At 36.8% G+C, this 57,671-nt stretch carries 53 protein-coding genes (2 of these 53 only partly in view); 12 read left to right on the forward strand and 41 right to left on the reverse strand.

The window, feature by feature from the left end; all coding sequences use genetic code 11:
- From AC1Q59_RS02480 to AC1Q59_RS02490, 3 genes are all read right to left on the reverse strand, one after another.
- Nucleotides 1-1,031, reverse strand: partial view of a CaiB/BaiF CoA transferase family protein gene (locus tag AC1Q59_RS02480; RefSeq protein ID WP_492364187.1) — the 5' portion only. The gene continues 100 nt to the left of window position 1, outside the view; 1,031 of the gene's 1,131 nt are visible here — the first part of the coding sequence; the start codon lies at nucleotides 1,029-1,031; the stop codon falls past the left edge of the window.
- A 24-nt stretch (nucleotides 1,032-1,055) separates the two neighbouring features.
- Nucleotides 1,056-1,823, reverse strand: a complete 768-nt coding sequence (locus AC1Q59_RS02485) for an IclR family transcriptional regulator (RefSeq protein WP_492364188.1) — start codon at nucleotides 1,821-1,823, stop codon at nucleotides 1,056-1,058.
- Between the two features lie 434 nt (nucleotides 1,824-2,257).
- On the reverse strand, nucleotides 2,258-2,680 hold the full coding sequence (locus AC1Q59_RS02490) for a MaoC family dehydratase (protein ID WP_492364189.1): 423 nt from the start codon (nucleotides 2,678-2,680) through the stop codon (nucleotides 2,258-2,260).
- 211 nt (nucleotides 2,681-2,891) lie between these two features.
- Here AC1Q59_RS02490 and AC1Q59_RS02495 point away from each other — a divergent pair, with 211 nt between their 5' ends.
- The 3 genes from AC1Q59_RS02495 to AC1Q59_RS02505 all read left to right on the forward strand — a co-directional run bounded on the left by AC1Q59_RS02495 (nucleotide 2,892) and on the right by AC1Q59_RS02505 (nucleotide 5,519).
- The gene (locus tag AC1Q59_RS02495; protein WP_492364190.1) at nucleotides 2,892-3,803 is read left to right on the forward strand and encodes an MBL fold metallo-hydrolase; all 912 of its coding nucleotides are present in this window, start codon (nucleotides 2,892-2,894) and stop codon (nucleotides 3,801-3,803) included.
- A 209-nt stretch (nucleotides 3,804-4,012) separates the two neighbouring features.
- Complete coding sequence (locus tag AC1Q59_RS02500; RefSeq protein WP_492364191.1) at nucleotides 4,013-4,471, forward strand: hypothetical protein; 459 nt, start codon at nucleotides 4,013-4,015, stop codon at nucleotides 4,469-4,471.
- A 46-nt stretch (nucleotides 4,472-4,517) separates the two neighbouring features.
- A complete protein-coding gene (locus tag AC1Q59_RS02505) occupies nucleotides 4,518-5,519 on the forward strand; it encodes a DUF3231 family protein (protein ID WP_492364192.1) in 1,002 nt (333 codons plus the stop codon).
- A gap of 92 nt (nucleotides 5,520-5,611) precedes the next feature.
- On the opposite strand, the gene AC1Q59_RS02510 is transcribed toward AC1Q59_RS02505, so the two are convergent.
- The 4 genes from AC1Q59_RS02510 to AC1Q59_RS02525 are packed head-to-tail and all read right to left on the reverse strand — an operon-like array spanning nucleotide 5,612 to nucleotide 10,849.
- Nucleotides 5,612-6,802, reverse strand: a complete 1,191-nt coding sequence (locus AC1Q59_RS02510) for a DUF3880 domain-containing protein (protein ID WP_492364193.1) — start codon at nucleotides 6,800-6,802, stop codon at nucleotides 5,612-5,614.
- 12 nt (nucleotides 6,803-6,814) lie between these two features.
- Nucleotides 6,815-8,002, reverse strand: a complete 1,188-nt coding sequence (locus AC1Q59_RS02515; RefSeq protein ID WP_492364194.1) for a DUF3880 domain-containing protein — start codon at nucleotides 8,000-8,002, stop codon at nucleotides 6,815-6,817.
- A gap of 24 nt (nucleotides 8,003-8,026) precedes the next feature.
- Nucleotides 8,027-10,006, reverse strand: a complete 1,980-nt coding sequence (locus AC1Q59_RS02520; protein WP_492364195.1) for a DUF3880 domain-containing protein — start codon at nucleotides 10,004-10,006, stop codon at nucleotides 8,027-8,029.
- 48 nt (nucleotides 10,007-10,054) lie between these two features.
- On the reverse strand, nucleotides 10,055-10,849 hold the full coding sequence (locus AC1Q59_RS02525) for a polysaccharide deacetylase family protein (RefSeq protein ID WP_492364196.1): 795 nt from the start codon (nucleotides 10,847-10,849) through the stop codon (nucleotides 10,055-10,057).
- A 326-nt stretch (nucleotides 10,850-11,175) separates the two neighbouring features.
- On the opposite strand from AC1Q59_RS02525, the gene AC1Q59_RS02530 reads away from it, so the two are divergent.
- On the forward strand, nucleotides 11,176-11,781 hold the full coding sequence (locus tag AC1Q59_RS02530) for a polysaccharide deacetylase family protein (RefSeq protein ID WP_492364197.1): 606 nt from the start codon (nucleotides 11,176-11,178) through the stop codon (nucleotides 11,779-11,781).
- A 37-nt stretch (nucleotides 11,782-11,818) separates the two neighbouring features.
- Nucleotides 11,819-12,412: a lytic transglycosylase gene (locus AC1Q59_RS02535; RefSeq protein ID WP_492364198.1), complete on the forward strand. Its 594-nt coding sequence runs from the start codon at nucleotides 11,819-11,821 to the stop codon at nucleotides 12,410-12,412.
- A gap of 126 nt (nucleotides 12,413-12,538) precedes the next feature.
- On the opposite strand, the gene AC1Q59_RS02540 is transcribed toward AC1Q59_RS02535, so the two are convergent.
- On the reverse strand, nucleotides 12,539-13,702 hold the full coding sequence (locus AC1Q59_RS02540; RefSeq protein WP_492364199.1) for a UDP-N-acetylmuramoyl-tripeptide--D-alanyl-D-alanine ligase: 1,164 nt from the start codon (nucleotides 13,700-13,702) through the stop codon (nucleotides 12,539-12,541).
- 226 nt (nucleotides 13,703-13,928) lie between these two features.
- Here AC1Q59_RS02540 and AC1Q59_RS02545 point away from each other — a divergent pair, with 226 nt between their 5' ends.
- Both AC1Q59_RS02545 and AC1Q59_RS02550 read left to right on the forward strand, forming a co-directional pair.
- On the forward strand, nucleotides 13,929-14,093 hold the full coding sequence (locus AC1Q59_RS02545) for a hypothetical protein (protein ID WP_492364200.1): 165 nt from the start codon (nucleotides 13,929-13,931) through the stop codon (nucleotides 14,091-14,093).
- Nucleotides 14,093-15,502 carry a cytosine permease gene (locus AC1Q59_RS02550; protein ID WP_492364201.1) on the forward strand — a complete coding sequence of 470 codons (1,410 nt, stop codon included), beginning with the start codon at nucleotides 14,093-14,095 and terminating at the stop codon, nucleotides 15,500-15,502. Before AC1Q59_RS02545 ends, AC1Q59_RS02550 begins: the two co-directional genes overlap by 1 nt.
- Nucleotides 15,503-15,647: 145 nt before the next feature.
- Here AC1Q59_RS02550 and AC1Q59_RS02555 read toward each other — a convergent pair whose 3' ends face one another.
- The 6 genes from AC1Q59_RS02555 to AC1Q59_RS02580 form a co-directional block, all read right to left on the reverse strand.
- Nucleotides 15,648-16,163 carry a DoxX family membrane protein gene (locus AC1Q59_RS02555; RefSeq protein ID WP_492364202.1) on the reverse strand — a complete coding sequence of 172 codons (516 nt, stop codon included), beginning with the start codon at nucleotides 16,161-16,163 and terminating at the stop codon, nucleotides 15,648-15,650.
- A 180-nt stretch (nucleotides 16,164-16,343) separates the two neighbouring features.
- Entirely contained in the window at nucleotides 16,344-16,799 is a 456-nt protein-coding gene (locus AC1Q59_RS02560) for a cupredoxin domain-containing protein (protein ID WP_492364203.1), read from the reverse strand.
- Between the two features lie 228 nt (nucleotides 16,800-17,027).
- Entirely contained in the window at nucleotides 17,028-17,312 is a 285-nt protein-coding gene (locus AC1Q59_RS02565; RefSeq protein ID WP_492364204.1) for a DUF3219 family protein, read from the reverse strand.
- A gap of 19 nt (nucleotides 17,313-17,331) precedes the next feature.
- Nucleotides 17,332-18,393, reverse strand: coding sequence for an LLM class flavin-dependent oxidoreductase (locus AC1Q59_RS02570; RefSeq protein ID WP_492364205.1), 1,062 nt, complete (start codon nucleotides 18,391-18,393; stop codon nucleotides 17,332-17,334).
- Nucleotides 18,394-18,561: 168 nt separating this feature from the next.
- Nucleotides 18,562-19,704: an MGDG synthase family glycosyltransferase gene (locus AC1Q59_RS02575; protein WP_492364206.1), complete on the reverse strand. Its 1,143-nt coding sequence runs from the start codon at nucleotides 19,702-19,704 to the stop codon at nucleotides 18,562-18,564.
- A gap of 52 nt (nucleotides 19,705-19,756) precedes the next feature.
- Nucleotides 19,757-20,902, reverse strand: coding sequence for a glycosyltransferase family 4 protein (locus AC1Q59_RS02580; protein ID WP_492364207.1), 1,146 nt, complete (start codon nucleotides 20,900-20,902; stop codon nucleotides 19,757-19,759).
- A gap of 203 nt (nucleotides 20,903-21,105) precedes the next feature.
- On the opposite strand from AC1Q59_RS02580, the gene AC1Q59_RS02585 reads away from it, so the two are divergent.
- Nucleotides 21,106-21,636: a phosphatase PAP2 family protein gene (locus tag AC1Q59_RS02585; protein ID WP_492364208.1), complete on the forward strand. Its 531-nt coding sequence runs from the start codon at nucleotides 21,106-21,108 to the stop codon at nucleotides 21,634-21,636.
- Between the two features lie 55 nt (nucleotides 21,637-21,691).
- Here the strand turns inward: AC1Q59_RS02585 and AC1Q59_RS02590 are convergent, their stop codons facing one another.
- The 5 genes from AC1Q59_RS02590 to AC1Q59_RS02610 all read right to left on the reverse strand — a co-directional run bounded on the left by AC1Q59_RS02590 (nucleotide 21,692) and on the right by AC1Q59_RS02610 (nucleotide 26,414).
- Nucleotides 21,692-23,008: a UDP-glucose dehydrogenase family protein gene (locus tag AC1Q59_RS02590; RefSeq protein WP_492364209.1), complete on the reverse strand. Its 1,317-nt coding sequence runs from the start codon at nucleotides 23,006-23,008 to the stop codon at nucleotides 21,692-21,694.
- A gap of 210 nt (nucleotides 23,009-23,218) precedes the next feature.
- Complete coding sequence (locus tag AC1Q59_RS02595; RefSeq protein WP_492364210.1) at nucleotides 23,219-24,034, reverse strand: alpha/beta fold hydrolase; 816 nt, start codon at nucleotides 24,032-24,034, stop codon at nucleotides 23,219-23,221.
- A 319-nt stretch (nucleotides 24,035-24,353) separates the two neighbouring features.
- The gene (locus AC1Q59_RS02600) at nucleotides 24,354-25,208 is read right to left on the reverse strand and encodes a malate synthase (protein ID WP_492364211.1); all 855 of its coding nucleotides are present in this window, start codon (nucleotides 25,206-25,208) and stop codon (nucleotides 24,354-24,356) included.
- A 599-nt stretch (nucleotides 25,209-25,807) separates the two neighbouring features.
- Nucleotides 25,808-26,008, reverse strand: a complete 201-nt coding sequence (locus AC1Q59_RS02605) for a cold-shock protein (protein ID WP_492364325.1) — start codon at nucleotides 26,006-26,008, stop codon at nucleotides 25,808-25,810.
- Between the two features lie 196 nt (nucleotides 26,009-26,204).
- Nucleotides 26,205-26,414 carry a hypothetical protein gene (locus AC1Q59_RS02610; protein WP_492364212.1) on the reverse strand — a complete coding sequence of 70 codons (210 nt, stop codon included), beginning with the start codon at nucleotides 26,412-26,414 and terminating at the stop codon, nucleotides 26,205-26,207.
- Between the two features lie 242 nt (nucleotides 26,415-26,656).
- Here AC1Q59_RS02610 and AC1Q59_RS02615 point away from each other — a divergent pair, with 242 nt between their 5' ends.
- The gene (locus tag AC1Q59_RS02615; protein ID WP_492364213.1) at nucleotides 26,657-28,660 is read left to right on the forward strand and encodes a bifunctional metallophosphatase/5'-nucleotidase; all 2,004 of its coding nucleotides are present in this window, start codon (nucleotides 26,657-26,659) and stop codon (nucleotides 28,658-28,660) included.
- A 586-nt stretch (nucleotides 28,661-29,246) separates the two neighbouring features.
- On the opposite strand, the gene AC1Q59_RS02620 is transcribed toward AC1Q59_RS02615, so the two are convergent.
- From AC1Q59_RS02620 to hmpA, 15 genes are all read right to left on the reverse strand, one after another.
- The gene (locus AC1Q59_RS02620; RefSeq protein WP_492364214.1) at nucleotides 29,247-30,494 is read right to left on the reverse strand and encodes a TerD family protein; all 1,248 of its coding nucleotides are present in this window, start codon (nucleotides 30,492-30,494) and stop codon (nucleotides 29,247-29,249) included.
- Nucleotides 30,495-30,815: 321 nt separating this feature from the next.
- Nucleotides 30,816-31,493, reverse strand: coding sequence for a DUF2848 family protein (locus AC1Q59_RS02625; RefSeq protein ID WP_492364215.1), 678 nt, complete (start codon nucleotides 31,491-31,493; stop codon nucleotides 30,816-30,818).
- A 26-nt stretch (nucleotides 31,494-31,519) separates the two neighbouring features.
- Nucleotides 31,520-32,794, reverse strand: a complete 1,275-nt coding sequence (locus tag AC1Q59_RS02630; RefSeq protein WP_492364216.1) for a TRAP transporter large permease — start codon at nucleotides 32,792-32,794, stop codon at nucleotides 31,520-31,522.
- A gap of 7 nt (nucleotides 32,795-32,801) precedes the next feature.
- Nucleotides 32,802-33,245, reverse strand: coding sequence for a TRAP transporter small permease (locus AC1Q59_RS02635; protein ID WP_492364217.1), 444 nt, complete (start codon nucleotides 33,243-33,245; stop codon nucleotides 32,802-32,804).
- Nucleotides 33,246-33,322: 77 nt separating this feature from the next.
- On the reverse strand, nucleotides 33,323-34,369 hold the full coding sequence (locus tag AC1Q59_RS02640) for a DctP family TRAP transporter solute-binding subunit (protein WP_492364218.1): 1,047 nt from the start codon (nucleotides 34,367-34,369) through the stop codon (nucleotides 33,323-33,325).
- 114 nt (nucleotides 34,370-34,483) lie between these two features.
- Entirely contained in the window at nucleotides 34,484-35,533 is a 1,050-nt protein-coding gene (locus tag AC1Q59_RS02645; protein ID WP_492364219.1) for a TRAP transporter substrate-binding protein, read from the reverse strand.
- Between the two features lie 291 nt (nucleotides 35,534-35,824).
- The gene (locus tag AC1Q59_RS02650; RefSeq protein ID WP_492364220.1) at nucleotides 35,825-36,601 is read right to left on the reverse strand and encodes a putative hydro-lyase; all 777 of its coding nucleotides are present in this window, start codon (nucleotides 36,599-36,601) and stop codon (nucleotides 35,825-35,827) included.
- A gap of 37 nt (nucleotides 36,602-36,638) precedes the next feature.
- Complete coding sequence (locus AC1Q59_RS02655; protein WP_492364221.1) at nucleotides 36,639-37,430, reverse strand: carbon-nitrogen family hydrolase; 792 nt, start codon at nucleotides 37,428-37,430, stop codon at nucleotides 36,639-36,641.
- Between the two features lie 263 nt (nucleotides 37,431-37,693).
- A complete protein-coding gene (locus AC1Q59_RS02660; protein ID WP_492364222.1) occupies nucleotides 37,694-39,109 on the reverse strand; it encodes a sigma-54-dependent transcriptional regulator in 1,416 nt (471 codons plus the stop codon).
- A 6-nt stretch (nucleotides 39,110-39,115) separates the two neighbouring features.
- The gene (locus AC1Q59_RS02665; RefSeq protein ID WP_492364223.1) at nucleotides 39,116-40,519 is read right to left on the reverse strand and encodes a two-component system sensor histidine kinase NtrB; all 1,404 of its coding nucleotides are present in this window, start codon (nucleotides 40,517-40,519) and stop codon (nucleotides 39,116-39,118) included.
- Between the two features lie 6 nt (nucleotides 40,520-40,525).
- Nucleotides 40,526-41,947, reverse strand: coding sequence for a sodium:solute symporter family protein (locus AC1Q59_RS02670; RefSeq protein WP_492364224.1), 1,422 nt, complete (start codon nucleotides 41,945-41,947; stop codon nucleotides 40,526-40,528).
- 288 nt (nucleotides 41,948-42,235) lie between these two features.
- A complete protein-coding gene (locus AC1Q59_RS02675; protein WP_492364225.1) occupies nucleotides 42,236-43,006 on the reverse strand; it encodes a putative hydro-lyase in 771 nt (256 codons plus the stop codon).
- 779 nt (nucleotides 43,007-43,785) lie between these two features.
- A complete protein-coding gene (locus AC1Q59_RS02680) occupies nucleotides 43,786-44,133 on the reverse strand; it encodes a DUF4260 domain-containing protein (RefSeq protein ID WP_492364226.1) in 348 nt (115 codons plus the stop codon).
- 759 nt (nucleotides 44,134-44,892) lie between these two features.
- Nucleotides 44,893-45,084 carry a hypothetical protein gene (locus AC1Q59_RS02685; protein ID WP_492364227.1) on the reverse strand — a complete coding sequence of 64 codons (192 nt, stop codon included), beginning with the start codon at nucleotides 45,082-45,084 and terminating at the stop codon, nucleotides 44,893-44,895.
- A 217-nt stretch (nucleotides 45,085-45,301) separates the two neighbouring features.
- On the reverse strand, nucleotides 45,302-46,588 hold the full coding sequence (gene hmpA, locus AC1Q59_RS02690; RefSeq protein WP_492364228.1) for an NO-inducible flavohemoprotein: 1,287 nt from the start codon (nucleotides 46,586-46,588) through the stop codon (nucleotides 45,302-45,304).
- Between the two features lie 255 nt (nucleotides 46,589-46,843).
- Here hmpA and AC1Q59_RS02695 point away from each other — a divergent pair, with 255 nt between their 5' ends.
- A complete protein-coding gene (locus AC1Q59_RS02695; protein ID WP_492364229.1) occupies nucleotides 46,844-47,080 on the forward strand; it encodes a hypothetical protein in 237 nt (78 codons plus the stop codon).
- A 112-nt stretch (nucleotides 47,081-47,192) separates the two neighbouring features.
- On the opposite strand, the gene AC1Q59_RS02700 is transcribed toward AC1Q59_RS02695, so the two are convergent.
- Nucleotides 47,193-47,819 carry a metal-dependent hydrolase gene (locus tag AC1Q59_RS02700; RefSeq protein ID WP_492364230.1) on the reverse strand — a complete coding sequence of 209 codons (627 nt, stop codon included), beginning with the start codon at nucleotides 47,817-47,819 and terminating at the stop codon, nucleotides 47,193-47,195.
- 132 nt (nucleotides 47,820-47,951) lie between these two features.
- A complete protein-coding gene (locus tag AC1Q59_RS02705; RefSeq protein ID WP_492364231.1) occupies nucleotides 47,952-49,187 on the reverse strand; it encodes an MFS transporter in 1,236 nt (411 codons plus the stop codon).
- 202 nt (nucleotides 49,188-49,389) lie between these two features.
- On the opposite strand from AC1Q59_RS02705, the gene AC1Q59_RS02710 reads away from it, so the two are divergent.
- A complete protein-coding gene (locus AC1Q59_RS02710; protein ID WP_492364232.1) occupies nucleotides 49,390-49,839 on the forward strand; it encodes a MarR family winged helix-turn-helix transcriptional regulator in 450 nt (149 codons plus the stop codon).
- 185 nt (nucleotides 49,840-50,024) lie between these two features.
- Here AC1Q59_RS02710 and AC1Q59_RS02715 read toward each other — a convergent pair whose 3' ends face one another.
- Together AC1Q59_RS02715 and AC1Q59_RS02720 are read right to left on the reverse strand one after the other, a co-directional pair.
- Complete coding sequence (locus AC1Q59_RS02715) at nucleotides 50,025-50,933, reverse strand: hypothetical protein (RefSeq protein ID WP_492364233.1); 909 nt, start codon at nucleotides 50,931-50,933, stop codon at nucleotides 50,025-50,027.
- Nucleotides 50,934-51,153: 220 nt separating this feature from the next.
- Nucleotides 51,154-52,665: an MDR family MFS transporter gene (locus AC1Q59_RS02720; RefSeq protein WP_492364234.1), complete on the reverse strand. Its 1,512-nt coding sequence runs from the start codon at nucleotides 52,663-52,665 to the stop codon at nucleotides 51,154-51,156.
- A 277-nt stretch (nucleotides 52,666-52,942) separates the two neighbouring features.
- Between AC1Q59_RS02720 and AC1Q59_RS02725 the strand changes: the two genes are divergently transcribed.
- Nucleotides 52,943-53,374 (forward strand): MarR family winged helix-turn-helix transcriptional regulator, encoded by a 432-nt coding sequence (locus AC1Q59_RS02725; protein ID WP_492364235.1) that lies wholly within the window; start codon nucleotides 52,943-52,945, stop codon nucleotides 53,372-53,374.
- Nucleotides 53,375-53,502: 128 nt separating this feature from the next.
- Here the strand turns inward: AC1Q59_RS02725 and AC1Q59_RS02730 are convergent, their stop codons facing one another.
- From AC1Q59_RS02730 to AC1Q59_RS02740, 3 genes are all read right to left on the reverse strand, one after another.
- Nucleotides 53,503-55,695, reverse strand: coding sequence for a transglycosylase domain-containing protein (locus tag AC1Q59_RS02730; RefSeq protein WP_492364236.1), 2,193 nt, complete (start codon nucleotides 55,693-55,695; stop codon nucleotides 53,503-53,505).
- 279 nt (nucleotides 55,696-55,974) lie between these two features.
- Complete coding sequence (locus tag AC1Q59_RS02735) at nucleotides 55,975-56,979, reverse strand: DUF3231 family protein (RefSeq protein ID WP_492364237.1); 1,005 nt, start codon at nucleotides 56,977-56,979, stop codon at nucleotides 55,975-55,977.
- Nucleotides 56,980-57,183: 204 nt separating this feature from the next.
- On the reverse strand, nucleotides 57,184-57,671 hold the 3' portion of the coding sequence (locus tag AC1Q59_RS02740) for a polysaccharide deacetylase family protein (RefSeq protein ID WP_492364326.1). 244 nt of this gene lie beyond the right edge of the window; the window shows 488 of its 732 coding nt (coding positions 245-732); its start codon lies off the right edge, out of view — the gene reads right to left on this strand; the stop codon is at nucleotides 57,184-57,186.

The following is a 57,671-nucleotide window of genomic DNA, read 5'->3' on the forward strand; positions in this document are numbered from 1 at the left end:
GTAATAGAATAAAAATCTTTCCATTTCTTATGATGTGTTTTTACAAATAATGAGTTGGACTGTATTTGAGGATCATTGAAGACATCGGTATAGGAATAAATTTTACTTGCTGGAATCCCCTCATTTTGAAGCTTTTCTATCCAATAGGCTGAGGTTTGATTCTTAAAAATATCGGTCAAAACTTTCTGTAATTCTTTTCGATGCTTTAGACGGCCTTCATTCCGATTAAATCGGTCATCAACAATTAACTCTTCCATTTCAAGTGCTTTACATAATTTTCTCCAGAACTTATCATTTGGAATGGATATGACTATTGGAGAATCCCTAGTTTTTATATCAGTTGCAAATGCAAAAGCAGAAGCATTCCCTAATCTTTCGGGCGGTTCTCCTGTTGCAAAATATTGAGTGTACATTGGAGATTGTAAAAAGACACCAACATCTAGTAATGAAATGGATAGTTTGCTTCCATTACCTGTCTTTTCCCTGTTATATAAAGCAGAAGCAATTCCCAACGCTGCCGTAATACCTCCACCTGCATCTACAATTGGAGTACCTGCTCTAACTGGCGACCCCTCTTCCTCACCGGTAATACTCATCAGCCCACTCATCGATTGAAAGACAATATCCAGACCTGGCCGATTTGAGTACAAACCCGTCTCACCGAACCCTGTAATCAAGCAATAGATAAGTTGAGGGTTCTCCTTAATGAGCTCATCATAGGTAATGTGCATTTTAGCAATTACATCGGGACGAAAATTGGTAATAAAAACGTCAGCCCATCTGATTAAATGATTAAACGTTTGTCTATCATTCGCTTTATTTAGGTCAAGTACTGCGCTTTTTTTATTTCTGTTTACTGAATGAAAGAGCGTATGATCTCCATTAACTTCTACTCCCAAATATCTGCTGTCATCACCTGAGGGCAGCTCTACTTTTATGACTGATGCTCCAAGGTCTCCCAACATCATAGATGCCATCGGAGCTGCGATTACTCTAGAAAACTCCAGTATTTTGACCCCATCCAATAACACAGCTTCACCACCTTCAAAACGTGATCAATTATTGTATTGATACATTTGATTAAACTCACTAGCTGTTTCTTTCACGACTTTTGCTGCTTTTTCAATTTCACTTTTTGCCATAGAGGAAAAACCAAGGCATCCAATGACTAAGCCCACCTCACCTTTGTTGTTAAAAATGGGTGAAGAAATAGCGATAACTCCTTTTGCATATTCTTCAACACTTACTATATAACCGCACTCTTTCCCCTTCTTAAGTTTCAATAAGTATTGATCTTTCTCTATAATGGTGTGAGGAGTCACCTTACGCAGACCATTACTTAAGAAAAGCGATCTTTCCTCCTCCTCCATATAAGCTAAAAACCACATTCCATATGAAACTTCTGTTAGAGGAAATTGATTTCCAATTGACACATTAACTCGATGATTCCCATTAGGTTCCTCTTTTGAAATATAGATCAATCGATCGTCAGTCACTCTGTCAATGAGTACTGCGGTAAGTGAAGTCATTTGAACTAATCGTTCCAAAAACAGCTTTGATAAGTTTAAGTACTTTGTCATTTCGTGTGCTCTGCTGCCTAATACAACTAGATAGGAACCAAGGCTATATTGTTTTGTTCTCGGATTATACGAAACAAATTTTTCCTCCTCCAGAGATTTTAATATTCTCAGACAGGTACTTTTATTAATAGATAAAGCTGAGCTTATCTCACCAAGAGAACTGCTGCTATATTTATATCTGCTTAATAGCTTTAAGATGCCTGCAGCTTTATTTACAGAAGGAGCTTCATATTTATTAACCATTTTTACCTCCCCTCTACAAGAACTTTCTATTATTTGGTATTTTTGAATTCGAGCAATATTCACTTATATTTGTTGGCATTTGAAAAGCAAACCTAAATTTTATATAAGAAATTCTTGACTCTCATATGAAATATCATATTATCATAAAATTCCGAGTATTACATATTTTTAAAATTTTACAAAAAGGACAGAGGGACAGGCACTTTGTCCCTCTGTGAAAAGGAGCCTTTGCTCTTTGATCCGCGCCTCTCTTCCAATACAAGGTTCCTAATATAGCATCTTAAGTGCAAAATAAAGCATAAAAAAACCCTCCAAAAAATACTCTGGAGGGTTCTTAAATAGCATTTTTAATTGACATGTAAGCATATTTGTAATATAGCATTAGCAAAAACTTATACAAAAACCTTCAGCAGTTAATTGACAGCTCATTGCCTTTATTTCGCTATTAAAGCAGACATTTCAGTACTTAAAACTTCCATACCATTTTGGTTATAGGCTGTCAGCAGCCAAGTAACTTCTCCATTTCTTTTCCTTTCTTCTTTTCTAGTTACCTCAGCAATAACATGCAAGACATCGTCAGGATAAACTGGTTTAATAAATTTAAGGTTATTCATACTTGTACCAGCAATGACATCTTCTCCGAATACCCCTAATTCGACCCATAATTTAAAAGCCATAGAAAGGGTGTGTAAACCTGAAGCAATAATCCCCTGAAATCTGCTTTGTTTTGCTTTCTCCTCATCAAGATGCATATACTGCGGATCAAATTGTGAAGCAAATGCAATTATCTCTTCCTTACTCACCTTATAATATGCTGTCTCAAACCTCTGCCCGAGAGGTACCTCATCAAACTTCATCACTTCACCCCATATTAATTATTTTTATCCATTGGTAAATAATACTTATGTTGCACCTTGTATAATTCATTCCTATCTATCTATAAACTAGCAAAAATTAGTCAAAATTTAAATTAGATCCTAGTTTTTCTAATCAAAATATTTTGTACAGTAGAAATTGTACGTTAAAATAGATATCAAAATAAAGTTAAAATTTTACAATGGTGAGAATATGAAGATAAAGTATAGAAATTTAAATAATGTATCAAACAAAAAATCGTTTCGGGATATGCGAAAGTGGCAAAAAGAAAGACGAAGTAAAGTCAAAGATTTAATGAATAATATACCCCAATGTCCCAACAAAAGGGTTCAAGAGCTTGGGGAAAACAGAAGCCGAACTTCCTTTACTTGGATCGGACATTCTACCTTTTTGATTCAGCTAAATGGACTTAATATACTTACCGATCCCGTATGGGCAAAGCGAATGGGTTTTTTGATACGATTAACACAGCCGGGAATACCATTGGAAGAGCTGCCGGAAATTGATGTTGTGGTCATTTCGCATGGCCATTACGACCATCTAGACTTTCCTACTTTGAAAAAACTGAAAGGAAACCCGCAATATTTTGTTCCAATTGGTTTGAAGTCACTTTTCATGAAAAAAGGTTATCAAAATGTAAGAGAGATGTGCTGGTGGGAAAATGCTGAATACGAAGGAATCAATATTTACTTTGTCCCTGCTCAGCATTGGACAAGAAGAACGCTGAACGATATGAATACTTCACATTGGGGAGGATGGATCTTTCAAACTCCTGGCAAAACGCTTTATTTTGTCGGGGATACAGGCTATTTCTCCGGTTTTAAGGAAATCGCTGAAAGATATAATATTGATACGGTGTTTATGCCGATAGGTGCCTATGAACCCGAATGGTTCATGGCCGACTCGCATATTTCTCCAGAAGATAGCGTGAAAGCATTCATCGAATTAAAGGCGAAACAGTTTGTTCCCATGCATTATGGCGCCTACCGATTGGCAGACGACACAGGACCCGAAGCCTTAGAGCGTCTACTGCAAGAATGGCAAAAGCAGCAGCTGCCGCAGGAACAATTAAAAGTATTACAAATAGGCGAAACCGTTATGTAAAGAGGACAAAGCTCCCTTTCCTACTTAAGGACAAGGGGACAGGCACCTTGTCCCGCCCGCTTTCCTGATTAACTTGGCTAAACTTGATAAGCGGGTGACATCCCCCGCTTTCTAAACAATTTTAAACATTCCACATAACTTCCTCTACTACATAGTTCACCCTCCATGGGAAATACTAAAACTATTACCAAATATAAGGACAATATATTATGACTGAAAAGTTAAAAGCTATTCTATGGAGTATTGCTCTGCCAGGATTTGCTCAGTTATTAAAAGGAAAATATTTAAAAGGAGTAATTTTAATTTTTTTAGAGTTCCTTGTTAATGTTAATAGTCATCTTAATTTGATTATTATATATAACTTTCAAGGAAACATTGGGAAAGCAATCGAAGCGGCAAATTACCAATGGCTCATGTTCAACCCCTGCCTTTATATGTTTGCCATGTGGGATGCTTATAAAAACGCCAAAGGAGAAACTCCCCCTTATTTATTCCTTCCTTTTGTATTCGGTGCTTATTTTGTAACAATTGGGCTTATTTACTCTCCTTCATTTAAAATTGGGCAAATGTTAATTGGACCTGTGTGGCTTCCAATTTTGTTTTTAGTCCCTGGATTGTTAGTTGGGCACCTTATAAAGCATCTGTTACAGCGATTAAAAATTTATTGAAAGTGCATATTATTTATACTAAATTTGAACAACGGAGGATTAAAGGATGACTCAAAAACAGGCTTTAAGTTCCAGTGAATTAGGAACATTGTGGATGACCTATCAAGAAAAAACAATGCTGCAAAGAATGCTTGAATATTTTATCGAACAAGCCGATGACAATCAAGCTAAAGAAATTATGCAAAATACTCATAATAAAACTATTCTCTATATTGAAGATATAAAAACTATCCTTAACAAGGAAGGTGCTGTGATTCCTGTCGGATTCACAGAGCAAGATGTTAACACTGGCGTACCCAAGCTATATGACAACATGTTTGATATTATGTTCCTTCGGATTTTCCAAGAGATCAGTATGGGATTACATACACTTCATCTTAATATGTCATATCGCAAAGATATCGTTCTTCTATATAAGGATTTAACTTCGTTTACTCAAGGAGTTTACGATGAATGTGTCGACTATTTGAAAGAGAAAAATGTTTTACCGTATCCTCCTGCTGTAACGATGCCAAAGTCTGTCGAGTTTGCACAGGGAAAGAATTATATGAGTGGTTTTAACTTGTTTTCTGAAAAGCGTGCCTTGAATACAGTTGAAGTAGCACATTTATATCAGTCCATTGAATCAAATATTATTGGCATGCAATTGATAACGGGTTTCGCACAAGTGGCAAATGAACCCGAAGTAAAAAAATACTTTATAAAAGGCAAAGAATTAGCTAAAAAAATTGTGACTAACAATACGCAATTATTTCTTCAAAGTGATATTCAACCACCTTCAACATGGGGAGCAAATGCAACAGACTCAAAGGTACCTCCTTTTTCAGATAAACTGATGATGTACTGTACAAGCTTGTTTTGCAGCTTTGGTTTAGGAAGCAGTGCATTAGGAACAGCATTTAGTTTACGGAGTGACCTCCCATTAAAAATGATTAACGAGGCAAAAGACATATTAACCTATGGACATGAGGGAGGAAAACTTATGGCGGAAAATGGTTGGCTTGAAGAACCGCCTCAAATGCAGGATAGGAACGATTTAACTAAATAATCAAGTTGCATTATGGAAATAATACAGGCTCTCCTTATCCATTTAGGAGAGCCTTTACTTATAAGGACAAGGGGATAAAGGGATGTTCTTCATTAAAAAGAACTTTTTCTTATTCTTAGCATCTGATTTTCAATGATCAAATCAGATGTCAGTCCATTTAAAGTTTTTAATTCCTCAATAGGGACACTAAATTTTCTCGAAATTTTATATAAAGTATCTCCTTTTTGAACCTCGTAGGTTTCGTAATGGTCATTTGGACTAAAATATAATAGTTTTCCTTGACCTTCCGAATCACTATCACATGTTTTTAAAATATTTTTTTCAATTAGTGTGCTGATTATTTGGTTTGCTCTAGATTTATATGAATGTCTTTCAACAGATTTACGGCCTCGTGTTTGGATTTCGGATCTTTTTTCGGAATGATTAAGGTAGTAATTAACTTTCTGTAGTGTTTCTTCCGGGGTTAAAGAAGTCTCTAAATCTATTCCTGGTATAAACCTTTTCCGAACCCCTGGTGTATCTACTGTTAAGAGAAAGCCGCCCGATCCTAAAATTTCATAGGTTCGCTGTGTTAATAAGTTAGGATAGTTTTGCAAACCTAAGACGATCTTTGCGGAGCCATACACTTTATTGGCATCTGCATAACTAAGAAAACCATGAATCCATTCTTTCGGTATTTTCACACCAAAATATTCACCCATTCCACTCCAATTTTTGCCCCAAAAGTCAATACGAATATTCTCCTTAAGAAGCGGCCGAATCAAGATATCTAAAGACCGATGCCGGAAATGCTCTGGATAGCTTTCCAAAATATCGGGATAGGCATTGGCAACAATGGCAATTTGTGTCTCGAATTTAGAATCACTCTCAATTGGATGGTGGATACTCTCTTCATATCCGAAATCTAAATAATCCGAAGGGATACCTAATTGTTTATAGGTATCTACTGTATCAGGGCATATAGTAAAAACAAAGTCAGGCTTAATCGTGTTTATTAATGGAATAGACCAAACTTCCGTATAAGCAGGGTCTTCTACCGCCCAATAAACTAACGGAATTTTATACGTTTCCATCATTTGGCGAATTAAATGCTGCTTAATCTTTGTATGTTCTTCTCCCCAGCCGATAGTAATGGCAAAATTGGGTTTAAAGGTTTCAATCGTTTTAGATAGATTCTCTTGATGAATCGGACCTGAAATGAATACATCATGCCCATTGGCAGTAAATCCTCTAGCTAAACTATTACTCCATATTTCCCCGCTCTCTAAAAAGAGAATACGCATGAATTCACCCCTTTATTTCTTCTTAATTTTTAAAAAATGATTCACTTCAAGAATGTCCGAATGAAGCCCATTTAACTTTTTAATATCATCAATACTTACTCCAAACTTTCTCGATATGCTCCATAAAGTATCATTTGGCTGGATGACATAAACCTCATAATTTTCCTTTAATGTATCCACATAATGAATGATTTTTCCCGCTACAGTGTTTACCGAACTTCCCGAAAGAATACCAGCTCTGATCAGGGTTTCAATGATATAGTTAGCCCGTTGCTCGTATGAGTATTTTTTTACGGATTCCATACCTGCCTTTTTTATTTTCATGCGTTCTTCGGGATGATCTAAATAGTATCTTACAAGTTCAATCGTTTCTTCAGAAGAGTGACTAACGATCATATCCTGACCTGGCGAAAACAATCTCCTAATTTCAGATGTATCATTCGTTAGCAAAAAACCTCCTGACCCTAGCACTTCATAGGTACGCTGTGTTAATTGGGTATCGTGATTTTGTACACCTAAAATAATATCCGCTGAGCTGTACACTTTATTTGCTTCGGTATAAGGAATAAACCCATGAATCCATTCATCGGGAATCTTCTTGCCAAGTATATGCTCCATCTTGTCCCAGTATCGGCCCCAAAAATCAATTCTCATATTATCTTTAAGAAAGGGGCTAAGGAGTGATCGAAGTGCTTTAAAACGATAGTGATCCGGCCTTTTTTCATATAACATTGGATAACCATTCGCTACAATGGCAATAGAGGCCTTATATTTTTCATGGACTTGGGCAGGAAAGTGGACACTAGAGTGATAGCCAAAATCTAAGTGTGCCGAAGGAATGTGTTGTTTCCGATAAAAATCAACTCTGGCGGGACAAATGGTAAATACAAAATCAGGTTCGATTGTTTGAATTAAAGGAAGTGAGAAGCTCAGTGTATACCCTGGATCTTCGGTAGCCCAATAGACATTGGGAATATTTGTGCACGTGACATACTTTCTGATTAATTCTTGTTTTTCTTTGGTATGTTCAGATGTGTGCCCCATCGTAATGATTAAATCTGGCTTAAAGCTTGGTAGTATGTCAATAATACTATCTTCTGTCAGAGGACCGGAAACCATAACGATATGTCCGGCATCGCAAAATCCGTTTGGAAGGCCATAAATCCACATAGGGTCACTTTCTAAAAATAATACACGCATAATTTCCCCTCATTAATGAATAACTCAGTTTTTTAGCATTTCACTTATTTTTACGATTTGATATCCTTGTTTTTTCAGTTCTGGTATGACTAGATTTATAGCATTTGCAGTTGGTTTCCCATTTAAATGGGCTAATACAATGTCATTGCCTGTAAGCTTTGATAAAATACGATTATAAATGGTATTTACAGATGGTTCTTGCCAATCAATCGTATCGATGCTCCAATATATTGTAAAAGGAATACCCATCTCACCTGCTGCTTCTAGAACGTTCTTGTTCCAAGTTCCATATGGCGGACGTAAAAATGGGCTTCCCTTATCGCCAAGAATCTTTTCAAAACTAGCATTCGTTCGTTTCAATTCTAAGATGATTTCATCTTTAGTCAATTTCGTCAGGTCTGGATGACTATACGTATGATTGGCAATTTCATGGCCGTCAGAAACCATTCTTTTTGCAAGCTGAGGATATTTTTCTACCCATTCCCCCGTTAAAAACATGGTTGTCTGTACATGATTACTTTTTAAAACATCTAAAATCATTTCCGTATTTTCTGCACTAGCACCCGCATCAAATGTTAAGGAGATCATTTTGCCATCTTTTAAACCTTTAGAAATGAAAACAGAAGGCAATGAAACGGAATGGCAATACTCCTTATCAATCTTTAAGAGTTGACCCGCGTAAATAAAATCTGTTTCTAAATGATTATCATTTTTAAGTTTTTCTACTGATAGGCCAAACTCCTTTGCAATCTTTCCTAACGTTTCTCCATGACAAATGGTATAGTAATCATATTTATTATCATCGTTATTCTTCTTTTCTAGAACTCTAATTTTCATAGGGAAGCCAGTATCAATTATATTTGTACTCAATCCATTTAACTGCTTCAACTGATCAACGGAAACGCCAAATTCCTTAGATAGACTATACAGCGTGTCCCCATTCTGAACTTTATAATATTCACAATCACCCTGTTGATATGTTGTTCTCTTCTCCATTTTTAAACTGTAAACACTCTTCCCTTTTTTAAAGGCATCATTTTTCTCTAAGACATCTAATATATATTGGGCTCTAGCCTTATAGGAATGAATCTGTACTGCTTCAAGGCCTTGCTTTTGAATTTTTTGCCTTTCCTTCGATTGAAGAAGGATATGGTTAACCACTTCAAGCGTTTCTTCAGGGCTTGAGGATGTAAGTAAATCTTGTCCAGCCTTAAAGACCCGATTGACTTCAGTTGTATTGTTTGTAAGTAACAATCCCCCAGATCCCAGTATTTCATATGTTCGCTGCGTTAATTGTGTCGGCAGATTTTGCAAACCTATAATGATATCAGAAGAACTGTATACTTTATTGGCACTTGTATAATCTATATATCCGCGAATCCAATCCTTGGGAACTTCTACACCTAAGTGCGGACCCATATGTTCCCAGTTGTTTCCATAAAAATTGATACGAATATTATTCTCAATTAAAGGTTTAATTAGGTTTTTCATTGATTGATAACGGAAGTGGCCTGGAAAATAAGAAAGTTTTTTTGGATAGCCATTCGCAACAATAGCTACTGGAGAATAGATTTGCGAATCACGCTCTGCAGGAAAATGAACTTTTGGATGATAGCCAAAGTCTAAATGCTCTGATGGGATTCCCAAATTTCTGTAGTACTCCACTCGATCCCGGCAAATGGTAAAGACAAAGTCCGGATGGGTTCGACGAATATATGGCAGCGTAAATACTTCAGTGGATGTCGGATCCTCGGTTGCCCAATATACATGTGGAGCATTTGCATTTATGGTACCTTCATAAATTTTTCTTTGTTTATCTGTCGTTGAATTTTCAGGCCCCCACCCCATTGTCATAATTAAATCTGGCTGAAATTCTGAAATCAGTTGAGGAATATTCAGATCATCTAATGGACCGGAAATTTTTACTTGATGCCCCAAATCGATAAATCCGTTTGGTAATCCATGAATCCACATTGGGTGGCTTTCCAAAAATAAAATGCGCATTAAATCACTCCTTGCTGCTCTTGACTGGTAAGTTTTTCAAATAAACTCTTATTCTAGTAACATTGATACCGGAACAATTTCATATCCTTCATTTATTAACTTATCAATAATCTCAGGTAAAGCCTTAATTGTTCCATCAAGCGTGCCTGTGATTGAATAAAAGCAGTGCTGTAAAATAATTGCCCCTTCTGTTAAATCTCTGTCTACGATTGAAATAATTTCTTCAGTTGTTAATCCTGACCAATCCAGTGTATCTACTGACCACAAAATCACTTTATAACCTAAATCATTGATTATTTGAATGTCCATATTAGTAAAAAGACCATAAGGCGGACGAAGGATTGATGTTGATTTTCCCATGTATGACCTGATTACGGCTTCGGTGGATTCAATTTCATTTTTAATCTCAGAAGCTGTTAGTTCTATAAAATTTGGATGGCTCCAGCTATGGTTGCCTACCTCATGTCCCTCATTAATCATTCTCTTAAATATTTCTGGATGGTAAGAGATTTGCTGACCAATGACAAAAAACGTTGCTGGGACTTTTTTGTCAAAGAGAATGTCCAATATTCTAGGAGTATTAATATTATCTGGTCCGTCATCAAAGGTTAAAGCTGCCCTTTTTTTATTTTTATTGATCCGTCCTTTATAAAAAACAGTTTCGTCATTTTTACAAGAAGGGCCGGTTAATAAACTTATGGATTGATTTGGACATTCTAAAATTGAGAATCCTAGCTTTTGACTGACATATTGAAACGGGATAAAGATTTTTCCACCATATTTAAATGGCGTCGCAGCGATCGTGTCGTATTTTATTTGATTATCTTCTTCTAATAAGACCACAAAATGATTTACATATAATGTTATGGTTATATTATTTTTTTTCAGTGTTATTGATGGCTCTGAACTTGGTAGCCATCCACATAAATATCCATGGTTTGTACATTCATTATTTTTTCACCAACTGCCTGTATCCATTTAATTTGATTATTAAAGAACCTTGAATATTGTATGTACACGTCAGAAAGATGTATAGGAAGTCTGCCCCAATACATCACACAAATGGGTTTAAATGATTAAAGTCACATCATAAAAAGAAGGGTATCTATGTATACCTTTTTTTCGTTCTAACATATATTAAATCATCATCTACAGCAGGGGAGAACGACATGAAAGATAAATTCTTAACACCTATTTACTATGGAAATGAAGCCTTTCCAATGATTTCTTTTATGGTAAATGTGGCTTGGGGAAATGAGCATCTAATAAATTTATTAAATTTACTAAAGATGAAGAATATTAGTCTTACTTTTTTCCTCGAAGGAAGATGGGTGGAACAAAATCGTAAGTTGGCCACTATGATTAAAGATTACAATCATGAGATTGGGAATCACGCCTATTCTCACGAGGATATGAGAAACCTATCGGCAGAAGACATTCATTTGGAGATTTCTAAGACAAATAAAATAATAAACGAAGTATTAGAGGTAATCCCTAAATACTTCACCCCTCCCTATGGATACTTTGATACAAGAGTTATTGAAGCAGCTGCACAAATGAATATGGCAACGATTCTATGGTCCCTGGATACAATAGATTGGAAAATTGAAAATCCCAATGAGATTATTAATAATATTGTTCCAAACATCCAAAATGGCTCAATCATTTTGATGCACCCAACTGAATCCTCGCTTAAAGCATTACCATATATCATTGATAAAGCTTTGGAAAATAACTATAAAATTGTAAGCATCAATGAGATGTTAAAGTTTTAAAAGAGATTCTTTATTTTCCTCGGAGAGGAGTAGAAAAATGAATAATAATGAGAAGACTACATTCACAAAATACGTGGTAAAAGAAGGAGATACTTTATGGGGTCTTGCAAATAAATTTGGCGTTACCATCAGTCAATTGAAAGAACTGAATAATCTTACATCTGATACCATTATTACCGATCAGGTACTAACCATTAAAGAATTACCCGAAATGGATAACCTCATCCTCCCGTCAGATATAAAAAATAATGATCGGATCTTAAATTGGATAACACCCATAAAAAACTATTCGCTAAAATATGAAATTCCTTTTCCAATTTTATTTGGTATGATGGTCGCTGAGAGCAGTGGTGACCCCTATGCAGTATCCAAAAAAGGAGCCATTGGATTAATGCAATTATTACCGCAGACCGCCAATTGGTTATCTATCAACCCATGTGATCCCATACAATCGATTGAAGGGGCGGCCAGGTATGTAAAAGAGCTTTTTGAAGAGTTTAAGGATTGGGAACTTGCCGTTGCTGCCTATAATGCCGGGCCTGATCAAGTAAAAAAGTATGGAGGCATCCCCCCGATTGAAGAAACTCAAGAGTATATCCAAAGGGTCTTTTCTTTATCTAATGACAAATAAAAAAACACCTTCTGAAGAAACCAGAGGTGGAGGTGAACCCTTTAAGTGGACAAGCATTCCAACTTAGAGGGTTTAATATTTTCCTGCGAATAAAGGAAAAAAGGTTTTATAGTTTGCGATACATACTCAGTTTGATAATATACTGCCTATTAATTTTACCGTTTCATATAACTCGATTTCGTTTGATTCTTTATTACAAAGAAAACCCATAAGCAAAATTGTCGTTTCAGGCTTCAAGGTTTCTTTTACTGTCTGAACAAATTGATCAATAGTGGGAATGTCTACAATATGATCTTTTGGGAGTCCTGATGCTGCGGCCCCTTGTCCAATGTACTTGCCATCTTGTCCAAAAGTATAAAGGTAATGAATATTTTTCTTTGCGGCTACATATCGCCCTATCTTTTTATGTTCTTCGACCGAATAGTTTCCTAATTCAACCATATGTCCTAAAAATGCAATATTTTTCCCTTCTCCAATGTTATCTAACACATCAATGGCTGCTTTCACTGCATTTGGCTTTGCATCATAAGTGTAAGAGATTAAGGTAATTTCATCTTTAAAGCGTTGAACATTCAGCTTATAATAGTCAGGATAATTTTTACCATAGGTTTCTAACCCAAGCTGAATCTCATTAATTGTAAATCCTAAACGATCCGCAAGGGCAATAGCAAATAAAGCATTATAAACATTGTGCTTCCCAAAAACCGGGATTTTATAGGTATAGTCTATTCCATTAATAGGAACTTGAAAGATCATACCACTTTTAGTATAAGCAATTTGGCTGGCATAATAATTGGCCTCCTTTGTGAAACCAACTGTTATTATTTCACCCTTAAATCCTTGTACATTTAATAATTTTGAATTGACATCATCCCCATTTAAAAGTAATAGCCCTTTCGGCATAAGGTTTAAAATCAATTCTGACTTTGCGGAAGCTACTCCAGCTATTCCCCGATCATTAAAATTCCCAATATGAGCACTTCCTACATTTGTTATGATCCCTATGTTTGGCTGAATTAGTTGACAATGTTTTGTAATATCACCCGAGTATCTCATACCGTATTCTAAAACAACGGCTTTATAAGATGGATCTAGTTGCTTTGCATATTGAGATGTAAACCACACGTCATTCCCATTTTGATAAGATTTAAATGTTTTCCAGCGATTTTGCAAAATAGATGCAATCATTTCTTTTGTTGTCGTTTTCCCTGCACTTCCCGTAATTGCAATGATCGGCCTTTGGGTTATCGCAGTATCGGCCACTTCAAAAATCACCTCTATTTTAGTCAATTTAAATCCTGTTTCGTAATAATTTATGGTATGTCCATAATTGCAAAATAGTTACGGCTTTTTTTACATATCGCGGACAAGGTGCCTGTCCCCCTGTCCTATCGCGGACAAGGGGACCGGCACTCTGTCCTCAGCCTAATTTAAGCAAACACCTAGTGAGTCCAATCCAGAAGATGTTTATATACATAAATATGAAGAAACCTTAAATTTCTCGGGAGGATCTTCCATGGAGGCAAAAAGTGCAAAAAACAATCTCTTGATAGAAGAAAGACTAGAAGCCATATCACTGAAAGAGAATCAGGGCGGTGACCTATCAAGCTGGGATTATGTCTGTTATGTTCTGTTGGGGGTCATCTTTCCAGGTATTTTGTTAATATGGGGTTGGTTTTAGTGGATAATCAGAAGGTTAATGAGGCAGAAGGCGCTTATCCATTGCTTCCCCATGAAAGAACTTGGAGTTCACGAACTTTATTTTTGGTGTCAATTAGTACATCAGTTGCCACATGGTGCTTTTTAATTGGTGGTTATATAGGTAATTATTTAAATGCAAAAATGGGAGTGGCAGCATTAACTGCCGGAATGATGATTGGCATGCTTTTAGTATCTCTAGCTGTGATTCCGGCAACAGCAAAATACGGGATTGATAGTGTCACCTCAACTAAACCGCTTTTTGGAAACCGAGGCTGGATTATTGCATTACTGCTGCAATACTTATCTGTAATCGGCTGGAATTCCATTCTCCTCATCTTCTTCGCAAAAGCTGCTGCCCGAATGCTAATCATCACAGGAATCATTAGTGAATCTCAAAGTTCAATGTTGATATCTTCATTAGCAATAGCTGCAGTGATAACCATTTGGCTATTATTAAAATCAGGATCGAAAGCTGTAAAGAATATATCGGCGATTATTGCCATCCTGATAATTTTGGTCGGAATCTGGATGTTATATATGATGGTAAATAAATTTGGTTTTCAAGCGATTGCCGCAGCCCAACCACCCTATGCCTCACACAGCACTATATGGAATTACACAACTGGCATCGAAATCGGCTTGGTCAGTTTAATTGCCTGGTGGCCCTATGTCGGCGGGATTGTAAGAATCGTGCCAAAAGCAAGCCAAACCACCTTGCCTTCCATGCTAGGTCTTGGCTTCCCTGTTGCTGTTATGAGTACGATTGGTCTGCTGTCTGTCTTATTAATCGGTGTGCCAGATCCTACCATCTGGATGATAGAATTGGGAGGCATGATATACGGAAGTATTGTTTTAGCCTTTATAGCATTTGCAAACTTTGGATCAGCCGTTATAGGTGTTTATATATCATGTATAGGCTTGCGAAACTTAACTATTATGCAAAAACAATCATGGAACACCGTTACATTACTAACCTTGGTTCCTATATGTTTTGTGTCTGTAATGATCCCCGACCTATTTTTCGCGAAATTTGGTCATTTCCTAACACTCCTAGGTGTGTTTTTTGCTCCATTAATTGGTATCCAAATCATTGATTATTTTGTATTTCGGAAAAAACAGCTGAGTATGAAAGATCTGTATGATTCAAGCTCATCTTCCGTCTATACGTTTTGGAAAGGTTGGAACCCCGCCAGCCTTATCTCCTTAACTTGTGGTTTTGCCACCTATTTTTATTTATTAAATCCACTAACGTATGGATCAAATACACCGTATCAGTATACTACCGCTACCTTGCCATCGATGGCAGTTGGTGCTCTTGTATACTGGATAATTACTAGATTTGTAGTCATCCCTTTAGGGAGAGGCGGTTATAAGAGCAAGCAACACTGAACTGACGCTCTAAAAATTGCAGCTGATATTAAGGAAATATCATGAAAAGTATGATGAAAAGACCCCGGTTTTATTAGCTGACCGGGGATAAATGAAAACTATTTTTAAACTCACTAGCCCGCATGGCTGGACATTCTGCATCTCTTTAGGCAGTCGCTTTCATTTTATTTGCACCATACTTCCTCCGTTTGAAAAATATTTTTACATATCTGATGACAAATCGATCAAGTCCAATATAATACCTTGCTGTTCCAATAAATAACAGAATGATTTCTACCACGAAAAGCTTTGAATCTAGGCTAGCGAATCCGGCCCCCGCCATTATAAAGTTAAGATTCATAAAGGCACCAGCAACTAATGCCGGAATGGTTGCCAACCCTAAGATTAATCCTAAGCCGACAAGGAATTCTCCCCAAGGGATCAGGATGTTAAAAAACTCTATATAGGGTAAGGCAAATCCTTCAAGGAAGCCTGCATACCAGCCTTGGACTGCAGGATGATCACCGCCGGCATTTGCAATAGCTCCCTGTAAAAATCCGCTTGCGTCAAATCCTCCAGAACTAATTTTATAATACCCCTGTTCAATCCATTGAAGTCCTAGCCAAATTCGCAATATTGACCAAACGAAAGCCAGTTTTGTTCCATTTAAATGTTTTTTCATGATGAGTTTCTCCTTTTCATTGTGAATGATTTCACAAATAAAACCAAAATTTTTTTGGAAATGCCACGGCTGAAAACCTTCAGATTAAAGTCATACGGCAACGCATGAAAGTTATATTTCTTACTAAGGAAATGGGCGCCAATAACTCGCCCATTTCCCCTTCAGAAACTGAGCCTACCCTTAGTCTATTACTTTAAGTGAGAGTTTCATGCCCTCATGGTCTTCAATTGCGCCACATATGGTTGAGCATATGAGATCGTATTCTCCAGGTTTATCTGCTGTGAACTCGACTGGTTCGCCCGCGCTAAGGTCAATTCCTAATTCTTCATTAGTAATCGTATGTACCCCTTCTTCGTTCACTAAATTGATTCTAACGTTTGTCCCTTTTTTAATAGTCAATTCTTTATCTGCATTAAACTCCCAGTTCATTGCTGTAATTGTAAATTCCTCTGCATCTGAAGCTGTTGCTGTTTCAGCAGTTTCTCCTTGAGTGGAACCACTTGTTTCTTCTGGTGCTGCTGCAGCTTGTTCAGTTTCTTCTTGTGTCGAACCGCTTGTTTCTTCATCTGCACCCCCGCAAGCTGCCAGCCCTACTGATAATGCCCCCGCTAATATAAATAAACCAAGTTTTTTCATGGTATTTCGTCTCCTTTCAATTTTTATACCTTTATTTTAATGAGCTTACCCATCCATTTCCTTGATGCAGGTCAAGATATCTTGGCTGCAGGCAATTCTCTATTACATTTTTCAAGACCTTTAATAGTCATAAAAAAAGAAGCAGAGATTCCCCTGCTTCTTTCAATCATTTATTTTCAAATAAAAGCTATTCCACTGTTTTGAATAATCGATCCGTCCCCATGTTGTTTAAATCTTCACTTCACGCAATGTTAAGGAATAATCGCCAACTTGTCCTTTTTGATATAAATTTGTAATCGAGGTAGAATATTGCTGAATGGTTCCTCTAAACGATAAGGGTAGATCAGGTACCTTCACATCAAATGTCCCTTCATATAGCAGCGTTGCTATGTCATGGTACTCCTCGCTCGTGACTTCAAAACCAACTGAAATTTCATTGAAGTTATTTACTTTGCTGTGTTCAAAACTGTGTACCTTAACCAAAGTATTATTTAAGATAATTTCTTTTACCATAGAATTTTTTCCCCTATCGTTATTTACTTGTTTTTCTACGGACCACAGGAGCCACTTCAGTTGCCAGCAATTCAATACCTTTTGCTACATTCGTAAAGGGTTGACCGCCAATATCTAACTGGGCGAGGAAACGCTGGTGTCCGTAGAGTTCGTATTGTTGAAGGATCTTTTCGATAACTTGCTGTGGACTTCCCACGAACAAAGCCGTATCCGGACTAGCCATATGTTCAAAGTCATCCCTTGACATCCTTGTCCCCATTCCACGCTGACGGTTCACATATTCCCAGTAATTAGAATAATAAGGATAAAACTCGTCTTTTGCTTCCTGGGTAGTCTTGGCTAAATAGGTATGGCCAGTTACCCCAACCTTCAATGTTTCTGGTGCATGTCCAGCTTGGCTTCCAGCTTGACGGTAAAAATCGACAAGCGGCTTAAAACGTCTTGGATTTCCACCCAAAATAGCTAAAGCCATTCCTGCCCCAAATCTTCCAGCCCGAACAGCACTCTCAGGTGTACCGCCAACTCCAATCCAAACGGGTATTTTTTCTTGTGCCGGTCTAGGGGCAATATCAGCATTCCTTAAAGGAGAACGGAACTTCCCCGACCATGAGACAGTCTCATTTTGATTCAGTTGTAATAGAAGCTCCATATGCTCCTCAAACAATTCATCATAATCGTCTGTACGATAACCAAAAAGAGGAAATGATTCTATAAAAGCCCCTCGGCCAGCCATTATTTCTGCTCGGCCATCCGAAAGTAAATCCAATGTGGCAAAATCTTCGAATAGACGAACAGGATCAAGCGTACTTAAAACACTTGTTGTACTTGTAAGTCTAATTTGTTTTGTTGCTTGTGCTGCACCAGCCAATAGAACCGCTGGAGAAGAAGAAGCATAATCCAAACGATGATGTTCTCCGATGCCAAATACATCTAATCCCGCCTCATCCGCTAATTTAGCGGTTTGGATGATTTCTTTAACTCTTTCCTTTGCCGTTATCGTTTTCCCGGTAAGTGGGTCCGGGCCGATATCAGCAAGTGTGTATATGCCAATTTCAATACCCTTACATCCATTAACAGCCAATCAACTACATCCCCATTCTTTTAGTTACTTTATGTAAGTTAGTATATTTATACAAATAAATAATGTCAAAGAAAAAGGACAGAGGGACAGGCACTCTGTCCGCGGATTAATCCTCAATGGAACTTAGAAAATGTGCCTTCATAGGATTAATGATTAATTGCTTCTTTCCTAGTTTATTTGTAAACTTTTGTGGGTTTGCACTTGCTTCCAATAGGTTTGCAAAACATGCTCGACAATCGTTTCGGCCGCATTAGGAACATGTATATTATCTAATGATGCTTTCATTTCCTGCAATTTAGTATGATTCAGCACTAGACGATTTAGTCCCTTAACAAGATGTTCCGTCTTTTCAAATGAGATCGCTGCCCCATTACTTTGAAAAAACACGGCATTTTCTTTTTCTTGACCTGGTGTTGCTTTTAATAAAACGATTGGAATATTTTTCACCATTGCTTCTGTTAGAGTAATTCCCCCCGGTTTCGTAACAACACATGTGGCTAGCTGCAGCAGTTCAGCCATATGGGAAACATAGCCAAACACTTGAATATGGTTTTCATACTGATATTTATATTGCAGCTGTTCGTACAATTGTTTATTATTGCCGCAAACAATTAATATCTGAACTTTTTCATCTCTCTCTAGATTTTCACAAATATAGCTTATCTCTTTTGAAACACCATGGGCTCCGGCAATCAGTAATATCGTCTTTAAATTCTTATTAACTTTGTACTTATCGATAAGATAGGGAAGAGAATAGGTTTGTTGAAATTGATTCCGTACAGGAATTCCCGAAACAACAATTTTTCTTTTATCAATGCCTCTATCCACTAGCTGTGACTCTAGCAGTGGAGTAGCCACAAAATATTTATCTGTCTTAGGGTGAAGCCATGAATAATGCAGACAGTAATCTGTGATGACATGATAAGTGGGTATCGTCCTGTTTGTCTTTGATAAATAATATTGGACCGTTTGAATCGGAAAGGTATTAATAATGGCGTCAGGCCGTTCCTTAGTAATGATTTTACTTAATTCCGTATAACCATATGGAAAATGAATGGGTAATTTACGTTTAGAAATTTCTTGACTGCCATAATAAAAAAATCGATATAATTGTCCTCCGCCTTTTGTAAAGCTTTTCAAATATAGCTTTTTAGTAAACTCATGTAATCGTGGGTTTGTTTCTTGATAGATATCTTTTACAACAACATGTGCATTCTTTTTTAGAGTAAATTGTTCTTCAAGCGCTCGGGCTGCTTGTAAATGTCCGTTGCCATAATTAGTTGTCAAAATTAATACTTTTGGCTTTTTCATTAGTTAAAACCCACTCCTCTAATTTTCATCAGCTGTTTGGTATCAAAGAGCCTTAGGCTGGGATTCGCTCTTTTCCTTTTACTACAAGTCTAAAACTGTCTATCAGCTTTTCGAAGATTTCATCCCATGACAAAGTCTCAGCAAATCTTCGGGCTTCGCTTGAAAAAGATAATCGCAGTAAATGATCTTCTAATAATAGGGATGTATACCGGGCAAACTCCTCACTATTCTTTGGTTCACATAAAAATCCACTAAACCCGTTGTTGACTAAATGTTTAACACCGCCAGCATTAGCTCCTATCACTGGCAAACCGGAAGAAAGTGCTTCTAAGACCACATTGCCAAACGTTTCTGTTGGAGATGGGAATATAAATAGATCACTAGATGCATAGAGTTGAGCTAATTGCTCCCCCTCCATAAATCCGGTCCAGGTGACTTTTGTCTTATACTGCTCTGATAATGCTGGGAGCAGCGGGCCATCTCCAACAATCACTAAGTGTGTTTCTTTCTTAATGTGCTCTGGCAGAGATTGAAATGTTTCTAGAACAATCTGAATATCTTTCTCGGGCGCGATCCTTCCAACATAAAGCAAGATATTTTTTTCCTTTATTTGAAATTGCTCTTTAAACAAAGTTCTTGAACGCTTGGCTGGTGTGTAGGCTTGAGGATTTACCCCTCTGCCCCACAAATCAATGTCATGATGTATATTTTTGGATAGTAGTTTTTCTTTTGTGCTTTGTGAAGGAACATATACTTTTTCGAAAGGACGGTGGAACCAATTCATATATTTCCATATCCATTTCTTTAAAAAAGATAAATGATAATATTCGAGGTACTCATCAAAGTGCGTGTGGTAAGAGGCAATCATCGGAATATCGTATTTTCTTCCATAATGAAGTCCAAATAAACCGAGATTAAATGGTGTGGCGATATGAATTAATGTAGGCTTGAAATCGCCTAACGTTTGTTTAATGTGCAGTGGATTTGGTAGAGCTACCCGACAATCGCTATACAATAAGAATGGAATACTTGTAAATCGCTGAACTTGAGGTACAGGCGGTACCGGTGTACTGCATTCAGGAACAAATAAGCGATATTCAATGCCGTGTTTTTCCAGATAATCAGTGTAGCGCTTTAACGTTCGAGCAACTCCATTAATCTCCGGTGCATAAGTATCTGAAAAAATTGCAATCCGCATTTTCTCACACTCCCATTCACGTGCAGAATTTTTATGATCACCTCTACTTTACAAAATGAATGTGAACACAATATTGAAATCTTATTAAATTTACTGTTTAAATTTAACATTATTATAAAATCAGCTTAACATTTCGAGATTATGATGAAGGTGTGGGTTTTGCTTTTACTGGGAGCTTACAATGAAAATGAGGAGGGATTGCAGTGAAACGTATTGGCACGTGGATTGCAGCCAATGACCGGTATGCCTTTCACTTTATTAATCACAAATTAAAGTGTAAATTGTTTGACTTTTTATTGCCAAAATTAACTCATTTAGGCGGCGCGTTATGTACGATCTCCTCCTTACTGCTTATCATTTTATTATCAGATTCCATTATTCGAATGCTGGCATTCAAAGCTCTTCTTTCTCTTGCGGTTAGTCATATTATTGTTCATATAATTAAGAAGGTTTATTGCCGTGAACGTCCCTATGTTACATTGTCTGCCGCCAATTTAGGTGCTCATCCGCTTAAGGATTATTCTTTTCCTTCTGGTCATACAACAGCTGTCTTTTCAATTTCTATTGTATTTGCCTTACATTCTTTGCTTCTAGCTATCATACTAGTACCTCTTGCTATGTTAATCGGATTCTCTCGAATGTATCTCGGGTTACATTACCCAACTGATTGTATGGCTGGCGCACTGCTTGGAACATGCAGCTCACTGTTTTTCTATTTTTTCGTATCGTTTTAAAATGAACAAAGCCAAAGCAGCTCATGATTCCATCTGCTTTGGCTTTCCTCTTGCTTTAAACAACCTTTTCCAGCAATCTAACCAATGGTCGCCCAATCGAGACATACTCAACATCTGCTAGTTGAGCCTCCTCAATCGAGTAGCAATTTCGTCCATCAAAAATAACCGCTTTTTTCATGAGGGTTTTATATTGCTTGATAGGGAATTGTTTAATTTCCTCCCACTCTGTCGCAATGACTGCTCCATCCGCATCTGTTAAAGCTGCATCGATCGTTTTGGCATACACAACTTCCTCAGGCAAATATTTTTTTGCTTGTTCCATACTTATTGGATCATAAGCAACAACGTTTGCCCCTTTTTTTAACAATTCCTCGATAATAAGAATGGAAGGGGCTTCCCTCATATCATCGGTGTTAGGTTTAAAGCTTAGTCCAAGAACGGCCATTTTTTTGTTAAATAGGGAAGGAAGATGCTTGGTTATTTTTTCAAACAGAAGATGTGGCTGTTTATTATTTACATTAATAACAGCCTTAAGCAGCTCAAAGTCATGCTGTACATTTCCTGCAAGCTGAACAAGTGCTTTCGTATCTTTCGGAAAGCAAGAACCGCCATAACCCAGTCCTGCACGCAAAAAAGACTTTCCTATTCGGTGATCTAGCCCCATTCCGTAAGAAACAGCTCCAACGTCTGCCCCCGTTCTTTCACATAAATTAGCAATCTCGTTAATAAAGCTTATTTTGGTTGCTAAAAAGGCATTCGATGCATATTTAATTAATTCGGCACTGCGTATCGTGGTTTTAAAAATTGGTATTTGAAAAGGCTTATTTATATTTTCAATGATGGCAGCGGCTTCTTCATTATCAGATCCGATCACAATTCGATCCCCGTTAAATGTATCATGTAACGCTTGACCCTCTCTTAAAAACTCCGGATTAGAGACAATATCTAATGGAACTTCGGTAAGTTCATTCATAATCGATTTTATATATTCATTGGTACCAACAGGGACAGTGCTTTTTATAACAATAACAACCCGGCTTTTTATGTTTCTAGCAATCTCAATCGCAGCTTGCTTAAGATAGCCTAAATTCGCTGTCCCATCATCTTTCGCAGGTGTGCCAACAGCAATATAAATAACCTCTGCATCATCAAAAGCTAAAGCCGCATTCGTTGTAAAGTTAATTTGCCCGCTTTTTATTTGCGGCAGCAGCATTTCTTCTAAACCAGGTTCATAAATAGGCGATTTTCCTTTTTTCAATAAAGCTATTTTGGCATGATCTACATCAATACAAGTCACTTCATGTCCAATTTCAGCAAACGCTACCCCTGTCACTAAACCAACATAGCCTACTCCAACAACAGTAATCTTCATTAACCAAAAACCTCCATCTTTTTCATGTCTGCTTTTAATCTTTCTTTAAAAGCTCTTCCATGTACGAGCGCAGTCTTGATTGAAGATCTTTTCGTTCTAAGCTAAATCGATGGCAGCTACATAAGACCCAAAGCAGTTTTCAATCCACTATTATTTTACCAAGAGTTTATTAAGCCCCTGTAAAGGTGAGGTAAAGTTAACTGAATCTTTTTAAATTAATGTATGGGTTACAATTTGTTCGTAAACCTCATTTGAACGTTCTTCAGTAATTAAATGCCCTGTTTTTTCGTAGGTAATAATCTTGGCATTAGGCAAGTCATTTGCTAATTGATAGCCAATATTGACTGGAACTACTTTATCTTCTTTCCCCCAAAGCAATAATGTAGGGATCGAAATATTTTTTAATTCTTTACTAGATAGATCACCTTCACGGTGCCTTAAAAGTCTCATTAGCGCTATGTAAAACCCATCTTCCTGCAATGGTTTTCCAAATTCCACAATATGGTTTTCTGTAATAAGAGAAGGCTGATAAAATACATTTTCCAAATGTTCTCTGACTTCCTTACTTTGAACCTTTCTCCTTACGTAATAGTGAAAAAAAGGAAGATAGGTACAGAGGACTAAAGCTTTGTTTGCTCTTTTTAAATAGCCAGAACTCGATAATAACACCAACTTCTTTATTTTCTCGGGAATGATTTTTGCTGTATATAAAGCAATTTGTCCCCCCATCGAGTGTCCAGCTACATTCACATCTTTCAAATTAAAATACTCAATACAATCAGCAACGACTTTTGCGTAATTTTGAAAGGAATAAACAAAGGAAGCTGATTTTTCACTTCGGCCAAATCCAGGCAAATCAATAACAATGATTGAAAAATGTTCTTTTAACAAAGGGATAAGAAGATTAAAAGTATAAATAGAGGAGGCAAATCCATGAATTAACAAAAGAGGAGGCTTATCACTTAACGAGTATTCACAATAAATTTTCACATTGCAAAGCTTGATATACCTTTGATTCCATTCCATCCTTCACACCTCCAACACCGTTTGTTAGAGATATTTTGTACATTTCAACCTTCCAGCATGCAAAAAGGACAAGGGGACAGGCACTCTGTCCCGTTGTTCCATTCTTTGCTAGTCATAACACGCGGTCATAGGACGGAGATGCGTTTACATGAGTTAACCACTGCAATCTTATGAAAGCTAATCGGTTTTAATAAAAACAGATTAGCCATTTCCATGGTTCATGAAAAAAAGCAAACAATGCCAGGCACTGTTCGCCATTAGTAAGGGCTTAGAAAAATATGTAAGTCCCCTGCCATTCATATGAACCTTTCGCTAGCAACTAAATACGCATTAATGCGCCATTAGGCTTTGGTAACTCTTGTTCAGATATCTTATTCATTTTACAAAAATAATCAAAAAATCGTTGGGCCAGCTCTCGATCATTTGGGTCACTCTTCAAAGAAACAATATCACGCAAAATTTGTGCCATCCATAAATTATCAAAATAACGGTATTTCCCTGAATTCCAAGTCATTTTGTGGGGAAACTTTTCATTTTCATAGTAATTCCAGAATAGCATCTGATCTGATTCCGCTTCTGTCAGTTGGAGCCTGTATTCTGAATGTGCAGGTATATATCCATCTTCACAAAGTTTACCGATAAAATTTTCATTTACCATATAAACCCCTAAGATGCGTCTGTCTTTTTCAGGAGTACCTGGATCTATAGCAGTTAAAAGACAAGCGCTATTTTGGTGAAGGCGGGTTGGTTTGTTTGGCTTCCCTTTGTTATTGCCGCTTTTTATCATGCCTGAAAAAACTTTCCACTCTGAGAAAGAACTATTCTGTTCTTCTGGGTCACACCAAAAAACCATTTGTGATTGAGGATGAAGTTTATGATTTTTCATAAGTTTTTCATGCTCAATGCGAAGCTGCTGATTTTTACGCTGCAGTTTTTTCTCTTCTTCCTTCTTCCATTCTTCTCTCTTTCGTTCCAGTTCTTTTTCTTGTATAACCTTTTCAAGTGAATAAGCAGCACTTTGATCTTGCAATTTTAGATGCTTTTCAAATACATCGGGGAAAACAAACTTTTTATTCTCCGACGCAAAATGTATTTCAATAACAGAATCATTATGTTTAACAATACTGCCCATGCCGAAACGCTTGTGTGTCACTTTCTTATTGATTAGATTCATTTTTTTAGTCCTCCTTGTAGAATAACAACTCATTTACTAAATGACAGTGAATGGGTCATTTTATTTTATTAAACTAACTTCCTTAAAAGCCCACACAATTGTTTGTCTTTCTTCAATTAAAAAAGGATATTAAAAAAAACGCATCCATCATTCTTTCTGCAAAAAAAAACAGCAGAAATTTGAAATACGTTAGAAATACGATTGAAAAAACAACTGTAACAATATTTTAACATTTTTTCGAAAAAAATGCAATTTTATTATTGACAAAGCATTTATTTCTGTTGTAGAATAAAAATTTTATTTCCTAAAACGCTGTGACTATTCCTAAATTTTTAGCAACAGCTCAATGTATTAAATCCAAATTTAACGATTTTTTGATTTAAATCGATTAACAGAAAATTAATAAAAAAAAATAAAATTAGGGTTTGCTGCTTTCCTGTGTTATACTTAGTCTACCATTTGTACTTTTACTGTGTTTCATGTTGTTCTTGTAAAAGCCCTATTCATTTATTGAATAGGGCTTTTTGGTTTTACAGCCATAGTAAAAAGATATGCACAAAAAAACAGCCCCTAAATTTAGGGGCTGTCCTCAGCTTTTATTAAGCTTTTTGAACGTTTTTAGCTTGTGGTCCACGTTGTCCTTGTTCGATTTCAAAAGTGACACTTTGACCTTCGTCTAAAGATTTGAAACCTTCACCTTGAATTGCAGAGAAATGTACGAATACGTCTTCTCCAGCTTCACGCTCGATAAATCCAAAACCTTTTTCTGCATTAAACCATTTAACTTTACCTTGTTCCATCATTGTTTCCTCCTAGTGCGGTATCCCACACATGTGTTACTATCCTTGCTCAAATACTTTAGACGAAAAACAAAATGTATTCTCGATCCGAAATAGAACAAAAATAATTCTTTCTTAGAATAACAGATAAATCATGAAAAAGCAAATACCATGAGCCAATTTTAAGATATGTTTTTTAAAACCTTCCTAATCCGCCTTATCGTGAAGCTTTTGGCGGCTGGCACACATCACATTTACGCTGGTGATTATTTTTAAATTTCGTAAATGTTTTTTCAAAATTGCTGCCACACTCACACTTAAATAATAACTTTTGTGAGAAACCGTGAAACTCCGTGCTCAGCAGCTTACTTTCCGAATTTTTTTCAACGAAATCTCTAATTTTTTCGATCGTCCATCGTTTGTTCATCTGTCATGCACCTCCAAATCAGAAAAAATAATTATAACATAAGCTTACACACAATGGAATCACAGGAACGGTTCTTATGTTTCCTAGCGAAAACACAAGAATCGTCTCCCGTGTTATAAAAAGAATATCAAATTTTTACAAAAATATACAAAGTCTTAATATAGGCGATATCAAACAATGTTAATGTGAAATATGTTCAGTTATTGTATTTTAATAGAAAAATAGATTAGGAGGACTCGTAAATGAAGAAAAGAATTCCTTTTGCAACTTTAACATCAGCAGCACTTATAATAAGTATGTTAGCTGCACCTGCAGCTCCTTTAGCTGAGGAGATTCAGCCAGAAACCTCAAATTATACTCTATCAATCATGCATACTAATGATACACATGCGAGAGCAGAAACAGCACCCAACCGCATCACAGCGATTAAAGAAGTAAGAGCGGAAAAACCAGCATCCGTATTACTAGATGCAGGGGATGTTTTCACAGGCACTCTCTACTTTAATGAATACCAAGGACAAGCTGACCTAGAATTAATGAATCTAGCAGGCTATGATATGATGACTTTCGGAAACCATGAATTTGATCTTGGTTCAAGCAAGGATGGCCACAAAGCTCTTGCTGATTTTATTAAAGGAGCCCAGTTCTCATTTGTTAGTGCGAACGCTGATTTTTCAGCTGATGAAAATCTCAAAGGGTTATTCTCTGACCTCGTCTCAAGTGAACCTGAAAAGGGAAAAATCTATAATGGAATCGTGATAGAAATTGACGGTGAAAAGGTAGGGTTCTTCGGGCTAACAACCGCTGAAACAGCAGCTCTTTCAAGTCCTGAAGCAGTTAAATTTGAAGAATATAAGGCAGCAGCAGAAAAAGCGGTAAAAGCTTTTGAAGAAATGGGCGTTAATAAAATTGTGGCTGTGTCTCATATCGGATATGACGATGCGGCAGCAATTGATAATGATTTAACATTAGCAGCAGAAGTTGATGGGATTGACATTATCGTTGGCGGGCACAGCCATACTCAATTGGACAAGCCCGTTGTTGTAGACAAGGATGAAAATGGCGCTGCTAAAGACCCAACTGTCATCGTTCAAGCTGCTTCTCAAGGTGATTACCTGGGAACCGTTGACGTTGGATTTGACGATAACGGAAAAGTAGTTAATCAAGCCGGTGAATTAATTAAGGTTGGAGACAAAAAAGCAGACGCTGAAGCATTAGAAATTTTAAATAAATACAAACCACAAGTTGATAAAGTTGCTGCAACAGAAATAGGCGTAACAACAGATGTCACATTAGAAAACCCTCGTACAAATGGTGATAATACACAGCCAAGTGTACGTAAAAATGAAACGGTTCTTGGCAACTTGATTACGGATGGCATGTTAGCAAAAGCGAAAGAATTTACGGGCAATGGCCATATCATTATGGCTCTTCAAAACGGCGGCGGGATCCGCGCTGCTATTGAAGCAGGTCCAATTACAAATGGTGAAGTGATTACGGTTCTTCCATTCGGTAATACTTTAGCAACTATGGAATTGACAGGCGCTGAATTGAAAGAGGCATTTGAAGTCAGCTTCTCTAAGTACCCTGCAGAAAACGGCGGTTTCTTACATGCTGCTGGCGGTAAAGTACAATTTGATTCCTCTAAGGCAGCTGGTAAACGTGTAGTATCTATTGAATATAAAAAAGCAGATGGAACTTATGCACCCGTTCAGGACAATGAAACATACACAATCGCAACCAACGCATTCACAGCTAAAGGCGGAGACGGCTATGATGTATTCAAAATGGCTTATGATGAAGGCCGCGTAACGGACTTAGGTCTTTCCGATTGGGAAAACTTAGCTGAACATTTATTAAGCCTTGATCGAATTCCGACAATTACAGAAGACCGTATTGTTGATATTTACGGTGCCGTACAACCTGAGCCACATCCGCAAGAGCCTGTGAAACCAGGTAAGCCTGGCGAAACACCAAAGGTGTATTGGGATGGCCTATTATTGAAAAAAGGACAAATTGGCCGCATCACCATTGAAAAGCCAATCAATCTATGGAAAAAAGATGCTAATGGTAAACTAAGCTTCGTTCGCATCTTAAAACCAGGTGAAGTCTATCGAGTTTACGGATATGACAACGAATACTTCGGCCAATACGGTGTCGGTGCTGGTCACTATGTAACCAATATGAAAGGCTATGTAAAATACGAGACACCTTCTAAGGCTAAATTGGCTCAGTTGGATCAATAAATATTTTTAAAAAAGCACATCAAGCAGGTTTTTGCCTGTGCCTGATGTGCTTTTTATGTTTTCAGGGACCCCTATTTTTTAAAACCTTTTGTGCTAAAAACAGTTGCCTTTGTAAAGGTTTAGGAAGCTAGCAGAATGGTAGCTTTTGACTCGTTCACTAGGAAAAAGAGCTTTGCTGTCAGAATACTAGGCTCTTTTTGACTCCTTCTCCTGGAAAAATGGTAAAGCTGTCAGAATACTAGGCTCTTTTTGACTCCTTCTCCTGGAAAAATGGTAAAGCTGTCAGAATACTAAGCTCTTTTTGACTCCTTCTCCTGAAAAAGTGGCAAAGCTGTCAGAATACTAGGTTCTTTTTGACTCCTCCACCTGAAAAAGTGGTAAAGCTGTCAGAATACCAGGTTCTTTTTGACTCGTTATTCAGAAAAAAGAGAAATGCTGTCAGAATGCTAGCAGCTTTTTGACCCACGAACAGCATAAAATACTAAAAGCAGTGCTTTTGACCAGTACAGCAGCCCTTTTTAGTAATTATTTTAAAAGGTGCCACCAAAAGAGGCAACAGCCTTCGCATTTTTCACATTAAGCTTGTCTATTTGAAATCATTTATAGGTCCTTTATCCATTAAAACTTCTACCATATTGGAAGACCCCATCTTAAGTTTAGGTCTGTGCTCTGAGTTTGGCATACTATAAAGCTCTAATGGACTGATAATCACTCCATCTGGCGTATTATGAAGGATTCCAGGCACACATGTATAAATTCTATCGTTATTATTTGCATTCTTAGAGGAGATGGTAACGGAGGTTCCGCTATGATTATCGATACTCATAGAAACCTTATATCTGTAGAATGAGCCTGTTCCATTTGACTGAGCCGAATAAACCACAGGAACCACTGCGAGAATATCATCCGTTAACCTTAATTTAATGATTTCTGTCTTCTTTGAGCCACTATTTCTCCCAACATCCCCCATATGTTGCACTGCCCCATTGCCAAACTGGCTAAGGGGAGGTGTTCCCTTAGCGCCAAACATAGCTACATCTACCTGCCTGCCATTCTTTGTATAGACTAACGCATATATATCATAATCTGTTCCCGTCTTCCAAGATACGGTAGCCGTAATTTCTGGTGTTTTCTCGATGATTACTGGCTTTTGACCTTTGTCGAGACTAATATTACCCTTAACTTTTTCAAGGCTTATAGTTGGCAAGGAACTTTGGCTGCTAATGTTTTCAGTTACTGTTACGGTTTTATTAGGTTCTTTTAATGCTTGTTCCTTAATATTTTGGGATTCAGAAGGATTCTTTGACTCCTCAGAATCAACCTCAACCCCATAATTTTTACATAAGCCTTCAAGACCAGAATCAAACCCGCGCCATATAGATCTTACCTTTGTTTGACCGTTCCTTAAATATAATTCTAAAACTACGATTCCATTTTCATTTGCAAAACTAGATGGGACTAATTGGATATTGTTATCATCTGTCAAGATCTCAGCCTTTAAATTTTTTACATTTGAAAAACCAGTACTATTATCCTCAGTAAGTGTAATAGCTATTTTAGTAATACCTTCAGGGACCTTACTCATGTCAAAATCAATTTTATGTACCATTGTATTCCCTGCTTTCACAGGCGGTGTAAGAGTAGCCACTCCAGAAGCGCTCTTTGGCTGATTATAAAATATTATTCCGCTATCCCCTTGTACCTTATCTGAGTCCGTTAAGAGGAATGCTGTTAAAGAAATATCTATCGTATTAGAAATTTCGTAGCTAACTGTCACATTCCCTTTTTGTGAACTTAAAACCGTGTTTGCTCCCATCTGAAGCAATTGATTCATCTAAACCGCTCCTTCTCTCTATGCATTGATTATTAAACTTTCTTAAGCAATTTTTATATTTTTTTTAATAGCTTAAACACAAAATCTCCCTTTTTCCCCAATATAATTATACATAGTTATAACAACTAGATTCATATTTTTCAGTGGTGGATATGGTAATAAGTGGACAAGGGGACAGGCACCGTGTCCTTTTGAGGACAATGTATAGGAACAAATCTAGTTTCTACTCTTAATCCCATCGAATTATTGGTACCCGATACTGAACCCGTACAAGGGAGAACATGAAAAAGACGAGCAAAATTACTCGTCCTTCTTTAGCCTCTATTTATCAAGTTGGCGTATTTCATACTCCCAATAAATCTCATCTTTTCTCACAGGGTCAGATAAAGTCATTTTAAACTTATCCCCGTACATAAACCCCTCTTTCAATGGGACAGTGCCAGAGAAGAACATCGCATTCTTTTGGCTTATATTTTTACTGGATAAATATTCCAATATATCTTGAGGGTGTAAAATTGAATCGACAGCATCCTCTTGGTATAGAACCCATTCATTATTTATTAGGATTGATGATGTAAGTCTTAATTGATCCCAATGATCGATGACATCTTTTAGAGGCCAAGCTTTATCTGCAAAAGGTTTATCGCAAACTTGCTTAGACTTATTGATATCGACTGATTCTAGATTTCGATCTGTATGATCGCTGCCGACAGTTACATAAGCTTCCTCTGTGCTTTCATCAAAAATAAGGACAAATTCCACCTCTCCGCCTGTTTCACCTCCAAGAACTTCAATACTCTCTCCTTGTGTTAAGGATGATACCCTTACAGGATAAAGAATTGGGATTTCTTCAGGTCCTTGAACGCCAATTTCTGCGAGCTCCTTAATATGTTCCATGACTTTATCCTGGTTTCTTCCTGCAAAACCAATACAGTATGCTTTTGAAACCTCTATTTTTTCAACGCCGCCATTTACATTCAAACTGATTGTTTTTTCCATTTTTCACATTCCCTTCTATTAATCTATTACGCTCCGAAAAGCTTAGGGACGATTAAGGAAACTTCCGGTATATAAGTAATTACCGCGAGCACAACGACTAAGATAATTACCATCGGTACTAAATCCTTCATTAAATTCTGCATCTTAATTTTTGCAATGGCTGTGGATACGAATAAACATACACCCATTGGCGGAGTAATCATACCAATGGTAAGGTTAACAGCCATAATGATCCCAAAATGGATAGGGTCAACTCCAGCTGCCAAAGCTAACGGCAGCATTAAAGGAGTAAAAATTATTAAAGCACTCATTGTATCTAAAAATGTACCGACGATTAGAAGAATAATATTCATTACCAAGAGTAATAAGAAAGGACTATCTGTGAAAGTTCCCAGGTATTCTCCCACTTGTTGTGGAATATTATTAATCGTAATTAACCAAGTAAATAAAGCGGCATTTCCAATGATAAATAAGATGCCTGCTGTAGTCATTGCTGAATCATAAAAGATTTTCGGTAAAGACTTTAAATTAATTTCTTTATACACAAACATTCCAATGATTAAAGCATATACAACAGCTACCACCCCTGATTCAGTCGGGGTAAAAATACCACCAACTATACCACCGATGATAATAAACGGCATTAGTAATGCTAAAATTGCGTCTTTTAAACCGACAAGCATTTCCTTTGGGGATGCTACTGTATCTCTCCCCTTATACCCTCTTTTCTTTCCGATAATATATGCATAAGCAATAAGTCCAACTCCCATTAATATGCCTGGGATAAAACCAGCCAAAAAGAGATCCCCGATTGAAACGTTTGCCATTACTCCGTACAAAATCATAATAATACTTGGGGGAATAATCGGTCCGATGGTCCCCGCTGCTGGAATTAAACTTGCCGTAAAGCGTTTATCATAGCCACTGTTTAACATTGCTGGTATCATCATGCCTCCAATTGCTGCAGTCGTTGCAATGGCTGAACCAGAGACGGCACTGAAAAAAACACTTGCGACAACTGCAACAATTGCTAATCCAGAAGTCATATGGCCAAAAAGAGTTTGAGAGAAATTTACCAAACGCTTTGAAATACCACCTTGTGTCATTAATTCTCCTGCAAGAATGAAAAGTGGGACGGCAATAAGTGCATAGCTGTCAACACCTGATAAAATTTTTTGTGGAATGACAATAAAGTCTATGTCCGATACGATTATTCCAAGTAAAGTTGAAATTCCTAAAGCAAATGCAATTGGTACTTTCAATATAAATAGAATAAATAGAACTCCGATAACCCAGAACATCTATGGTTCACCTCTCTTTCACGAAAAATGAGCGGATAAGATAATAGATCATTAATACCCCTGAAAAAGGAGCCACAGCATATACGTATGCTTTGGATATTTGTAATGCCGGCGTAATATTATTAATTGAATTTAATACATGCTGATAGCCATAATACGTAAATACGATGAGAAATATCAGAACTACAGCACGACTAAAGAAATCAATCACTTTCACAATTGGTTTTGGTAATGCGTCCACTACATCTACCACAATATGTGTATTATATTTGACAGCTAGTGCTGCACCTAAAAAAACAACATAAATAAAACTGAAGGTGACGAGTTCAACTGTCCAGGAGGATGGCAGCTTGAACACGAATCGAAATAATACTTGCAAGAAGGTAACTGATGTCATGACCATTAACGCAAGAATAATAAGGCCTTCTAACCAATACTTTAGTACTTTCAAACTATAACCTCCTTTTATATAGAAGTTTCGGAACCATGGGCCGCAGAATTTTGCAGCCCATTTAGCAAAATATAATTTTACTCAGCCGCACCTTTAATACGCTCAACTAATTCTCCTGGAACTTTATCAGCTACAGTTGTTTCTAAACCATCTGCTACTTTTCTAAATGCGTCTAAGTCTGGCTCAGTAATCGTTACTTTACCTGTTGCTTTTAAAGTTTCGATTGTTTCTTTCTCTTTTTGATCTAAATATTCACGTTGATATTCATACGTTTCGTGGACAGCATCTTCCATAAATTTCTTTTGCTCATCATCCAATTTGTTCCATAGCTTATCACTGACTAATACGATATTTGCTTTATAGGTGTGTCTTGTTAAAGCAATATATGGATTAACTTCATAAAACTTCATTGCATTAATAGTAGCAATTGGATTTTCTTGTCCATCAACAACTCCTTGTTCCATTGCACTATAAAGCTCTGTAAAGTCCATTGGTGTAGGCAGTGCATTTAGCCGTTTCATAAATTCATCCCATATCGGAGCAGGCTGGACGCGAATCTTTAGACCTTTCATATCTTCAGGAGTTTTAACTTCTCGTTTACTATTTGTAAAGTTGGCAAATCCAATCTCCCAATAGCCTAAGGCTCTTAAGCCTTTTTCTGTAGAAAGGTTTAAAATTTCCTGGCCAATTTCACCGTCTAAAACCTTGTATAAGTGTTGCCGGTCCTTAAAAAGATATGGAATTCCAAATACGTTTAATTCAGGGACGATATTTGCTGGTGCGCTGTCTGCTGCAACTGCTGTCATATCGATCGTGCCCGTTTGGATACCTTCAATCGCATCGTCTTCCCCGCCTAATTGACCACTATGGAAGATTTGAACAGTAATTTCACCATTACTTTTCTCTTCAATTAGCTCCTTGAACTTCACTGCTCCAATTTGATTTTGATGTTCTTCAGAACCAACGTGAGCAAGTTTAATAGTAATAGGTTCTTTACTTCCTGAACCTCCGCTGCCTGAACTGTTGTTTCCAGAAGCTCCTTGATTTCCACCGCCACATGCCGTTAAGGCCATTAAGAGTAATGCTGTAAATGTTATTAAGAAGTGGTTTTTAAATTTCTTCAATTTTTTCTCATCCTCATTTTTTGATTATCATTAGCATATAACCGCCGTATGAATAGGGATAAAAAAGACATCCAAGGAAACTTGTTCACCTTTTTTACTATGTGAATTCCATTATTATTCAGCAGCAGCTCTAATTCGCTCCACTAATTCAGCAGGAACTTTATCTGCAACAGCTGACTCGATACCTTTTGAGACCTCTGCGAATGCTTTCACATCTGGTTCAGTAATCGTGACTTTACTGTTAGACCTTAATTTTTCAATCGTTTCTTGTTCTTTTTGCTCTAAATAATCACGTTGATATTTAAATGTTTCGTGAACAGTATCTTCTACTAGTTTCTTTTGTTCATCATTTAGTTGGTTCCAAATTTTTTCACTGATGAAAACTGGAGCTGGCTTATATGTGTGTCTTGTTAAAGAGATATATGGACTTACCTCTTCGAATTTCATCGCACTAATGGTTGCAATAGGATTTTCTTGTCCGTCCACAACGCCTTGTTCCATAGCGCTATAAAGCTCTGTGAAATCCATTGGTGTAGGCAATGCCCCTAGTCGTTTCATAAACTCATCCCAAATTGGCGCAGGTTGGACGCGGATTTTTAAGCCTTTCATATCTTCAGGTTTGTTAATTTCACGTTTACTGTTCGTAAAGTTCGCAAAACCAATTTCCCAATAACCTAATCCACGTAACCCTTTTTCAGTAGCTTTATCCAATAATTCTTGACCAATTTCACCGTCTAACACTTTATATACATGTTCACGGTCTTCAAACAAATAAGGAATCCCATAAACATTAAACTCTGGAACGATGTTTGCAGGTGCACTATCGGCAGCAACAGTTGTCATATCAATTGTTCCGGTTTGAATGCCTTCAATAGCATCATCTTCCCCGCCTAATTGTCCGCTATGAAATATCTGTACGGTTATATCACCATTACTTTTTTCTTCAATTAACTCTTTGAATTTGGTTGCTGCAATATGATATTGATGGGTTTCAGAACTAACATGTGCCAATTTAATGTTAATAACGTCCTTACTATCTGAAGATCCATTGCTAGATGAGCTATTACTACTAGAAGATTGGTTGCCTCCGCCTCCACAAGCTGTTAATGCAATTAAGAGTAGGACTGTTAGGGTACTAAGAAAATATTTGCTTCTCCTCTTCATGTTATCTCTCCCTCGTATATTGGTAGTAAATGATCTTTCTAGAAAAATGCCAGTTGATCTGGATCTTCTAACAAACTTTTGATTCCATTGGGATTTTTAATGAGTGAGTATTTTGGCTTCCCCATCAAAAATGTTTTTACCTTGTATTTTTAAAATCGATGGGGAAGTAAAAAGCAATTAGTCTAAACACGAAAGGGTATGTCAAAATTGCATGTTATCGTTTTTTGATCATGAAGTCCCATATGTACATTCCACAGGGGATATCGGTGTATTTTTTTAAATCTAGTAAGCTTATAAAATTTCCTTTTGATCAGAAATAAACATGTGACCTGGAACATGAGAAATCATAATTGAAGGTTTTGATTTTAATGCAACTGCTTGAGGTGTTACTCCGCATGCCCAGAATACTGGTTCGTACTTATCTTCGTCATACGGAACAAAATCACCGAAATCAGGTTTGGTAATGTCTGTAATCCCAATAACGGATGGATCACCAATATGTAATGGTGTACCGTGTGTATGCGGATATTTAGCCGTTACTTCAACGCTTTTTACAAGTAACTCTTTCCTGACAGGTCTCATACTTACTACTGTTGGCCCATGAAACACACCGGCTGGATCACACTCAATATTCGTCACATACATGGATACAGTTTTGTCCATTTTTTGATGGAGCATTTCAATCCCAGCCTCATTAAGAGCCCGTTCAAATGTAAAGCTGCAGCCTATGAGGAACGTGACAAAATCATCTCTCCAATATGAAGTAATATCATTCACTTCTTCTACAAATTTCCCATCTTTATAAATGTTATATTTTTGCAGATCCGTGCGAATATCAGCATCAGCTATGTTTGGTTTAACAACACCGGCCTCCATGACATCAACTAGAGCACAGGGCTTTGGGTTCCTGTGAGCAAATAATAAGAAATCAAATGCATATTCTTTTGGCAATATAACTAGGTTTGCTTGAACAAAGCCATCACACATTCCAGATGTTGACTTAGTATCAAGATTATTTCTAAATACTTCCCTTTGTTCTTTTGGACTTAAAGCATTGGTTGTGATCACTAAAAAAGCCTCCTTATATAATTGATAGATTAAGGAATTAATTATAAAGTTCTGGTTTTCTATCACGAAAAACAGGAATTTTACTTCTTATCTCATTAACTTCCTCGAGATTTATTTCTGCATAAATCATCGTTTCTTGATCTTCAGCTTTCGCCAATATATCCCCAGAAGGATTATAAATTCCAGAATGACCACAAAATCTTAATTCTCCTGCAGTTCCAACACCATTGGATGTAACAACAAACATTTGATTTTCGATGGCACGTGCTCTTGATAGCGTCTCCCAATGAGCCACACGTGGAAACGGCCATTCAGCAGGCACAAACAAAAGCTGGGCACCGTCTAACGCAATTTTTCTTGTTAACTCAGGGAATCGAAGATCATAACAAATAATGATGCCGCATGTCACACCATCAAGCTCGAAAGTAGCAATGCTATTTCCATGTTCAAAATATTCATCCTCATTCCCAGGTGAAAAGAGATGGATTTTGTCATAGGCATGAACTAAATCACCGGCACGATTAAAGATCATTGCCCTGTTTTTGACAACTCCATTTTCTTTAATAGCAATGGATCCAGCTACAATGTTTGTTTGATTTGTTTTTGCCCAGTCTGAGATGAGGGAAGCACTCGCATTTATCTGAACATCATCAGCGAGTTCAGAAACATTTTGCGGAAAGAAACCCACATTCCATGTTTCGGGTAAAAGGATGATGTCAGGCTGATACTTTTCTTTAGCTTCATTTAAAAGATTAACCATATGCTGCCTATTTTTCTGGTAATCTGATAATTCTACCTTTGCTTGAATACTAACAATTCTTTTTTTCATTTCATTCACCCCCTTGCACTTATTCTTCGCAAGAACTATGCCAACAAATAAAAATAAAGGTGTTTTACAAATTCCATACACCTTTTTTTAAAAAAACCCTATATTTTTTCTGAATTGGGGTTGTTTTTTGAATATATTGAATAAATATTTTTTCACCTTCACCCCTAAAAATTTTAAAAACAAGGAGATTGGTTTAATAAAAATAAAAAATTTCGCCCTAATTGGGCGAAATCACACATTTTTTGGTATTTCGAACATTCACTTTAATGTTGAGGAAAATATTTTTCCACTCTTCTTTGAAGGGCATACCTGCTAATTCCTAATAAAATAGAAGCTTGAGAAATATTCCATCGTGTTTTTTGTAATGCCGTTTCAATATACTTTTTTTCAATATTTTCGACAATCTCTTCTAAATTGACACCACGATCATTTAACTCAATCGTTTGTGTGATCTTTTCTAAATCAGTAGATATTGTTTTAGATTCAGAGGAGGTTTTATCACTGTTTTCTGTTCCAGTAAATTCTTTTGGTAAATCATTGACAGACACACTAGTTGAGTCTGTTTGTAATATCGCAATCCTTTCCATAATATTCTTTAACTCTCTTATATTCCCTGGCCATGGATAATGTAATAATTTTTCTTTTGCCTCCGTCGTTAAGCTAAGTTTTTTTCTTCCCAACTGGTAACAAAATTCTTCAAGAAATTGTTCAGCGATTAATAAAATATCTTCTCCCCTTTCCTTAAGCGGAGGTAACATAATTGGCACAACATTTAGCCTGTAAAATAAATCCGATCGAAACGTATTCTCTTCAACCATTTGTTCTAAATTGCGGTGCGTCGCAGTCAATATACGAATATCTACATAAATATCACGAGATCCGCCGACTCGTTTAAATTTTCTTTCTTCCAAAAAACGCAGGAGCTTTACCTGCATATCTAGGGATAATTCACCAATTTCATCAAGGAATAGAGTACCGCCATCAGCAAGCTCAAACAAGCCTTTCTTCATTTTGTTTGCACCCGTAAAGGCACCTTTTTCATGACCGAAAATCTCACTTTCTATTAAGTTTTCAGGAAGGGCCCCACAATTCACGGCAATAAAGGGTCTTTCTTTTCTGCTGCTTTTCTGGTGAATATATCTGGCGGCAATTTCTTTTCCTGTGCCTGTTTCACCGAGAATTAATATGGTGGTGTCCCTTACTTTCGTAATCCGGTCCAATTCGCTTATTATGGATAGAGTAGCCTTGCTATTTCCAATAAATCGAACCTCGTGATTATCTTTTCGATACAATTCAACCTCTGATTGCAAATTCAATTGATTAAATGTCTTTTTAACCATTAATTGGATCTCTTCAAGGTCAAAGGGTTTATTAATATAGTCGACGGCCCCTAATTTAACTGCTCTGACTGTTGTTTGTGTATCACCAAATGCTGTCATAATAATGACAGCTATATCTGGATAGTTCTTTTTATTTTGTTCAAGAAAATCTAGCCCATTTCCATCTGGAAGCCTAATATCAAGAAATACCACATGCGGGAGGAAGTCATGTATTTTACCTTTTGCTTCATCAAGATTTTTAGCAGTTTCAACTTTATACCCACAATCTTCTAATCCTGCTTGCAGGGACAATCTTAATGAAATTTCATCATCTACTATTAAAATTCGTTTATTCGTCACTTTTCATCATTCCCCTTCCTTCGTTGGAAAATAAAGACGAAAGATTGTACCCATGCCTTCTTCACTATGTATTTCAATTTCCCCTTTATTTTGTAAAACAAGTTGATGTACCATTGTTAATCCTAGTCCTGATCCGGAAGATGATGTCGTGTAAAAAGGATCATAAATTTTTTTAATATCTTCTATAGAAATTCCTCTTCCTTCATCCCTAATAAAAATCCCGCCTTCGTTACAAGAAGAAAAATCAACGGTGCCCCCAACATCCATGGCGTTGATAGCGTTTAAGGTTAGATTTATGATAATTTGTTTGAAATGATCTAGGTCGATGTAAAAGGTAGCTTCTTTCGAGATTCGGTTCTGAAAAGTAATAGGTTTATCTTTATTTTCTTTTTCTAGCAAAATAAGGATCTGATCAACAACATCATATGCGGAAATGAGACGTGCATTTGGCTCACGAGGGCGAGACAGATTCATAAGATTGGTTATTATTCTATCAACCCTGTCAATTTCAGAGGTAATCCCTTGAAAAAGTGCTAGATTTCTTTCATCAAGTTTTAATCTAGAGGAAATGACCTGTGTTGTTGTCTTTATGCCTGCAAGTGGGTTTCGGATTTCATGGGCAATCCCAGAAGCCATTTGCCCCATAGAAGCCAAGCGTTCAATTCTCTCCATTTTTTTCTCAAGTTGCTTCTTTTCTTCTAAATTATCAAGCATTTCCTGAATTGCATGAGCAAGAACGCCAATTTCATCTTTACGCGATAATGGAAACTCTGTTTCTGTTTTAACGCGGACATCGCCTTTTCCAAGTTGTTGGCAGAATGCTGCAAGATTTTTTAATGGCCTGGACAGTTGGTGGGAGAGAATTATAGTAAGCTCGACCGCAATAATCGCAGCAAGTATCATAACTAACAAAGTGTTTTTTTGTATGTCTATAAGCGGCTGAGATAAATAGGAGAAACTAAACGGAATGACAATGACCCAGTCCCATTTTTTTATATGGTAAATCACTACCCATTGTTCCTTCATTTCATTTGTTTCTTCATTCCTTTTATATTTACCATTTTGTTTGTCTAAAAATGATACCCACCATGGTGCTATACTTTCATGAGTTTTTTCATATACGTGGGGATCTTCAATCAAAATGGCAGAGTCTGACTGGAGAACCCATTTTTTTGCAAGGCTTTTCGCATCCTCTTCAGCTAACTCTCCTTGTAAATAATGTTGCTCTACCAATTTTATATAAGTCACTACATTGTTTAAGCGGTTTTCAGCTTCATTGAAACGTTCATCCTTATATGTTTTATACCCTGTCCAATAGGCTGAAACACCTACGGCCAAACAAGGTATGAGCACTACAATTAAAAAGGAGATCATTATTTTTCGTTCAATGGTTCGTCTCTTTTTCATCATCCGAAATCATCTCCTTACCTTTATAAAAAACAAAATTCCTGAAATGATAACAGACGGTACTGCTGGATGAACATATCGACTAAAATCTTCAGGTATTAGAATAAGACTAATAATATAGGTTACAAAGCCTCCTATAATTGAAAAAATGGCATTTCTTCGGTGAACTTCTGGAAAGTAAAGTCCGCCAAACAGTGGAAAAAAGAATGTTGCAGCAATCATCCCCCAGACGTGCCCGGTGTACCTGATGAGATCTTGGAGCGGGGTTAAAGCGATGAGAAGAGCCAATGTTGCAATGACGACAATTAACCATCTTGTATGAAAGAGTAATGCTCGGTCAGAGACTTTATTTTTTCTAAACGATTGATAGATGTCATACACAACACTACTAGCAAGTATAAGAAGCTGTGAATTGGCGGTAGAAACTGTAGCTGCCACGATGCTGATTAATATGAGCCCTTTTAAAGGGGATGTAATAAACTCATTCATCATAAAAGGAAAAATCTCATCATGATGCGGAACACTACCCACTGGTACTAGTAGTTTCCCCCCTACTCCAACAATCGCCAAGGCAACGTAAGCAATAGATATTAAAATAATACTTATTGAAATCATTTGATACGCTGTTTTCTTATTTTTTGCTGAAAAAATACGAATCACATATTGTGGATTGGCGGAAATTCCTAGTGTCATTGCAAAAAAAGAACTTATAAATGAGACAATTGACCATCCTCCCTCAGGTAAAGGGGAAAAAGGGGAAGTTTGCTGATGTTCATTTGTTAGGAAAAATCTTTTTGAAACCATTGCATGCATAATACGAATACCACCAATAGCATCTAAGACCAAAACTGCGGCAACAACAGTACCAATCATAATCAAAACAAAGTTAAGGACATCCGTTCGCGCTACAGAATAAAGACCGCCAAAAGTAGTATAGATAATAAATAAAAAAACGAGGAATAGGCCTACAGTATACGGGATATTTAATAGTTTACCAATAACTAGACCAAATCCCTGGATTTGGAAAACTAAATAAACAATAAAACTAATGAATATAACAAATCCAGAAATCACCTGAATGGTCGTAGACTCATATCGAATTCGAAAAAACTCAGGCACTGTCACCGCGCCATAATCATATAATCGATCGATCGCAAGCACCATAATTCCAGCGCCAAGAAACCAAACAACTGTAGTAAATAACATAGATGAATAACCATTAGAATAGATAAGACCTGTAAAACCCAGCATGGAGATTGCACTAAACCACGTCGCACAAAACGTAGAAATACTTGTCCATAAACCAAGACTACGCCTTGCAATAAAATAATCTTTGATGTTCTCACTTCGGTCAAATCCATGACGTCCAAAAATTAATATCAAAATTGTATAAATAACAAAAAAGCCTAAATATAATAGTGGATCATACATCGAAGTCTTTTCTCCTCTTTCTCATCAAGAAAATCGACAATATTGCAGGAAGAATGGCAGCGAACACGAAAGGAATTCCTACCCCAATCCATGTTATCCATGGAATCCCTAGGACCATTTAAAATCACAACCTTTTCTAAAAATAAAAAAGTCACCTCCCCAATTTTGATTAAAGGTGACTACTTCATTTCTGTTGAAAATAAATTAGATGTTGTATGCTGTACAAATTGATAAATTGGAGTGTATTGTACTTTTTTGTGTTCAATTGTAATGTCACGATAAGATTATTTAAATTTCTCTTTTATCTGAAATAAACATGTACCCAGGAGCATGGGTAATCATTATTGATGGCCTTGATTGAAGGGCAACTGCTTGCGGCGTTACACCACATGCCCAAAATACAGGAACATACTCATTTTCATCATACGGAATAAAATCTCCATAATCAGGTTTTGAGATATCCTTAATACCAATTAATGATGGATCCCCAACATGGACCGGCGCCCCATGTGTATGGGAGTATCTACTGGTAATTTCAATACTCTTTACGATTTCGCTCTTTTTAATAGGCCGCATGCTTACTACCATTGGTCCATGAAAAATACCGGTTTTCTTGCACTCGATGTTCGTTATATAAACAGCAACACCTTTATGTTCCTTTTGATGAAGCATCTCAATACCCGCTTCATTAAGTGCTCTCTCAAAAGTAAAACTGCACCCAATAAGAAAGCTGACAAAATCGTCTCTCCAATAGGATTTAATATCTGTCGTTTCATCTGCAAGTTCACCTGATTTAAATACACGGTATTTTGGAATATCAGTGCGGATGTCAGCATCAGCAACCTTTGGCTTGACTGCACCTGGCTCAAGCACATCTACAATCGGACAGGGTTTATGATTTCTTTTGCTGAAAAGCAAGAAATCAAACGCATATTCTTTCGGGAGAATGACTAAATTTGCCTGCATGAATCCTTCACACAAACCAGAGGTATTTCTTACCTCAAGATTGTTTCTAAATCTTTCTCTTTGATCTTTAGGGCTTAAAATAACAGTGTTCATCCAGCTCATCCTCCATTTGTTCGGTTGAATTTTATTATTTTTCGACTCATTTTGTAAGTCTGCCTTTCTAGAAAAATAGCAATCTCTTAATAAATAACAAATGACTACTTTTGATCAAAGGGTCTAGGTTCAATACCGATTTTGTTTAGTGTATTATGATGAGATGAACTGGCTTATTGTTCCAAATTTAAACCTATTCCCTAATTTCGCCCATCAATGAATGTCATTTTTACATTTTCTGACTTTGCAGCAAATATTTATTATTGTGAATATTATAATAATTATATCACACCTTATGTCAAGTCTTTCCTTTTATGATTTGAATTTTATTTAAAAAATTTTAATGGGGAAAGGACGCGCGGAAAAATGCTCCTCCTGGTGTAAAAAAGAAAGAGTCACTTCTTTCCTTCTTACTCTTTAATGTTTAACAACCACGAAAAACAAGGAAAGAGGGAATAAAAATGACTCAACTACAGTTTAACCAAAATTTGTTAAATAAAACCCAAACCTGTCAGAACCCTAGATGCTTTTTGACTCGCACAACGGAAAATAGATCAAAGCTGTCCAGAATTAAGTAGTTCAGATAACGTGGAGAAAATACGAAAAAAAACAATTAGAAAAGCAAGCCTTTTAGCTATGAGAATCGCACACTAAATAACAGTGTAATCAGCAAGAAAAAAGGCCGACTTAATTAAGTCGGCCTTTGCACTTCTATATTATGTAATCTTCAACTAAAACCCTTTAGATAAATTTCTTGCTTATTAATATTGAATTTCAGATTAAACACGATTCATATGATTGTCTTTAAATTCCGTTGGGTATTTTAATCCATATCCAATCATTCTATCCATTCCAATATGAGCTGACCATATTAATCCGATTGCTAAAGCCGTTTGATTCTCTAATAATAGACCCCAGAAAACAACAATAATCACTATTGTATAGGTATGAAAAAAATTATAAAGCCTTGCACCAATCTTATTATTAATTAAATAACCAAGCATTGAAATATCTGGTGCTAACAATAATACAAAAAATAATAGCCAGCTAAATTGACTGTATCCATAAAAATAAAGACTTAACACGAAGACCGCAAGACCTTCTATATGCAAAAGAATTTTATTCAATTGCATCCCCCCAAAAATATTATTTAATCAATAAATTGTATTCTTCATTCCATTAAAATCTCCCGTTAGGTTAATCTTCTTCATTAGTTTAAGAACAAATTTCCCACAAAATCTTATATCCATTATAACATATTTATTTTTTAAATTCCGAATCGTCTTATAACTTATGCAAAGTAGCATATAAAATAACCAAACCTTTTAGCATAACAATTAGCAGAGTGACAATAACCATTGTCACTCTGCTAATAACTGTGCGATTTCGGGAAACTTTTCAGGTCCAAAACACACATAAACACTGATATAGCACTATATTTATTATGATAATTGTGATTTTCTCCACAATAACTGAAATACTTATGTCAGAATGCCGGCTTCTTTTTGACTCGCACAACAGAAAATAGACCAAAGCTGTCAGAATGTTGGATGCTTTCTGACTCGTTCAACCGAAAATAGATCAAAGCTGTCAGAATGCCGACCCCTTTTTGACTCGCTCAACGGAAAATAGATCAAAGCTGTCAGAATGCCGACCCCTTTTTGACTCGCTCAACGGAAAATAGACCAAAGCTGTCAGAATGCCGACCCCTTTTTGACTCGCTCAACGGAAAATAGATCAAAGCTTCAGAATGCCGACCCCTTTTTGACTCGCTCAACGGAAAATAGATCAAAGCTGTCAGAATGCCGACCCCTTTCTGACTCGCACAACCGAAAATAGATCAAAGCTGTCAGAATGCTTGCCTCTTTTTAACTCAGACAGCGGTACTACCTTCTATAAAGCCTTGCTAATGGCTCTCCGATTGCAAAATATAGATCTAATGCTTCATTCAAGACCTCTGTTTTTCCACCATTCGTCCTTTCGGCTATTTTTTCTAGTTTCTCGAAGTTCTTGTTTGTAATATAAAAGGTATGTCGCTTATAATTTTTTTCGTAATTTTTCGTAGTTGGCCTTGCCATGAATATTCCCCCTCTCACAACTATAATAAAAGGGTTTCAATTAAAAATTCCACGTTTACATGAAAGGTAATTTTTACAAGGTTCGGATTTTACACATTCTTGTTTACATAATAAAATTATAATAAATAATATGAATTTCAAGACACACGGTATTTTCCTTAGGTTTCCAAAAACTACGGCACCCCAAAGTCAAAACAACTTTTGGGGTGCCGTTTAATTATATTCCAGCATCCAAACTGCCAAAAGAACCAAAGAATTCATAATGGATATGTTCTTCAGGCACGCCCCATTGCTTTAGTGATTTATTGACTACTTTCATGAAAGGCGTTGGTCCACAAAAATAAAAATCAGCCTCTTTTGTCGGCAGGATTTGTTGGAGCCATTCGAGTGTAAAAAATCCTTCTTTATCAAAGTTTTTCATTTCTCTATCTTCGTCGGTTGGTTTTTCATATATCACAAATGATTTGACGTTCTGATGTTCGGCTGCCAAATCGTTGACATGTGTTTTAAATGCATGAATGGTACTATTTAATGCTGCATGGATAAAATAAACTTCTCTATTTGGTGTTTCTTTTACAGTGGTATTTAACATACACATCAATGGTGTTAAGCCAACCCCGCCACTTATTAAAACTAATGGAAGATTTGATTCCATATCCAAGTAAAAATCACCAGCAGGTGCCGTGATTGGAATAATATCTCCTTCGTTTACATGGTTATGCAGATAAGAAGAAACAATCCCGTCTGGATAATCCCCTCTTGCCTCTTCTCTCTTAACACTAAAACGGTAATAGCCTAATCCAGGGCTATCAGACAAACTATATTGGCGTAAATGTGTGTATTCTTCATCAGGCATCTCCATTTTAATCGTAATGTATTGACCAGGTATAAACTCTGCTATAGGATTGCCATCTTTTGGTTTAAAGTAAAATGATGTGATTACATCACTTTCTTTCACTTTTTTATCCAAAACAAATTCCCGGAATCCAGCCCATCCGCCTGGAGATGCTTCAGTTGTTTTATACATTCGATTTTCCATACGAATAAACACATCGGATATAACATCATAGGCATCAGCCCAGGCATCCATAATTTCATCGTTAGCTGCATCACCTAACACTTCTTTGATCGCCCCAAGTAAGTTTTCACCAACGATCGGGTAATGCTCCGGTTTGATCTGCAAACTCCGGTGCTTTTCCCCAATTCGCTCAAGAACCGGCATGATTTTACTAAAGTCTTCTATGTTGGCCGCAGCACCATATACGGCATCTGCTAACGCTTTTGGCTGATGTCCTGAAATTTGATGTGTCATATTGAATATGTTTTTTAATTCAGGGTGATTCTTAAACATTCTTTTATAAAAGGCCGTTGTAATCTTTTCCCCATGATCTTTTACAACTGGTAAGGTCGCTTTTATAATTTCCAATTTTTTCGGGTTTAAAGCTTTAACCGTATTTACGACCTCGTGCCATGAATGTTTATTTTCCAAATTTGTTACAGTCATCAATTTAACCCCCTTCTCCTTTTACCCAGTTAGTTTTCCCGCCTTAATGAATCCAAGCTACGGTAAATGTATGAAGTTCGAATGTCTTTTTGGTAAACAAGGAATGGTTCAATTTTTAAAAACTTAGATAGGGCTGTGCCGGCAACAGTACAAATCGATGAATACTCCCTAATTTTTATACTAATAATAAAGGATGGCTTAATTGATTTGCTCAATTTATCAAGGGAAATCTTCATATTTATAGGAGAGGAAATAATGAAGGACTTTTCTAACATTGTCCATATCGGTGAGTTAATCGCCATTTCCAATGTTTTTAAATTAAATACTTATCAAATGGTCACATTTCTTGAAAAGGGTTTGATGGAAGTGTTTGAAAATAAAGAAGCATTTTTTGAAAAATACGGGCAAAAGGATACTTATGGCGATTTAGACTGGTGCGAGTTAAATAATGGAAAAATCTTCACTTTACCCAATAGGACAGAAGTGCAATAATTCCTTTTTTCAGTTTTTAATGGGCCCGGAAGTCCGCAACTGTAAAAAAAGAAACAGCACCCAAGAACTAACTTTTGGATGCTGTTTCTAGCAGGTTCGTAGTCATCAATATCTAAATTTCAACCGATGAGACAGGCAAGAACAGTTTAATCCCCCGCTTATTAAAAGGTAATATTTTCAAATCTGCGATTAGATGACTGATGTATCCGACAAGGCATGTATAATAAACACCGTTAATCCCAAGGGATGCCTCTAATTTAGAAGCAATAATTCCGAAGAAAATAACTCCCAATATCGAATGGGTATAGCTCCGGTGCGCCACAAAAGAAGCGATCAAAATATAGATTCCTAAAAGAATCATCCATATTTCCTGCAATGAGATACCGCCCAAAAGGACACCAATTCCAGTAATCGTTAACATATGCCTCTGCTTAATCTTTGCCGATATGGCCATCATGATCAGGCCAATCCCGATCCCTAACCATCTCTCATTTGCTGTTCCCTCAAAAAAGCTGTAAACGATCACCAAAATTCCAATCAACTGTGCAGCCAGCTGCAGCACTTTATGTGACAAGGTGATTTTTTCACGAAGCTTTCCGTCAATGTCAAGATCTGGGACTAGCGCGGATACTCCGCCCAATCCGACTAAAAATAAAGTGATCGAGGGAGAGGTTTGTAAAGTGTTCGCAACAACAAATCCTGATGCCGCTCCAATTGCTGTATGTGCTGTTCCATTCAATAATCTTTCCACCTCTTTATTTTACTTTCAAAAACATCACTTTTTTTATTTTACAACAAAACATTCGTTCTGTTTAGTTATTCATTGATCCCCCCAAAAAAAATCTGCCGAATTCACGGCAGATTCTATCATTTAATGACCTATTCCAGCAGCATCAACATGTTTTATATGTTCATTATTTATTAGGATAAATATTACCGAAAGCAGAACAAATCCGGCTCCTACTATAAATGGAACACTTGGATAAAGAACCTCTGCGAGTTTTCCTGCAGTAAATGGAGCAATTGCTCCTCCAATAAAGCGAAGAAAGCTATAGGCTGCAGATGCTGTTGAACGTTCAACAGGGGCAGCGTTCATAACAGCAGTTGTAATTAAAGTGTTGTTGTTTCCTAAAAATGCACCTGCTAGGATAACCGCACCAATAATTACCCATTGTGTGGAGGTCCAGATGCCCATTGCAATAAGCAGCAAGGCAAATAATGTTAACATAGCACACATTGACTTTACCGTACCAAACGATTGTTGAAGCTTAGGAGCCATGAAAACAGAAGTGATGGCCAATAATATCCCCCAACCGAGGAATACATAACCCAATCCATGCTCATCTAAACCCATAACAAACGGTGCATAAGCTAATAACGTAAAAAAGCCAAAGTTATATAATGCAGCGGCAATTCCAAAAACTAATAATGAACGGTGTTTTAAGGCACGGAATGGATCTAGCAAAGATGTTTTTTGGTATCCGTTCCTTGCTTTTTCCGATTTAGGCATTAATAACACTAGACAAATAAACGCAATGAGCATAAGTGTTGCAACACCTAGAAACGGACCTCTCCACGACATCGCACCAAGCCAGCCTCCAAGAAGAGGCCCTACAGAAATTCCTAGACCAATTGCCGCCTCATACAAGATAATCGCTTTAGCTGTCCCGCTATTCGAAAGTGAAACGATGGCTGTTAAAGCGGTTGCGACGAATAATGCATTGCCGAGTCCCCAGCCGCCACGTAGCCCAACGAGTGACCATATGCTATTGGAGAATCCCCCAAGTGCAGAAAATACGGCAATAATGACAATACCTGTAAGCAGTGTCCATTTAACTCCTAGCCTTGTGGAAATCATTCCAGTAATAAGCATTGCCACTGCCATAACGGCATTATAACTAGTGAAAAGTAATGTTACTTCACTATGTGAGGCATGCAATTGATCTGCTATTGCCGGTAAGATTGGATCCACTAGACCAAGCCCCATAAAGGCAATAATCGATGCGAAAAAAACAGCCCAAACCGCTTTTGGCTGTGTTAATAGTCCTCCATTTACGACATCAGAATGTGCAGATGGTGCAGAAACTGATTGTTTTGTAGATAACATGAACAATTTTCCCCCTTTTTTCATTTCTGCCTAAGCCTTCGATTTTTTGTAAACACTTTCCCTTTTTTTATAAATAGTTGTATGATGAAAGTACATGATTGTATTATACAACTATTTTCCACTACATCAATAGTACTTTTTACAGGAATACGGTCAATCTTTATTTTTAAAATTTAAATATGATAATATAAGGAATAAGAATATGTTTATTGATGGGATTGAAGATATGCATAAAAAAGATTTGGAAATGATAGAATTGGAACTGACCATCCTTATTCGTCGTTCAACTTTTCTTTCTTCTCACAAAAAATTTGGAAATCTCGACCGATCAGCCTATCTGCTGCTGCGTCGGTTAGCTGACTTAGGGCCTGCTGGTGTCAAAGTTCTAGCAAAAGAATTCCAGCTGGATATCTCCACTATCAGCAGACAGGTAGCTGCTTTAGAGCAAAAAAGGTTTGTGTATCGAATTCCCGATCCATCAGATGGAAGGGCATATACACTTCAAATAACGGAACTTGGAACAAAGGTATTTACGGAGCATAGGAAAGCACGTTTAGATAGATTAGTTGAAGTAACAAATGATTGGTCAGATGAGGAATGTGAGGCATTTGGACAGCTTCTAAAAAAATTCAATCAATTTTACGAAAAATAGGAGATGTTTCAGCTCCTGTTTTTTGGTTTAATAACGATTAGCATTATAGGTGTAACCTGTCTTAGACGTACGTTCAATTTCTAATTGATTCTATGAATAACAAAAGACACACATTATTTAAATGTGCGCCTTTATAATTTCGATAAAGGTATTTTGTTTAGTCTTTACAAATTAACTGCTTAATATTATTCTAGTCTAAAATTTAACATGCTTCTTCCAATAATCTCTCTTCCATTTTTCCATAAAAATTCTACAGCATACTGAGAATTAATTTTCTCTTTGTCGATTTTAATTTTTAAAGGAGTATTAGTGATGTCTATACTATCTTTTTTTATCACTTCATAATCACGATTCTCCGTATTAATATAAATGAAGTTAATTTCCGAGGGATGAGGTTTCATGTTAAGCCAATCAATCAGTAATTCATCGCCTATTTCAACATCTCCGGAATGAATATCAGGGTATTTATATTGGTAATTGTTATCACAATTATTCCAACAAACTTCCTCATAACTTTGATCAAACACCGCACCTTCTGTCCCAGGTACTTTAACTTTTTTTATAGAGGGCATTTCCATACTTGAAAACTCTGGGAGCTTTCCATCCATTGTTTTTGTTTCCTTGCTTGTTTTTTCGATAACAATATTACCTGCATATTGTGCCATACCTGCAGAACTTTTAAATTCAACTTCTAAAATGTAATTCCCCTCGTTGGTTGGGAATTTAAATTCTCCAGAGTCATCCAAAGCAAGTTCGATTCGTTTCTGATCCTTTAATAGGGTAACTGTTATTTTGGCGTCAGTCCAGATGTCTCCTCCATTTTTTTTGTTCTCTTTAAAATCCAAAGACACTGCTTGACCTGAAGGAACCTTTATTTCATTCAGTGATGATGCGTATTCTTCCATATTTTCTATTGTCTGCTGTACATTTTCACTTGCTGTTTTCCAGCTGACATTTGCTTCTGTTAATTGAAAAGATAAACGATCGAAATTCAAATGGGCAGTTGGAACTCCCACATCGTAATCTTCGGCAAAACACCCTGTTAATATTAAAACAAAGACCAACCCTATACATAATTTGAAATAACCTTTCACTTCACACCTCCTGCGCTAAGTATCCCTATATTCCCTCTTCCAATTAAGCAATAGTTTTATTTATTACTATATTAGTAATAAATAAAACTAAATACCAGAGATATAGGGTGATAAATATAGATAAAATAAAAATGACTAAAGGAGCATTTCTTAGAGAAACGCGCCTTTAGTCATTAGCTAGCCATTTTATCTCAAAAAAACACGAATGTCGGCTAGACGTTTAGTTTTGAACTTGCTTTTGCTGCTCCATTACCTTCTTATGTGAAGGAAGGAATAGTGTCATGATAAGATTGGCAATCGCAATAAGAAACACGAGAATAAACACCAGGTGCATACCATGGGCAAGTCCTTCATGAATTAGTTTAGTTGCAGCAGATGGCAGTTTATTGATGGTATCCAAGCTTAGGAGATCATTGATATTGCCCCCACCGCTCCATGCTCCATTCGCATGTTCTTTTCCAAAAGTTATAAGTGAATTATTAAAAATTGTTCCGAAGACAGCAACCCCAACCGTTTGTCCAATTGACCTGGCAAATGAATTAGAAGCAGTCGCGGCCCCACGCATTTGCCAGCCGACAGCTGATTGAACGAGAACGGTTGTTGGGGTGGTAGCGTATCCCATCCCAAGACCAATGACAACCATAATCCCAACAAAATACCAATACTGAGAGTCCAGTCCGACAGCTAGTAACCATGTTCCTCCGAGGGTAATCAAAACAGCACCAACAATGGCGGTGAACTTGGAGCCAATTTTATACATGTAGCGCCCTGCAAATGTTGCACCAAGAGGCCATGCGATTGACATTGGCATGAGAGTAAGTCCAGAGCTGGTCGCACTGTGTCCAAGAATCGTTTGAATCCACATTGGCAAATAAACATTTACTCCTATTAGAACAGCACTAGCCAGGAAACCAATGAGATTGGAAACTAGGATCACCGGTATCTTGAATAAAGATGGAGGAAGCATTGGTTCCTTTACTTTGGTTTCAATATAGCCAAAGAGAACGATAAAGATGACCGCAACAGCAAACAGTACATAAATGGCCGTTGAGTCCCAGGCATATTTTTGCCCCGGGCCTGCATTTAATAGAGCATATAAGAGAGTGGAAATTCCAATTGTGAATGTAAGGGCTCCAAGATAATCAATTTTACGATCATTTTTCAATTCAACTGTTTCGTGAAAGAAAATAGTGAGTAACACAAGTGATAATAAACCGACTGGTAAATTAATATAGAAAATCCAGCGCCAGCTGATTACGTCTACAAAGAACCCACCGACTAATGGACCAAGGAGACCTGCAATTCCCCAGACCGAACTAAATACTCCCTGCATTTTTGCCCGCTGCTCTCCAGGGTAGAGATCGCCGATAATCGTAAATGTAAGAGGCATTACTGCTCCAGCTCCGATTCCTTGAAAAGCACGGAACCAGATTAATTGGGTCATAGTCTGTGCCGCACCAGAAAGCATTGATCCGGCTACAAATAAAATGACCCCCGTAATAAAGACTTTCTTTCTTCCGAATAAATCGGCTAATTTCCCATAAATCGGTGTAGTTACTGCAGTGGTAAGCGTATAGATGGCGAATACCCAGCTGATTAATTTTAATCCGCTGAGATCACTGACAATCTGCGGCATTGCGGTACTAACAACAGTTACGTCAATAGCAACTAAAAGAATGGCAACAAGCATAGCAATAGTTACCATTTTGCGATTTGTTGCTGCTTTTGGCATCCTTTACATCTCCTTAATACTAAAATTTATGGGTAAGGTGAGTTTAGAAAAATAATTGATCATTTGTTATGGCGTTTAGTCCAATAATTTAATTAAACGATATCTGTATAATCTCAATTATTATTACACTTTTTCCCCCGACTCAAGACTAGTCAATTTATTAACTAATATAGTTTAATTTACTGCTATGAATTAGTCAACAACTTGACTTAATTAACTGGCATTATTAGAATTGGTAAAAAATAAATTAAATTCTTTTCCTAGCCAGGAGGTTAATATGGAAAATCTAAAAACCAATATAACTCTAGATTTCTTAAGGATATCGAATCTTTTGAGCAGATATGGGGCAAAAATGGTTGCAGATGTAGGTCTAAATAGTATACAGCAATGGGTTATTCTTAAAGCAATAATAGAAAAGGGAGATATATCAATTGGTGAAATAAAAGAAGAAACACTTGTAACAAAACAAAATATGACTGGGATGATCAATCGTTTACAGCAGGCAAATTTAGTTGAATTATTTACTGACCCTGAGGATAAAAGACGAACACGTGTGAAGGTGACAGAAGAAGGAGAACGAATTTATGAACAATTAAGTTCATCACGCGATGAATTTAATGGCAAATCTTATAATATTTACAATGATCAAGAAATAGTAGTTTTAAGTAATTTACTCAGTCGACTCGTTGAACATTTAAAAGACGACTAATTTTTCAATATCATGCAGCCTGTGAAATTCTAAGCATAAGCTGCCAATTGGCTAATAGGAATAAAAAGAATATAAATAGCAGTGAGCTACATTTTTGCTCACTGCTATTTATGTTTTAAAACATCATTTCATCCATGCTTTTGCTTCTTTTTCTCTTCCTTTTTTCGATGCTTCTCAGCTTTTTGTTGGCGCTTCTCTTCACCTTTTTTGAATTTCTCTTTTTCTTTGTTGAATTTCTTTTCTTCTTTTTTGCCGCCATTATTAGGATGAATGATTACATTATTCTTCTTAGGCGGAACTTCTGCAGAATCAATTCCTTTTATATAAAGTTCATTATTCACTCTGTAGACACTTTCAGGCTGCTGAAAATTTGATTTGTCCGTTCCAAAAGCTTCCATCATCGCTTTAAACATTAACTGTGAGATTTTCGTCGTATTTCCAGTCATATAGTTACCCTGTCCGTTTTGCGTGTAACCAGTCCAGACAGCCATGGTGTATTGAGGTGTATATCCCGCAAACCAGCTATCATTTGCGCTTGAGCTCGGGTATCCATATTTAGCACGAGTTTTTTCATCAAAATTGGTTGTACCTGTTTTCCCGGCAACATCAAGTCCGGCAACATTGGCAGTTGTTCCTGACCCAGCATTTACGACTGTACGCAGCATATCGGTTACCATATAGGCAGTGTAATCCTGCATCACTCGTTTTGGTTCATGGGCAAAGCTAACCTCTTTCCCATCAGGGGAAATAACTTTCTGGACAAAATGTGGTTGATTGTATACCCCACCATTTCCAAAAGCACTATAAGCTCCAGCTATATCCAAAGGATCAACGGTATTGCTTCCGATGGAGTAAGATTCATATACCTGATTATCTTTAAAAGTAATGCCGAGCTGCTCTGCAAATTTCTTTGCATTGTCCATCCCTACCTCTCTCATTGTGAGTAAAGCAGGAATATTGTAAGAGTGTTGTAATGCTGTGCGTATAGTCATGATTCCATGGTATTGACGATCCCAGTTTGAAATAGGCTGACCATTTGAATACGATGTCTTCTGATCATCGATTAAATGACCAGTGGACCATTTTAAATGTTCAATCGCAGGTCCATAATCAAAAATAGGCTTAAATGTGGAGCCAGGCTGACGTTTCATCTCAATGGCAAAATTATGTCCTAGAAATTTTGCTTTAAAGTCGTTTCTCCCGCTTCCAATCGCCCTAACTTCACCTGATTTTGTATCTAAAAAGACGAAGGCTCCTTGAAAATTAGGATTAGGATAGGCAATAATTTCATCGGTGTTCAGTAATTTGTCAGCATAATCCTGAGCTTTTGGATCCAATGTAGTATAAATAGATAATCCGTCCGTGGTGATGTCAACGTCCTTCAATTTTCCCTTTACTTCTTTTACAGCAGCATCCAAAAAAGCTTCATATGGCATGCTCTGTTGCGTACTTTTTGGTAAAAGGCCTTCAGTTACAGGAATTTTTTCTGCTTCCTTCATTTCTTTTTCCGTGATATAGCCCTCCCGAAGCATCGAGCTTAATACAATGTGACGGCGCTTCGTGGCTGCTTCGATATTTTCCGGTATGGTTGGATCATAATTGTTTGGACTCTGTGTCAGTCCGGCTATCATCGCCGCCTGCGCAAGCGTTAATTTGTTCAATTCATCGGACTCAATACCATAATAATTCTTAGCTGCAGCAGCCACTCCGTAAGAGCGGTTTCCAAGGTAGATTTTGTTTAAATACATCATTAAAATGTCCTGCTTGGAATACTTTTTTTCCAGCTGATATGCTAAGTCCCATTCTTGCACTTTTCGTTTCAGTGTTTTCTCTGGGGACAGAAGTGAATTTTTAATGACTTGCTGTGTAATTGTACTGCCTCCCTGAGATCCGAAATCCCCGGTTACGTTCACGAAAATTGCCTTGGCTGTCCGTTTGAGGTCGATTCCAAAGTGTTTGTAAAAATTGGAATCCTCGGTAGCAATAAAGGCATGTTCCAATACTTTTGGCACTTGTTCGTACGTAATTTTTGTCCGTTTTTCCTTCCCGTATTCATAAAGGAAGTTTCCGTCTTTATCATAAAATTTAGTAGAAAGCGGATCTACTAGCTTAGAAGAATCTAAAGCAGGTGTCTCCTTTGTCATTGAAGCGAACGTAATGGCCCCAGCTCCTGTTAAAACAAGACAGAATACCAAACAGGCAATCACCATTTTTTTAAACAACGATCCTTTTTTCAGTTTATCCATTCTTCTTTGTTTATTTTGTTTAGTTTTTTCCGCTTTTTTTCGTTCCTCACGAGATTGATGCACTACTTCAGACATTCATATTCTCTCCCATTTAAAACTTACAAAGTTGTTGTATGCTCAAGTATATCTACAGTTGGATGTACATTCCTTGAGCCTATCTATATAGATTCGTAAGTACCCTTAGCTTTATAGGGGACTATGGGGATTTATTTTAAAAACAAAAATAAAAAAGAGCTGCCAAAGCAACTCATTCCTTACTATCTTGGGTTTGTTTTACAATCTGGCCATATTATAAAAATAAGCGCTCTTCCTTTTTATGCATAAGCACCCGTTTTTTGAAAAAGAACAGGATAATTATTCAGATACTAACTTATTCCTTTCTACAGCCTCAGGCGGTTTTTCCATCCATCCTTTTCCTATGTAAATTTTTGCTGCTTCTTCAACAAACCATGAGACCTTTAATAAAGATTTAGAATACATAAATCCTAAATCATGTCTTCCGTTCACTGCTACGGAATTCCCAATTGCTCGTAATTTCATCGAAAACATATCTATCTTGTGGAATAACATTAGCCTGTTTGAAAATGGAGAAAAAGTAGAGGTTGTCACCAAATCATCAAGAAAAGATGGTGAAGGTAAATTCTCATCATGTAATTTTTGCATATAGTTTTTTATATCGGCTGTGGTCATGTCTCTTCCTTTTTCAAACAGTTTCCGTATTTTTTCGTCCGTTACTACTTGGGCAAATGCCATAAGGACTGCCTTACTAGTTATGTTACTTTCAATATCATCATATAAATGGGCAATTTCTAACGCATGTAAAGGTCTTACATTCTTAAAGAAACCGTTTAAAAAATCTTGTTGGACAAATTCCACCTTTTCCGGAACTGGAATTAAAGGCGGCTTCATAATAAACCCCTTTTTAATCAAAATTGACTTGATCTGATCCAGTAAATCCATAGAAGTATCCATACAGTAACTAAAAAACTCTTTTACATCATTTCTATAAACAAGAGGAATAGCCACACTATATATGCTTAACCCTGCCTTTAGCACATATTTTAAATAATGAACATAGAATTCATCCAGGAATAAACGGGGAGCGTCTAAATTTACGTCCGCTTCACCATACCCTTTTGGAATAGGAAAGTTCTCCTTTTCAAAAATCCCTCTGATTTTTTCCATGAAATCTGTTGTTAATTTCAACGCATTTTCTAATAAGGTTTTAATATCTTTATCTTCTACGTGTTTAAGATAATAACTTATCACGCATTTTGACATACTGTTTCCAATGTATGTTGCCCAAAGTTTACCCATTTCGGCAGATGTTAATTTTTCATTTATATTGTTTTCTTCCATGTGATCAGCCCTCCATCACATCATAATTTATCCAATACCCTCATAATTTATAAAGCTAAATGTACAAACTAAGGTATTTTACTGAAAAAATACCTAAAACTATTTTTCACCTAATACTTCTGCCATAAAAAAAAGAATCCATTTTAAAAAAATTTGATCAAAATGGATTCCTCTATGAAGTTGATTTTCTGACAACCGCCTTTACTATTCGCCAACGATCTTTGCAAAATCATCAAGTGTAGTTGAATACTTGATATAGATCCGTGGTAAAAGATAGAGTTCGTCTTTTATCCCCTTCTCAGAAAATAAATCAGGTGTTGTTGTCAGTCCAAACAAATAGTATTTCTTCGTTTCCGCTAAAACCTTGTTACTGAAATTTCCATATGGATACGCAAGAGCAATAACTGGTTTGCCCGTTATTTTTTGAATTTTTTCTTTGGATTCGTTCAGTTCATATTCATAATTATTTATTTTCGTCAAATCAGGATGTGTCGCAGTATGTGACTGTATAGACATGATCCCCGAATCAGCCAACATTTTTAAATCTGATTTCGATAATCGGTTGGGGCGACCGATAAAGTCAGAAATAACAAAAATGGTACCACTTGGGTTAAAATGTTCGTTTTTCAATTTTTGAAAGATGTTAAATGCATTCAGATTGTTTTTGTACCCATCATCAAAAGTAATGAAAA

It is taken from the genome of Cytobacillus sp. MT66 (assembly GCF_058792595.1).

What these genes read in the sequence shown, in the direction of transcription:
- AC1Q59_RS02485 (WP_492364188.1), bottom strand. Translation starts at nt 1,823, where the DNA reads ATGGTTAATAAATATGAAGCTCCTTCTGTAAATAAAGCTGCAGGCATC.
- AC1Q59_RS02490 (WP_492364189.1), bottom strand. Translation starts at nt 2,680, where the DNA reads ATGAAGTTTGATGAGGTACCTCTCGGGCAGAGGTTTGAGACAGCATAT.
- AC1Q59_RS02495 (WP_492364190.1), top strand. Translation starts at nt 2,892, where the DNA reads ATGAAGATAAAGTATAGAAATTTAAATAATGTATCAAACAAAAAATCG.
- AC1Q59_RS02500 (WP_492364191.1), top strand. Translation starts at nt 4,013, where the DNA reads ATGACTGAAAAGTTAAAAGCTATTCTATGGAGTATTGCTCTGCCAGGA.
- AC1Q59_RS02505 (WP_492364192.1), top strand. Translation starts at nt 4,518, where the DNA reads ATGACTCAAAAACAGGCTTTAAGTTCCAGTGAATTAGGAACATTGTGG.
- AC1Q59_RS02510 (WP_492364193.1), bottom strand. Translation starts at nt 6,802, where the DNA reads ATGCGTATTCTCTTTTTAGAGAGCGGGGAAATATGGAGTAATAGTTTA.
- AC1Q59_RS02515 (WP_492364194.1), bottom strand. Translation starts at nt 8,002, where the DNA reads ATGCGTGTATTATTTTTAGAAAGTGACCCTATGTGGATTTATGGCCTT.
- AC1Q59_RS02520 (WP_492364195.1), bottom strand. Translation starts at nt 10,006, where the DNA reads ATGCGCATTTTATTTTTGGAAAGCCACCCAATGTGGATTCATGGATTA.
- AC1Q59_RS02530 (WP_492364197.1), top strand. Translation starts at nt 11,176, where the DNA reads ATGAAAGATAAATTCTTAACACCTATTTACTATGGAAATGAAGCCTTT.
- AC1Q59_RS02535 (WP_492364198.1), top strand. Translation starts at nt 11,819, where the DNA reads ATGAATAATAATGAGAAGACTACATTCACAAAATACGTGGTAAAAGAA.
- AC1Q59_RS02545 (WP_492364200.1), top strand. Translation starts at nt 13,929, where the DNA reads ATGGAGGCAAAAAGTGCAAAAAACAATCTCTTGATAGAAGAAAGACTA.
- AC1Q59_RS02555 (WP_492364202.1), bottom strand. Translation starts at nt 16,163, where the DNA reads ATGAAAAAACATTTAAATGGAACAAAACTGGCTTTCGTTTGGTCAATA.
- AC1Q59_RS02560 (WP_492364203.1), bottom strand. Translation starts at nt 16,799, where the DNA reads ATGAAAAAACTTGGTTTATTTATATTAGCGGGGGCATTATCAGTAGGG.
- AC1Q59_RS02565 (WP_492364204.1), bottom strand. Translation starts at nt 17,312, where the DNA reads ATGGTAAAAGAAATTATCTTAAATAATACTTTGGTTAAGGTACACAGT.
- AC1Q59_RS02575 (WP_492364206.1), bottom strand. Translation starts at nt 19,704, where the DNA reads ATGAAAAAGCCAAAAGTATTAATTTTGACAACTAATTATGGCAACGGA.
- AC1Q59_RS02580 (WP_492364207.1), bottom strand. Translation starts at nt 20,902, where the DNA reads ATGCGGATTGCAATTTTTTCAGATACTTATGCACCGGAGATTAATGGA.
- AC1Q59_RS02590 (WP_492364209.1), bottom strand. Translation starts at nt 23,008, where the DNA reads ATGAAGATTACTGTTGTTGGAGTAGGCTATGTTGGTTTAGTGACAGGG.
- AC1Q59_RS02595 (WP_492364210.1), bottom strand. Translation starts at nt 24,034, where the DNA reads ATGGAATGGAATCAAAGGTATATCAAGCTTTGCAATGTGAAAATTTAT.
- AC1Q59_RS02600 (WP_492364211.1), bottom strand. Translation starts at nt 25,208, where the DNA reads ATGAATCTAATCAATAAGAAAGTGACACACAAGCGTTTCGGCATGGGC.
- AC1Q59_RS02605 (WP_492364325.1), bottom strand. Translation starts at nt 26,008, where the DNA reads ATGGAACAAGGTAAAGTTAAATGGTTTAATGCAGAAAAAGGTTTTGGA.
- AC1Q59_RS02610 (WP_492364212.1), bottom strand. Translation starts at nt 26,414, where the DNA reads ATGAACAAACGATGGACGATCGAAAAAATTAGAGATTTCGTTGAAAAA.
- AC1Q59_RS02615 (WP_492364213.1), top strand. Translation starts at nt 26,657, where the DNA reads ATGAAGAAAAGAATTCCTTTTGCAACTTTAACATCAGCAGCACTTATA.
- AC1Q59_RS02620 (WP_492364214.1), bottom strand. Translation starts at nt 30,494, where the DNA reads ATGAATCAATTGCTTCAGATGGGAGCAAACACGGTTTTAAGTTCACAA.
- AC1Q59_RS02625 (WP_492364215.1), bottom strand. Translation starts at nt 31,493, where the DNA reads ATGGAAAAAACAATCAGTTTGAATGTAAATGGCGGCGTTGAAAAAATA.
- AC1Q59_RS02630 (WP_492364216.1), bottom strand. Translation starts at nt 32,794, where the DNA reads ATGTTCTGGGTTATCGGAGTTCTATTTATTCTATTTATATTGAAAGTA.
- AC1Q59_RS02645 (WP_492364219.1), bottom strand. Translation starts at nt 35,533, where the DNA reads ATGAAGAGGAGAAGCAAATATTTTCTTAGTACCCTAACAGTCCTACTC.
- AC1Q59_RS02655 (WP_492364221.1), bottom strand. Translation starts at nt 37,430, where the DNA reads ATGAAAAAAAGAATTGTTAGTATTCAAGCAAAGGTAGAATTATCAGAT.
- AC1Q59_RS02665 (WP_492364223.1), bottom strand. Translation starts at nt 40,519, where the DNA reads ATGATGAAAAAGAGACGAACCATTGAACGAAAAATAATGATCTCCTTT.
- AC1Q59_RS02670 (WP_492364224.1), bottom strand. Translation starts at nt 41,947, where the DNA reads ATGTATGATCCACTATTATATTTAGGCTTTTTTGTTATTTATACAATT.
- AC1Q59_RS02675 (WP_492364225.1), bottom strand. Translation starts at nt 43,006, where the DNA reads ATGAACACTGTTATTTTAAGCCCTAAAGATCAAAGAGAAAGATTTAGA.
- AC1Q59_RS02685 (WP_492364227.1), bottom strand. Translation starts at nt 45,084, where the DNA reads ATGGCAAGGCCAACTACGAAAAATTACGAAAAAAATTATAAGCGACAT.
- hmpA (WP_492364228.1), bottom strand. Translation starts at nt 46,588, where the DNA reads ATGACTGTAACAAATTTGGAAAATAAACATTCATGGCACGAGGTCGTA.
- AC1Q59_RS02695 (WP_492364229.1), top strand. Translation starts at nt 46,844, where the DNA reads ATGAAGGACTTTTCTAACATTGTCCATATCGGTGAGTTAATCGCCATT.
- AC1Q59_RS02705 (WP_492364231.1), bottom strand. Translation starts at nt 49,187, where the DNA reads ATGTTATCTACAAAACAATCAGTTTCTGCACCATCTGCACATTCTGAT.
- AC1Q59_RS02710 (WP_492364232.1), top strand. Translation starts at nt 49,390, where the DNA reads ATGTTTATTGATGGGATTGAAGATATGCATAAAAAAGATTTGGAAATG.
- AC1Q59_RS02720 (WP_492364234.1), bottom strand. Translation starts at nt 52,665, where the DNA reads ATGCCAAAAGCAGCAACAAATCGCAAAATGGTAACTATTGCTATGCTT.
- AC1Q59_RS02725 (WP_492364235.1), top strand. Translation starts at nt 52,943, where the DNA reads ATGGAAAATCTAAAAACCAATATAACTCTAGATTTCTTAAGGATATCG.
- AC1Q59_RS02730 (WP_492364236.1), bottom strand. Translation starts at nt 55,695, where the DNA reads ATGTCTGAAGTAGTGCATCAATCTCGTGAGGAACGAAAAAAAGCGGAA.
- AC1Q59_RS02735 (WP_492364237.1), bottom strand. Translation starts at nt 56,979, where the DNA reads ATGGAAGAAAACAATATAAATGAAAAATTAACATCTGCCGAAATGGGT.